This is a genomic window from Nocardia sp. CNY236, assembly GCF_000482385.1.
Lineage (GTDB): Bacteria > Actinomycetota > Actinomycetes > Mycobacteriales > Mycobacteriaceae > Nocardia.
In genome coordinates this window covers 1-41,477 of the sequence record NZ_KI519395.1, presented here as the reverse complement: position 1 = coordinate 41,477, position 41,477 = coordinate 1, and the positions used below count along the sequence as shown (strand labels likewise).

At 65.6% G+C, this 41,477-nt stretch carries 35 protein-coding genes and 1 pseudogene; 13 read left to right on the top strand and 23 right to left on the bottom strand.

Features of this window, described 5'->3' with window-relative positions:
* Positions 1-137: 137 nt before the first annotated feature.
* The 10 genes from proB to K940_RS0124310 form a co-directional block, all read right to left on the bottom strand.
* Positions 138-1,280: a glutamate 5-kinase gene (gene proB / locus K940_RS0124355; RefSeq protein WP_051407510.1), complete on the bottom strand. Its 1,143-nt coding sequence runs from the start codon at positions 1,278-1,280 to the stop codon at positions 138-140.
* A 140-nt stretch (positions 1,281-1,420) separates the two neighbouring features.
* Positions 1,421-2,875, bottom strand: a complete 1,455-nt coding sequence (gene obgE / locus K940_RS0124350; protein ID WP_028479612.1) for a GTPase ObgE — start codon at positions 2,873-2,875, stop codon at positions 1,421-1,423.
* Between the two features lie 118 nt (positions 2,876-2,993).
* Positions 2,994-3,260, bottom strand: a complete 267-nt coding sequence (gene rpmA, locus K940_RS0124345) for a 50S ribosomal protein L27 (RefSeq protein ID WP_028479611.1) — start codon at positions 3,258-3,260, stop codon at positions 2,994-2,996.
* 22 nt (positions 3,261-3,282) lie between these two features.
* Positions 3,283-3,594 carry a 50S ribosomal protein L21 gene (gene rplU / locus K940_RS0124340; protein ID WP_028479610.1) on the bottom strand — a complete coding sequence of 104 codons (312 nt, stop codon included), beginning with the start codon at positions 3,592-3,594 and terminating at the stop codon, positions 3,283-3,285.
* 316 nt (positions 3,595-3,910) lie between these two features.
* A complete protein-coding gene (locus K940_RS0124335; protein WP_028479609.1) occupies positions 3,911-7,270 on the bottom strand; it encodes a translation initiation factor IF-2 N-terminal domain-containing protein in 3,360 nt (1,119 codons plus the stop codon).
* A 456-nt stretch (positions 7,271-7,726) separates the two neighbouring features.
* Positions 7,727-8,143, bottom strand: a complete 417-nt coding sequence (ndk, locus tag K940_RS0124330; protein ID WP_028479608.1) for a nucleoside-diphosphate kinase — start codon at positions 8,141-8,143, stop codon at positions 7,727-7,729.
* A gap of 182 nt (positions 8,144-8,325) precedes the next feature.
* Positions 8,326-8,742: a DUF4233 domain-containing protein gene (locus K940_RS0124325; RefSeq protein ID WP_028479607.1), complete on the bottom strand. Its 417-nt coding sequence runs from the start codon at positions 8,740-8,742 to the stop codon at positions 8,326-8,328.
* 64 nt (positions 8,743-8,806) lie between these two features.
* Positions 8,807-10,177 carry a folylpolyglutamate synthase/dihydrofolate synthase family protein gene (locus K940_RS0124320; protein ID WP_051407535.1) on the bottom strand — a complete coding sequence of 457 codons (1,371 nt, stop codon included), beginning with the start codon at positions 10,175-10,177 and terminating at the stop codon, positions 8,807-8,809.
* A 92-nt stretch (positions 10,178-10,269) separates the two neighbouring features.
* Positions 10,270-12,948: a valine--tRNA ligase gene (locus K940_RS0124315; protein WP_028479605.1), complete on the bottom strand. Its 2,679-nt coding sequence runs from the start codon at positions 12,946-12,948 to the stop codon at positions 10,270-10,272.
* 411 nt (positions 12,949-13,359) lie between these two features.
* Positions 13,360-14,289, bottom strand: coding sequence for an NAD(P)/FAD-dependent oxidoreductase (locus tag K940_RS0124310; RefSeq protein WP_036530228.1), 930 nt, complete (start codon positions 14,287-14,289; stop codon positions 13,360-13,362).
* 99 nt (positions 14,290-14,388) lie between these two features.
* Here K940_RS0124310 and K940_RS0124305 point away from each other — a divergent pair, with 99 nt between their 5' ends.
* The gene (locus K940_RS0124305; protein ID WP_028479603.1) at positions 14,389-15,000 is read left to right on the top strand and encodes a helix-turn-helix domain-containing protein; all 612 of its coding nucleotides are present in this window, start codon (positions 14,389-14,391) and stop codon (positions 14,998-15,000) included.
* A gap of 11 nt (positions 15,001-15,011) precedes the next feature.
* Here the strand turns inward: K940_RS0124305 and K940_RS0124300 are convergent, their stop codons facing one another.
* Positions 15,012-15,965: a diacylglycerol kinase family protein gene (locus tag K940_RS0124300; protein WP_028479602.1), complete on the bottom strand. Its 954-nt coding sequence runs from the start codon at positions 15,963-15,965 to the stop codon at positions 15,012-15,014.
* Positions 15,962-17,539: an FAD-binding oxidoreductase gene (locus tag K940_RS0124295; protein ID WP_028479601.1), complete on the bottom strand. Its 1,578-nt coding sequence runs from the start codon at positions 17,537-17,539 to the stop codon at positions 15,962-15,964. Before K940_RS0124295 ends, K940_RS0124300 begins: the two co-directional genes overlap by 4 nt.
* 177 nt (positions 17,540-17,716) lie before the next feature.
* On the opposite strand from K940_RS0124295, the gene K940_RS30215 reads away from it, so the two are divergent.
* Complete coding sequence (locus K940_RS30215) at positions 17,717-18,382, top strand: TetR/AcrR family transcriptional regulator (RefSeq protein ID WP_231390502.1); 666 nt, start codon at positions 17,717-17,719, stop codon at positions 18,380-18,382.
* 24 nt (positions 18,383-18,406) lie between these two features.
* Positions 18,407-19,957 (top strand): glycerol-3-phosphate dehydrogenase/oxidase, encoded by a 1,551-nt coding sequence (locus K940_RS0124285; RefSeq protein WP_028479600.1) that lies wholly within the window; start codon positions 18,407-18,409, stop codon positions 19,955-19,957.
* Positions 19,958-20,043: 86 nt separating this feature from the next.
* Here the strand turns inward: K940_RS0124285 and K940_RS0124280 are convergent, their stop codons facing one another.
* Both K940_RS0124280 and mihF read right to left on the bottom strand, forming a co-directional pair.
* Positions 20,044-20,559, bottom strand: a complete 516-nt coding sequence (locus tag K940_RS0124280; protein WP_028479599.1) for a GNAT family N-acetyltransferase — start codon at positions 20,557-20,559, stop codon at positions 20,044-20,046.
* Between the two features lie 129 nt (positions 20,560-20,688).
* Positions 20,689-21,003, bottom strand: a complete 315-nt coding sequence (mihF, locus tag K940_RS0124275) for an integration host factor, actinobacterial type (RefSeq protein WP_028479598.1) — start codon at positions 21,001-21,003, stop codon at positions 20,689-20,691.
* Positions 21,004-21,256: 253 nt separating this feature from the next.
* Here mihF and K940_RS0124270 point away from each other — a divergent pair, with 253 nt between their 5' ends.
* The gene (locus K940_RS0124270) at positions 21,257-21,637 is read left to right on the top strand and encodes a nuclear transport factor 2 family protein (protein WP_028479597.1); all 381 of its coding nucleotides are present in this window, start codon (positions 21,257-21,259) and stop codon (positions 21,635-21,637) included.
* A 95-nt stretch (positions 21,638-21,732) separates the two neighbouring features.
* On the opposite strand, the gene clpX is transcribed toward K940_RS0124270, so the two are convergent.
* The 5 genes from clpX to K940_RS0124245 form a co-directional block, all read right to left on the bottom strand.
* On the bottom strand, positions 21,733-23,013 hold the full coding sequence (clpX, locus tag K940_RS0124265) for an ATP-dependent Clp protease ATP-binding subunit ClpX (RefSeq protein ID WP_028479596.1): 1,281 nt from the start codon (positions 23,011-23,013) through the stop codon (positions 21,733-21,735).
* A gap of 390 nt (positions 23,014-23,403) precedes the next feature.
* Entirely contained in the window at positions 23,404-24,072 is a 669-nt protein-coding gene (locus tag K940_RS0124260) for an ATP-dependent Clp protease proteolytic subunit (protein WP_028479595.1), read from the bottom strand.
* A 70-nt stretch (positions 24,073-24,142) separates the two neighbouring features.
* Positions 24,143-24,730: an ATP-dependent Clp protease proteolytic subunit gene (locus tag K940_RS0124255; protein ID WP_028479594.1), complete on the bottom strand. Its 588-nt coding sequence runs from the start codon at positions 24,728-24,730 to the stop codon at positions 24,143-24,145.
* A gap of 246 nt (positions 24,731-24,976) precedes the next feature.
* A complete protein-coding gene (gene tig, locus K940_RS0124250) occupies positions 24,977-26,353 on the bottom strand; it encodes a trigger factor (RefSeq protein ID WP_028479593.1) in 1,377 nt (458 codons plus the stop codon).
* A 263-nt stretch (positions 26,354-26,616) separates the two neighbouring features.
* A complete protein-coding gene (locus tag K940_RS0124245; RefSeq protein ID WP_028479592.1) occupies positions 26,617-27,117 on the bottom strand; it encodes an FKBP-type peptidyl-prolyl cis-trans isomerase in 501 nt (166 codons plus the stop codon).
* Between the two features lie 204 nt (positions 27,118-27,321).
* Here K940_RS0124245 and K940_RS0124240 point away from each other — a divergent pair, with 204 nt between their 5' ends.
* Positions 27,322-29,790, top strand: a complete 2,469-nt coding sequence (locus tag K940_RS0124240; protein ID WP_081706620.1) for a phosphoketolase — start codon at positions 27,322-27,324, stop codon at positions 29,788-29,790.
* A 212-nt stretch (positions 29,791-30,002) separates the two neighbouring features.
* Positions 30,003-30,377: a hypothetical protein gene (locus tag K940_RS32715; RefSeq protein WP_155981106.1), complete on the top strand. Its 375-nt coding sequence runs from the start codon at positions 30,003-30,005 to the stop codon at positions 30,375-30,377.
* A gap of 35 nt (positions 30,378-30,412) precedes the next feature.
* Here K940_RS32715 and K940_RS0124225 read toward each other — a convergent pair whose 3' ends face one another.
* Positions 30,413-31,120: a MerR family transcriptional regulator gene (locus tag K940_RS0124225; protein ID WP_028479588.1), complete on the bottom strand. Its 708-nt coding sequence runs from the start codon at positions 31,118-31,120 to the stop codon at positions 30,413-30,415.
* 81 nt (positions 31,121-31,201) lie between these two features.
* Complete coding sequence (locus K940_RS30210) at positions 31,202-33,469, bottom strand: tetratricopeptide repeat protein (RefSeq protein WP_369797536.1); 2,268 nt, start codon at positions 33,467-33,469, stop codon at positions 31,202-31,204.
* Between the two features lie 343 nt (positions 33,470-33,812).
* Here K940_RS30210 and K940_RS30205 point away from each other — a divergent pair, with 343 nt between their 5' ends.
* Complete coding sequence (locus K940_RS30205) at positions 33,813-34,607, top strand: zinc-binding dehydrogenase (protein ID WP_081706617.1); 795 nt, start codon at positions 33,813-33,815, stop codon at positions 34,605-34,607.
* On the opposite strand, the gene K940_RS30200 is transcribed toward K940_RS30205, so the two are convergent.
* Positions 34,544-35,104, bottom strand: coding sequence for a helix-turn-helix domain-containing protein (locus K940_RS30200; protein ID WP_036530216.1), 561 nt, complete (start codon positions 35,102-35,104; stop codon positions 34,544-34,546). The two genes, K940_RS30205 and K940_RS30200, sit on opposite strands and share 64 nt — an antisense overlap.
* Positions 35,105-35,126: 22 nt before the next feature.
* Here K940_RS30200 and tnpA point away from each other — a divergent pair.
* The 4 genes and pseudogenes from tnpA to aspS all read left to right on the top strand — a co-directional run.
* A pseudogene (tnpA, locus tag K940_RS30195) lies at positions 35,127-35,536 on the top strand (IS200/IS605 family transposase); the annotation flags it as partial.
* Between the two features lie 369 nt (positions 35,537-35,905).
* Positions 35,906-36,268 (top strand): helix-turn-helix transcriptional regulator, encoded by a 363-nt coding sequence (locus K940_RS0124195; protein ID WP_036530213.1) that lies wholly within the window; start codon positions 35,906-35,908, stop codon positions 36,266-36,268.
* The gene (locus K940_RS0124190) at positions 36,265-36,765 is read left to right on the top strand and encodes an SRPBCC family protein (protein ID WP_028479586.1); all 501 of its coding nucleotides are present in this window, start codon (positions 36,265-36,267) and stop codon (positions 36,763-36,765) included. The genes K940_RS0124195 and K940_RS0124190 overlap by 4 nt, the downstream gene beginning before the upstream one ends.
* A gap of 170 nt (positions 36,766-36,935) precedes the next feature.
* Positions 36,936-38,699, top strand: coding sequence for an aspartate--tRNA ligase (gene aspS / locus K940_RS0124185; protein ID WP_231390501.1), 1,764 nt, complete (start codon positions 36,936-36,938; stop codon positions 38,697-38,699).
* A 402-nt stretch (positions 38,700-39,101) separates the two neighbouring features.
* Here aspS and K940_RS30190 read toward each other — a convergent pair whose 3' ends face one another.
* Positions 39,102-39,638: a YbaK/EbsC family protein gene (locus K940_RS30190; protein WP_196812356.1), complete on the bottom strand. Its 537-nt coding sequence runs from the start codon at positions 39,636-39,638 to the stop codon at positions 39,102-39,104.
* Between the two features lie 89 nt (positions 39,639-39,727).
* Here K940_RS30190 and K940_RS34210 point away from each other — a divergent pair, with 89 nt between their 5' ends.
* Together K940_RS34210 and K940_RS30185 are read left to right on the top strand one after the other, a co-directional pair.
* Positions 39,728-40,204 carry a hypothetical protein gene (locus K940_RS34210; RefSeq protein ID WP_081706616.1) on the top strand — a complete coding sequence of 159 codons (477 nt, stop codon included), beginning with the start codon at positions 39,728-39,730 and terminating at the stop codon, positions 40,202-40,204.
* Positions 40,205-40,250: 46 nt separating this feature from the next.
* Positions 40,251-41,477 (top strand): AMP-binding protein (locus K940_RS30185; protein WP_155981104.1); only part of this gene is annotated, 1,227 nt, incomplete at its 3' end.

Here is a 41,477-nt window from a genome sequence, read left to right as displayed (position 1 = left end):
CAACTCCCACTCCCCGACCCAGGTGGCCAACCCGGCGTCACCGGCCCAACCGAGCGAAACCAGAGCGAGCGGCCCAACACCAACCAACCGGGTGTGGTCCCGTCCTGAGGTTCTCGGGTGTCTGCGCGGTGTGTGTCCTACACCTTGACCAGATCGTCGGCGTGAATAACCGGACGTCGCATCGAGTCGGGTAGCTCGGCGGTGGAGCGGCCCAGAACACTCGCCAGCTCCGCGCTGTCGTACTCGACGACGCCGCGGGCGATGACCCGTCCGTCGGGCGCCACCAGGTCGACCACATCTCCGCCATGGAAGCGCCCTCGAAGACCGATGATTCCCGCGGCAAGCAGGGACCGGCGCCGGTGCGCCACAGCGTGCACGGCGCCGTCGTCGAGTAGGAGCGCGCCGCGACTGTCAGCAGCGTGCCGAACCCAGAACTTGCGGGCGGACAAGCGCACCGGGCGCGCAGCGAACGCGGTTCCCACTGTGCCGCTGGTCAGTGCGGTGGCGGCCGAGGCCGCGGCAGCCAGCAGGACCGGTACGCCTGCGTCGGCCGCGAGTCTGGCCGCGGATAGTTTGGACGCCATGCCACCGGTGCCGAGTGCACCACCACTGCCGGCGATCACACCGTCCAAGTCCGCGTTGCTGGTGACCTCGGAAATGAAGGTGGCCGCACCCCGTCGCGGGTCGCCATCGTAGAGGCCATCGACATCCGACAGCAGCACGAGGGCGTCGGCACCGACCAGATGCGCAACCAGCGCGGCGAGCCGGTCGTTGTCGCCGAATCGGATCTCTTCCGTTGCGACGGTATCGTTTTCGTTCACCACGGCGACGGCGCCGAGCGCCCGCAGGCGGTCCAAGGTTCGCTGGGCATTGCGGTGATGTTCGCGGCGGGCGAAGTCGTCGGCGCTCAACAACACCTGCCCGACCGTGCGTCCATACCGCGCGAACGATGTCCCCCACGCATGGGCGAGCGCCATCTGACCGACGCTCGCAGCAGCCTGCTTGGTGGCCAGATCGCGCGGGCGGCTGTTCAGTCCGAGCGGTGCGATGCCCGCACCGATCGCCCCCGAAGACACCACGACCACATCCGACCCCACGCGCATCCGCGCCTCCACCGCGTCGGCGAGCCGATCCAGCCGCGCGGTGTCCAGCCCACCCTCCAGGCTGGTCAATGCGGACGAGCCGATCTTCACCACGACTCGCCGCGCCGAGGAAATCGCCTGCCGAGCGACGCTCGGGCCGGACGCATTCGCCCCAGCAGTAGTCGAACTCACCTGCATGTCCCTCGGACCCCCTGCACCACGGACGATCCTACGGCAGCCGAGGCAGATTCGATGCCCACAGTCGATCCGCGGTAGGCGCACCCGGCCGCGCCGCGGAGGTACCGCGACGACGTGGATACCCGCCCGCCCACCACGGTCTACTCCTCGTCCTCCCGGAGCAGCCCACGCCGTGCTCGGGATGCGTGCTTCCGCTCCGCCGCAGACACCCGATTCGACTGCTCCAAGCGCACATCGGTGCCCCGGGCGGTGGGCACCGGATCGACGCCGGCCGAGATCTGTGGTTCCCACTCGAAGGTCACATCGCCGATGGTCACCGGCGCTCCGGGTTGGGCACCGAGCCGCATCAATTCCTCCTCGACCCCCAGACGCGCCAGACGGTCTGCCAAGTAACCCACCGCCTCGTCGTTGTCGAACTGCGTCTGCCGCACCCAACGCTCGGGCCGGGCGCCGCGCACGAGAAAGCCACCTGGCTCCTGTGGGTCGGCAAACACACCGAATCCGCTCTCGTCCACGGCGATCGGACGGATGACCGGCCGCGCGGGCGCCGCCTTCGGGTGCGCGTTCCGGTATCGGTGCACCAGGTCGGCGAGTGCGAAAGTCAAGGGGCGCAGCCCGGCCCGGCTCACGGTCGATATCGCGAACACCGGCCACCCACGCTCGGTGAATTCCGAGGTCACCATGTCGGCCAGTTCGGCGGCGTCTGGCACGTCGATCTTGTTCAAGATCACCACCCGCGGCCGGGTGGCCAGATCACCGAGACCGGCGTCGGCGCGCAGCGCTACCGCATAGGCGGCGAGTTCGGCTTCGAGTGCATCCACATCGGATATCGGATCGCGCCCCGGCTCCAAGGTGGCGCAGTCCACCACATGTGCAAGCACCGCACAGCGCTCCAGGTGTCGCAGAAAATCCAGGCCCAATCCGCGACCCGTGCTCGCTCCCGGAATCAATCCGGGCACATCCGCAACCGTGAATGTGGTGTCACCGCTGGCGACGACACCGAGATTGGGCACCAAGGTGGTGAACGGATAGTCGGCGATCTTCGGCTTCGCCGCCGACAACACCGATATCAGCGACGATTTTCCTGCCGAGGGAAAGCCGACGAGTCCGACATCGGCGACGGACTTCAGTTCCAGCACCAGGTCCAGCTCGTCGCCGTCCGCCCCGAGTAGCGCGAAACCCGGAGCCTTGCGCGCCTTCGACGCCAATGCGGCATTGCCCAGGCCGCCACGCCCACCACGCGCGACAACGAAGCGGTTGCCGACACCGACCAGGTCGATGAGCACCGACCCCTCGGCGTCGAGCACCATCGTGCCGTCGGGCACCTTCAAGACGAGATCGCCACCCTGCTTGCCATCACGGTTCCCGCCCTCTCCCGGCTTGCCGTTGCCTGCCTTGGCATGTGGGTGGAAATGAAAATCCAGCAGGGTGTGCACATTGGAATCGACCTCGAGGATTACGTTGCCGCCATTGCCGCCATTGCCGCCGTCGGGTCCACCCAGTGGCTTGAACTTTTCCCGATGGACCGAGGCGCACCCGTGGCCACCATTACCCGCCCGCACGTGCAGCACGACTCGGTCGATGAACTTGGACATACGCCGAATCATCCTCCTCTGGGCCGGTCGTATTCGTGGCGGCTGTTCGGCAACGCGAAAACGGGCCAGGGTTTCGCGACCCTGACCCGTTCGCTGGTATCCGAAAGTGGCTGGGCGGTCAGGCCTGCGCCGGCTCCGGAACGACAATGTTCACGGTCTTGCGTCCACGCTTGGAGCCGAACTCGACGGCTCCCGCTGCGAGGGCGAACAGAGTGTCGTCGCCACCACGCCCGACATTGGCCCCCGGGTGAAAGTGGGTGCCACGCTGACGGACCAGAATCTCGCCCGCCTTGACCGTCTGGCCGCCGAAGCGCTTGACACCGAGCCGCTTGGCGGCGGAATCGCGTCCGTTCCGGGAGCTGGATGCACCCTTCTTGTGTGCCATGGCTGGTTCTCCTCGGTGTGTCTTACTGGATGCCGGTGACCTTCAGAACCGTCAGCGGCTGACGGTGCCCTTGACGCTTGTGGTAGCCGGTCTTGTTCTTGAACTTGTGGATGCGGATCTTCGGACCCTTGGTCTGCTCGACCACCTCAGCGGCCACGGAGACCGTGGCCAGCTTCGTGGGATCGGTGGTCAACTGCGCGCCGTCGACCACGAGGACCGGATCCAACGCCACAGCGGTACCCGGTGCACCCTCGATCTTCTCGACCTTCACCAGGTCACCGACCGCGACCTTGTACTGCTTTCCGCCGGTCTTGACGATCGCGTACGTTGCCATCGGTCGGCTGCCCTTCTTCCTGTAGTGCTCGGCACTCGTTCACGCGACAGCTCTTCCGGGCAGATGCACCGGACGCCGCCACACGACTGGTCTGGTAACTGCCGCCTCCTCGGCACCTGATGGCTCCTGGTCGAGCTGTCGAGAACCGGGCCACGAAGACAAACCATGTTGCCATCGGGCAGCGACTGTCCAAGATTACAGGACGGCCACCGCCACAACCAAACCGCTGGTAGATCTCGCCATACCGCGCATCCGACGATGTGCGCCCTGTGCGGCTACACCCGGAATCCGAGGTAGCCGCACAGGGAACGTCGGGTCAGTGCGCGGTGGTCTCCGGCGCGCCGGCGGGACGACCGACCGCGCGCCGTGGTTGGCGAGTGCGCGGAGGCACCTCTGCGACGTCCACGTGGTGGTAGTCGACGCGCCCACCGGGCGGTTGCTCCCCTGTGGGTAGCACGAATACCGCTCCCGAACTGTCCATGGCGGGCGCCGCGGCCGAGCGCGCCGCTCTGCGCCGACGAGCGTGTGGTGCCGGCGCACTCCGACTGGGCGCCGAGGAGCCTGGACCGGCGCCCGCGGGCTGGTGGGTCGACCCGGGTTCTGGTTCTACCACCTGCTCGGTGACACCGCTGTGCGATTCCTCGGCCCGCAGCGACACCTCGGTCGTACCGGCCGCGGCGACGCTGACCTCGCCTTCCTCGACGACCCGAACGGCCTCGTCTCGACCGGCGGACTCGCCCATGTCCGAGTCACCGGCACCATCGGGCGCCGGGGCGTCCGTTGTGGTCGCGGCTTCACGGATCTCGTCGGCGGATTCGGATTCCTGATCGGTCTCCTCGGACTGGTGTGCCGCCATGGCCAACGCGACCGGGTGCGCGCGTTTGGCAGCTGCGTCCTCGTCGGTGCGGTCGATCGTGGCGCCGGACCCATTCGCCGCCTGACTCTGCGCGAGGGCGCCGCGGTCTCGGCCGCGCCGCCGCCGCGAACCACCCTCGCGAGCACGTCCGGTGCTTTCGTCGTCTGCACCGGACTCCACGGGACGAGTGTGCACGACGATGCCCCGACCGTGACAGTGCTCACAGGTGGTGGAGAAGGCTTCGACCAAGCCGGTACCGAGTTTCTTGCGGGTCATCTGAACCAGACCCAGCGAGGTGACCTCGGACACTTGATGGCGCGTGCGGTCACGACCCAGCGACTCGGTCAAACGGCGAAGCACCAGATCACGGTTGGACTCCAGCACCATGTCGATGAAGTCGACAACGATCATGCCGCCGATATCACGCAACCGCATCTGGCGCACGATCTCCTCGGCCGCCTCCAGGTTGTTCCTGGTGACCGTCTCCTCCAAGTTGCCGCCGCCGGAGCCGGTGAACTTGCCGGTGTTCACATCGATCACGGTCATGGCCTCGGTGCGGTCGATCACCAGGGTTCCGCCCGACGGCAGCCACACTTTGCGATCCATGGCCTTGGCCAACTGTTCATCGATCCGGTAGGTCTCGAACACATCGACGTCGTCGTTCTCATGGCGAGCGACTCTGGCCAGGAGGTCCGGTGCGACCGTACCGATGTATTTCTCCACCGTGCCCCAGGCGCGACGACCCTCGATGACCAGCTTGGAGAAGTCCTCGTTGAACAGGTCCCGGATGACCTTGACCAACAAGTCGGGCTCCTCGTACAGCGTTGTCGGCGCGCTGCTGTCGGTAGCCGCCTGCTCGTGGATCGTGCGCCATGTCGCCTGCAAGCGTTCCACGTCCCGAGCCAGCTCGGTGGCGCTGACCCCTTCGGATGCAGTGCGGATGATCACGCCGGCGTCGGCGGGCACGATGTCGCGCAAGATCTCCTTCAACCGCTTGCGCTCGTTGTCGGGCAGCTTGCGACTGATCCCCGTGGAAGTGCCACCGGGTACATAGACCAAGAAGCGCCCCGCCAAGCTGATCTGAGTGGTCAGACGAGCGCCCTTGTGGCCGACCGGGTCCTTGCTCACCTGGACCAGCACCTGGTCTCCGGGTTTGAGAGCTTGCTCGATCTTGCGTTCCTTGCCGCCGAGTCCGGCGGCTTCCCAGTTCACCTCACCGGCGTACAGCACTCCGTTGCGTCCGCGCCCGATGTCGACGAAGGCCGCCTCCATGCTGGGCAGGACATTCTGCACCTTGCCCAGATAGATATTGCCGACCATGGACGCGGAGCCGGTGTTGGTGACGAAATGCTCGACCAAGACCTTGTCTTCGAGCACGGCAACCTGTGTGGCCGTGGGCTGATCGGCGAAGGACTTCTCCCGCACGACCATGACCCGGTCTACCGCCTCGCGGCGCGCCAGGAACTCCGACTCGGTCAGAATCGGCGGACGTCGGCGTCCGGCCTCGCGACCGTCGCGACGCCGCTGCCGCTTCGCCTCCAACCGGGTCGAACCCGTAATACCTTGGACCTCGTCGACCGCGGCCCGACCGCGGCTCTTGTTGCGCGGCTCACGCTCGTGCACGACGGTGTTGGGCGGATCGTCCTCGGCAGAGTCGTTCTCGCCGGTTTCGCCGGCCACCTTGCGCCGACGGCGCCGACGGCGCCGACGGCTCGGGCCATCCGGCGCACCGTCGCCCTCGGCGGCGTCGGCCCCGGTCGGCTCGCCGGGATCCGCGGTGTCGGCGGACTCCTCGACCGCTGGCGTCGGCTGGTCGTCGGTCTCGTCCTCGGACTCTTCGCTGCCACCGTCGATGTCGGCGGACTGTTCGCCCCGACCACGACCACGACCACGACGCCCGCGGCGGCGGCGGCGCGGTTGTCCGTCGACGTCACCGTGCTGGCCGGCCGACTCGCGCACGTCCTCGGTAACGTCGCCGTCGGGAACGTCGCCGTCCTCGTCGTCCTGCTCTGGCGAGGGCTCTTCGACGCGCCGGGCCTCACGTTCGGCACGACGCTGACGACGCTCCTGCTCGGCCGCCGCCGCATCCGGCGGCAGGAACAGCGGCGCCTGCACCACTGCGGCGGATTCGAACACTTCGGCACCGACCGGAACCGGGTCGGGCTGAGCCGAATGGGTGAACAACTGCGCCGAAGGTCCGGGCGGCGTCCGCTGTCCGGCACTCGACGCATCCGCCGCCGAGAAGATGACACCCGCCCCGGTGAACGACGCGGCCTCCGATGGCGCATCCGATTGTTCGGTCCCGAGAAGCGGTTCGTGCTCCACGGCAACCGGAGCCGCCGGCAACGCTGTCTCGGCAGCGACCGACAGATCTGCCTCGGCACCGGCGGTAGCCGGCTGGTTCGTCTCGATCCCAGCGGCAGCCGGCATACCCGCGTCGACACCGGCGGCGGACGGCAGCGCCGTCTCGGGAGCGGCGGGGGCCGGGGGCGGGGTCGTCCCACCCACAGGGTCGTCCGCACTCGCTCGGCCGGACGAGCCCTCCTTTCCCGCCACGGGCTGCGCGTCCGGCTTTCCTCCCACAGACTGCGCGGCCGGCACGGGTGCCTCGACCGCAGTCAGCGCGTCGCGGACCGACTCCGCGACCGCGCGCTCGACGTTGGATTGGGCGCTGCGCGCTTCTGCCCCCAACACGGTCAGTTCGGCCAGGATGCGCTTGCTCGTGACCCCCAGCATCTTGGCAAGTGCGTGAACCCGGATTCGCTCCGGCAACTGCTCGGCATCCTGTGATGTTGTTTCCAGCGGCGCTTGATCGGCCACGAAGTCTCCTCGGGCCCCCGGGCGCGTCCCTCGAAGAGAGAAACGCGGCCGACGCGGGGGCGCTATCGGTCGGACTCACGCCCGGTGGGCGCAAAGTCAAGTGTCTCGCCCCGCGTGCCCGGTTGTCTCCTCGGTCGATCGCCGTTCGGGCTAACTGGTCACGCGGCGCCTGGCTGTATGGCTGAACTCCGCGATTCGAGCGCTCATCCAGCGTGCCCTTCCGAACAAATGAGCTCAGTGAACAGGCCTTTTGCTCATGGCAGCGATGATCGGCATCGAATCACGACGTCACCCGACTGCGCTCGACACATCCCGCCCACACATGTGAACGAACGGTCTGCGTCGGGAGCAGCCGCTGTCAGTATCCCACACCGCGCGCCGGGCGTCCGCGATCGGCGCTCGACTCCGCCCAGCCCGAAGCGCCGTGACCCGTGCCGGCGCTGGGCCGACCGCCGGTCAGGCCGGCAGCTCCGGGAACCAGAGGACGATCTCACGCTTGGCCGACTCCGGCGAGTCGGACCCGTGAACCAGGTTCTCCTGTGTCTGCAGAGCGAAGTCTCCGCGAATGCTTCCGGGCACTGCCTTCTCGACCGGATCGGTACCACCGGCGATCTGTCGGAACGCTGAGATGGCGCGTGGCCCCTCCACTATGGCAGCCACGACCGGAGCCGAAGTGATGAACTCGATCAACGAAGGAAAGAACGGCTTGTCGGCATGTTCGGCGTAGTGGGCTTCGGCCAGCTCCCGCGACACGTGCTTCAGCTCGAGGGCCACGATCTTCAGGCCTTTGCGCTCGATGCGTGCCAGCACCTCGCCGACGAGGCCGCGGGCCACACCGTCCGGCTTGATGAGTACCAACGTCTGTTCAGTCACGGCGCACAGCCTAGTGGGCTCGCGGCGGCGCGGCGGCGACCGGGCCGAGTCCGCCTCCCCTGCCCGGACACGACCGCACGCCGGGAACCGCCCGCCTGCCGCGGTACTTCATTCGGTCCGGACCGCGATCTTGCTGCGCGTTCGGGCCGACACGCGCGGCATTCGACGCGACGAGCGCGGTGTCATGTGGGCGGGATCCGCTGGCTCGGCAACAATCCGTGCGCCATTCGACGACGCACGTCGGCGCGCAGCACCAGGATGAATCCCCAGACCGTGAGGAACACGACACCGACGATCCCGATGGACACGTGAATGAACGCCCCGAGCAGCACGAAGACCTGCAGTCCCAGATTGAACGCCAACGCCCACGACCGGCGCTGCACGCCGGCGCCGAAGAACATCACCACCGACAGCACCACGAGGTAGGTGCCCGTCCACACAGTCACTCCGCCCGCGACATCGGCTACCACCGGCAATGTGAGCAATACCACGATCGCCTCGAGCACCAAGGTGCCCGCCATCACCCCACGCAAGCCCTTCCACGGGTCAGCGCCCGGCGGCGGCGCGGGCGCTTCGCCCGGGTCGGCGGATTCGCTCATATCGTGGCCTCCTCGGCACTCGCGGCCCTTCGTCGACGATGCCGACCACGACCCTGTCCAACGCTCACGCCGGGTCCTTTCCGAACAACGAGCGAGCCGCTCCCGCCGTCACCACCGAGCCGGTGACCACCACACCCGACCCGGACACGCTCTCCCCGGGTGCGCCGACCTCCTCGGCCATAGCCACAGCGGTTTCCAGCGCATCGGCCAGGCTTGCCGCGGTAACCACCCGCTCATCGCCGAAGCGCTGTACTGCGAGGTCGGCGAGGGTCCCCACGTCCAACGCGCGCGGCGATCCGTTGCTGGTCACGACGATTTCATCGAACACCGGCTCCAACGCCGCGAGAATCCCCGCGGCGTCCTTGTCGCCGAGGACAGCGACCACGCCGACCAATTTCCGAAAATCGAACTCCGCGCCGAGCGCCGCCGCCAGCGCCCGCGCCCCAGCAGGGTTGTGCGCGGCATCGACGAAGATGGTCGGCGCACCACGGAGGCGCTCGAGTCTGCCGGGGCTGGTCACGACCGCGAAACCGGCCCGCACCGCATCGACGTCGAGTTGGCGTTGTGCACCCGCTCCGAAGAACGCCTCCACCGCCGCGAGCGCGAGCACCGCATTGCGGGCCTGGTGCTCGCCATGCAACGGAAGGAAGATCTCGTCGTATACTCCGCCGAGTCCCTGCAGGTCGAGCACCTGACCACCGACGGCGATCTGCCGGGCGCGCACGCGGAATTCGGCGCCCTCTCGCGCGACCGCGGCGTCCACGTCGACCGCTCGCCGCAACAGCGCGTCCATCGCCTCGGGCTCCTGCTCGGCGAGCACGGCTACGGTGTCGTGCGGTACGACGCTAGCGGGGGCGCGTTTGACGATGCCGGCCTTCTCACGCGCAATCGACTCCAAGTCCGGTCCGAGGTAGTCCATATGGTCCAGACCGATCGGTGTGATCACCGCGACCTGCCCATCGATGACGTTGGTGGCGTCCCAGGTGCCGCCCATGCCCGTCTCCACCACCGCGATGTCGATCGGCGCCTCGGCGAAGGCGGCGAACGCCATCGCGGTGAGCACTTCGAACTTGCTCATGGCCGGACCGCCCGCTGCCGCCGACTGCTTGTCGATCATCTCGATATAGGGCAGCAGTTCGCGATAGGTCTGGGTATATCGGGCCGGGGAAATCGGCGTGTTGTCGATACTGATCCGTTCGGTCGCCAACTGCAGATGCGGACTGGTGATCCGGCCGGTGCGCCGATGCAACGCGGTGAGCAGTGCGTCGATCATCCTGGTCACCGAGGTCTTGCCGTTGGTGCCGGCGACGTGGATGGCCGGGTAGCTCCGCTGGGGTGAGCCGAGTAGATCCATCAATGCCGCGATCCGGGCGAGCGAAGGCTCGATCTTGGTTTCCGGCCACCGCCGATCGAGTTCCGCTTCGACCAGCGCCATGTCGGCCAACTCCACCGGAGAGGGGCCGGACTCGAGCCGAGCACCGGCGCCGAAGTGCCGGTCGTCGCCATGCTCCGAGTGCGGTTGCCGGTTCACGTGCCGCTCAACTCCGTCAGCCGCGATTCGATGCGCGCGACCTCCGCGACGGCACTGCGCTGCCGGCTTTCGACCTTGTCGACCACATGGCCCGGGGCTTTGGCCATGAAGCTGTCGTTACCCAACTTGGCCGCAGTCGTGTGGAGTTCCTTCTGGGCTGCGGCGAGATCCTTTTCCAGGCGGCGGCGTTCGGCCTGTAGATCGATTGCACCCGAGGTGTCCAACTCCACCGTCACCGTTGTGGTGCTCAGGCGCACCTCCACCGACGCGGTCGCAGCGAAACCATCTGCGGGCTCGGTGAGTCGGGCCAGGTTCATCACCGACGCCTCCAGCTCGCCCAAACCGGCGGCCGTCGTGCCGACCAGTGTGGCAGCCACCTTCTGCTTGTCGGCCAAGCCCTGATCACTGCGGAACCGCCGGATCTCGGTGACCAGCCGTTGCAGGTCGGAGATCCGCTGCATCGCGGCCTGGTCCGCGGCGATGCCGGACGGGCGCGGCCACGGCGCGACGACCACGGAGTCCCCGCCGGTCAGCGCCTGCCAGAGCGCCTCGGTAACGAACGGAACGACCGGGTGCAGCAAGCGCAGCACCGTATCGAGCACCGTGCCCAGCACCACGCGAGTTGCCTCCGCGCGGGCTGCGCCTACCGCGAACTGCACCTTGGCCAATTCCAGGTACCAGTCGCACAGTTCGTCCCAGGCGAAGTGGTAGAGCGTCGCGCATGCCTTGCCGAACTCGTAGGCGTCGAACGCCGCATCCGTATCGGCCCGGACCGTTTCCAACCGATCCAGAATCCACCGGTCGGCATCGGTGAGCTGGGTTCGGTCGGGAAGATCACCGACCCGAGCGCCATTCATCAACGCGAACTTGGCCGCGTTGAACAGCTTCGTCACGAAGCTGCGCGCGGCCAACACATGAGGTTCGCCGACCGAGAGGTCCCCGCCCGGCTGCGCGCCGCGCGCGAGGGTGAACCGGGTCGCGTCGGCGCCGAAGGTGCTGATCCAATCCAGCGGGTCGATTCCATTGCCGCGTGATTTGGACATCTTCTTGCCGAATTGGTCTCGGATCAGGCCGTGCAGGAACACATCGCGGAACGGCACCTGCCGCTCGCCACCTTTGCCCGCGGTGATCGCAGCATCCTCGGCGACGTAGGTACCGAACATCATCATTCGCGCCACCCAGAAGAAGAGGATGTCGTACCCGGTGACGAGAACGCTGGTGGGATAGAACCTCTCGAGTTCGGCAGTGGCATGTGGCCATCCCATGGTGGAGAACGGCCACAGCCCCGCGGAGAACCAGGTATCGAGCACATCCGGGTCCTGCACCCAGCCTTCGGGCGGCTGCTCGCCGGGGCCGACGCAGACGACATCGCCTTCGGGGCCGTACCAGATCGGAATGCGATGGCCCCACCACAACTGGCGGGAGATGCACCAGTCGTGCATGCCGTCGACCCAGTCGAACCACCGTGGCTCCTGACTCTTGGGATGGATCACGGTATCGCCGTTGCGCACCGCATCCCCCGCCGCCTTGGCCAGCGATTCCACCTTCACCCACCACTGCATCGACAGCCGCGGTTCGATCGGCTCACCAGAACGTTCGGAGTGTCCGACGCTGTGCAGGTACGGCCGCTTCTCGGCGACGATCCGGCCTTCCCGCGCCAGCCGCTCGCGCACCGCGACGCGCGCCTCGAACCGATCCATGCCGTCGAATTCGGTTCCGGTGCCGGCGATCCGAGCACGCTCGTCCATGATCGTCGGCATCGGTAGACCGTGACGTAGACCCATCTCGAAGTCGTTGTGATCGTGGGCGGGTGTGATTTTCACCGCACCCGAACCGAATTCGGGATCGACATAGTCATCGGCAACGACCGGGATCTGTCTGCCGGTGATCGGGTGTTCCAGAGTGGTGCCGACCAGAGACCGGTAGCGTGCGTCCTCGGGGTGCACCGCGATCGCGGTATCACCGAGCATGGTCTCCACGCGAGTGGTCGCCACGACGACGTGCGGCTGATCGTCGTCCAACGAGCCGTACCTCAGCGAGATCAACTCGCCTTCCACTTCCGCGTATTTGACCTCGATGTCGGAGATCGCCGTGCGCAGTTGCGGCGACCAATTCACCAGTCGTTCCGCGCGATAGATCAACCCCGCGTCGTAGAGCCGCTTGAAGATGGTCTGCACGGCACGTGACAGACCCTCGTCCATGGTGAAACGGTCCCGGCTCCAGTCCACGCCGTCACCCAGTGCACGCATCTGCCACTGAATGCTGCCACCGGATTCACGCTTCCAGTCCCACACCTTCTCGATGAACAGTTCGCGGCCGAAGTCCTCCTTCGTCTTGCCGTCCGCCGCGAGTTGCTTCTCCACCACTGTTTGAGTGGCAATACCCGCGTGGTCCATGCCGGGCAACCAGAGCACCTCGTAGCCCTGCATCCGTTTGCGCCGCGACAGCGTGTCCATCAACGTGTGATCGAGGGCGTGGCCCATGTGCAGTGTGCCGGTGACATTCGGCGGGGGCAGCACGATCGAATACGGGGGCTTGCCGCTGTCGGGATCGGCAGTGAAATGGCCAGCCGCTACCCAGCGCTCGTACATCTGGGCTTCCACCTCACCGGGGGTCCAGCTCTTGGGAAGGGCATCGGCACGATTACGCGAAGTGTCATCGGTTGCGCTGGTCACTCCGCGATTCTAGAGTGCGCACATCATGCCATCGCCGGTTGGTCGACCCAGTCGTTCGACTCGGCCATTCGTGCAGCCGACCGCAGAGCGGAGCACCCGAGTCGGCGCCGACACCGGGCGCCGGACCCGAGCGAAACCCACCCGAACCGGGGCGCCGCACGACACGTCGGTCGAGGACGTTGGAAAGGCCTTGGGGCAGTGGAAAGGTCTGGGGCAGTGGAAAAGGCCCAGGGCAATGGAAAGACCGAGGATAATGGGGAGGACCGAGGACAATGGAAAAGGCGGAGCCTTCGGTGGATGAGGGACACCGAACACTCCGCCTATCTCTGTAGCTTACCGGCGATTGGTGGCCCGGCCCGAGATCCATATGCAATTCTCAGAATCCGGCGCGTCCCATTCCGGAAGTTCGTGTCATGAAGTGAGCATCGTGGCCGCCATCACCAAGTCACCATTGATCGCACCCCCAGCCGCGGCACCCGCGCTGGCCGCGGTGATCACCTGGGCCATCCGATCGCGGACATTGCCCGCAGCCCAGACGCCTGGGACACTCGTTCGCCCCGAAGGATCGGTGACCACCCAGCCGTCGTCATCGAATGCACAGCCCAGCGCAGCCAGGACATCGTTGTTGGCGCGGAGGCCGGACACTACGAACATGGCCGTCCGCGGCACTGCGCGCCCGTCGGCCATTTCCACACCGCGTAGTCTGTCTCCGTCCACGACCAGGCGGGCGACTTCACCGTCGAGCACTCGAACCCCGCGCGCGTCCAACTGGGCGCGGTCATTGCCGGAAAGCGGCATTCCGTGCGGGAAGAAGATCAGATCCTCCGACCACTGCGGCAGCAGCAGCGCCAGGTGCATCGCGCGCGCCTGCGCACCGGGTTCGGTGGCGCCGAGCAGGCCGATGGGCTGGTCACGAACCTCGTAGCCGTGGCAATACGGGCAATGCACCACATCGCGGCCCCAGCGCTCGCGCAAGCCTGGTAGACGGGGCAGTTCGTCGCGCAGACCGGTCGCGACCAGCACGCGTCGCGACCGCAGGACGCGGCCGCCACCGAGCCGCAGCCGGTAGTCCTCCGGGGTCTCGGTCGATGCCCCGACCACGACGTCGTCGAGCAGTTCCCCGCCGTAGCCCGAGACCTCGGCGGCGCCGAGAGCGAGCAACTCCGCAGGCGGCATTCCATCACGCGACAGGAAGCCGTGCATATGAGCCGCTGGCGCATTGCGGGGCGCACTGCCTCGAACCACCACGACCCGTCGCCGTGCTCTGGCCAGGATCAGCGCCGCCGACAACCCGGCCGCACCGCCACCCACGATCGCTACATCATAAATTTCGCTGTCCATCGCACTCACTGCGATCACCTCCGCGCACAGCGTGACACTGACATCGCTGTTTCAGCAATAAAAGTTGCCGAAATCGGGAAGTGGCGCTGCACTGGTGTCATGCACGCGCAACCATCCGTCGTCCATGCTCTCGCCGGGATCGGCTCACGACTCAAGGCCTTGCGTACCAGCCGCAACATCACGCTTTCCACGCTGGCGGAAACCACGGGGATCTCCAAGAGCACACTCTCCCGACTGGAGTCCGGGCAACGCAGGGCCAGCCTGGAACTGCTGCTGCCGATCGCACTGGCTCACCGGGTACCAGTGGAAGAGTTGATCTACCCACCGCAGAACACCGACCCCGCAATGCCCACAACAGCGCGAAAGCTGAACGGTTTCACCGTCTTCCCCCTGACCAACCAGCCGGGGCCGCTGCGCGCATACAAGATGATCGTCTCGCCGGATCGCGGCGACCCCGCCCCAAAAGTGCACACGGGCTTCGAATGGCTGTACGTATTGTCCGGACGGCTCCGGTTGGTGCTGGGCCACCACGATCTGGTCCTCGGCCCCGGTGAGGCTGCGGAATTCGACACTCGCCAACCGCACTGGTTCAGCGGCGCAGACCACAGCCCCGCCGAGATCCTGAGCCTGTTCGGTCCCCACGGGGAACGTATGCATCTACGCGCACGCACAGCCGGCCCGAAAGCGACCCGACCCACGGTCGATCGCTGATCGCAGGATGCTCAGGGCACCAGGAGCGTCAGTGCCGAAGGCACGGCACGAACTGTGATCGGCAACGAGCCGACCGGCTCACCGTCGGCAGTCGCGGGTGCTCCCGGAGCGGTGAGCGTGATCGCCTCGGCACGAAACTGTTGGACCGCTGGATGCTGCTGGCGTTTGCGGGCCGACAACGCCGGCAGCAGCCGCAACATCTGCGGCCGCGACAACGCGCCCACCACCGTCACGTCGAGCAGGCCGTCGTCCATGATCGCATCCTGGCAGATCAGCATCCCGCCACCGTAGGTGCGCGAGTTGCCGATGGCGACCATGACGGCTGTGGTCTCCAATCGAGAACCCACCCCGGGACTGGTCAATCCGTCGGTCACCGCGCCAATCAGTTCGACCTGGTATGGGACGGTCAATCGACCGGAGAGTTCGACCAACGCGGCAGCAACGTAGCGCAATCTACCTTTCGGCCAGCGCATCGTATTGGCGCGCACCGTGACACGCGCGTCGAACCCCGTGCCGAGCACGGTCACGAACCAGACCGGCGACCCGTCGGGCGCGGCGGACTCGATCCGGCCCAGATCGACGGTTCGGGTCCTCCCCTGCAGGACGATGTCGGCGGCAGCAGCGGGGTCGTCGGTCGGCACCGCGAGTTCCCTGGCCAGATCGTTACCGGTTCCGGCCGGAATCATGCCGAGTGGGACGCTGGTCTGCGCGACCGCCGGGAGTGTCGCGTGGATCAGACCGTCACCACCCACGCACACCACCGACTCCGGTGGCACCGCACCGGCCAGCGCGTCGCGAACGTGCCGCACCGATTCGGCGGCAGAGTTGGCGCGTACCTCGATCACCTGGACATCGTGGGCGCGAAACCGGGCGATCGCAGCATCCGCGACCTCCCGTCCCCTCCCCATCCCCGACATCGGATTGGTGACGACGACGATCGCCCGATCGGACGGGTGTCCGTTCACGGCACGAGCTTTCCGGGATTCAAGACACCGGCTGGATCCAGTTCGGCCTTGACCGCCCGAAGGACGCGCACACCGAGATCACCGACTTCGCCCGGCAACCACCGACGGTGGTCGATACCGACAGCGTGATGGTGCGTGATCGTGCCGCCGCCGGCGGCCATGGCGTCGCCGGCGGCGCGCTTGGCCGCCAGCCACTGGGTGAGCGGGTCGTCCAGTTGCTTGGCGACGACGGTGAAATACAGCGACGCTCCGGTCGGATAGGTATGCGAGATGTGCCCCATGACCAGCGCGGGCGTGCCCTGCTCACCAAGCGAGTCGGTCAGTGCCGCGGTGACGGCCACCTTCAACGCCGCCACGTTCGACCAGGTGGTCGCGGTCTCCAACGTCTCACACAACACACCGGCATCCAGCAGCGCGTCGCGCATGTAGGGTGCGGCGAATCGGCCGTGTTCCCACTCCTGAGCAGGAGTCGGCCCCAGATCCGTACCTCCGGCTGCCGACAGGAGCTCGGCCGCCTGCGCGCTGCGCCCGGCGACCTGCGCCACACTGCCCTCGAAGGTGGTGATGGCCAAGCAGCCGGCAACGGACTCACCGCCGACATCGCCGGCACGAGCCAGGTTCATTCCGGTCTCCACCTCGTCGGACAGCCGAAGCACCGTCGGGATCACCCCGGCCTGCACGAGTGCCCGCAAGGCGGCAGTGCCGGTGTCGAAGTCGGCGAACGACCATGCCTGGTAGACGACGGATTCCGGCACGGGGTGCACCCGAAGCGTGACTTCGGTGATCACCCCGAGCGTGCCTTCGGAACCGACGAACAATTCGCGCAGGTCGGGACCCGCGGCCGACGCGGGAGCTCGCCCGAGCTCGAGCGTGCCACTCGGCGTCGCGACCTTGAGCCGCTGGACCATGTCCTCGAAGCGGCCGTAACCCGCGGAGGCTTGTCCGGACGACCGGGTCGCCGCAAAACCGCCGATCGTGGCGAATTCGAAGCTTTGCGGGAAATGGCCCAGCGACAGCCCGTGGGCGCCGAGCAGTTCCTCCGCGCATGGACCGGTGAGGCCCGCACCCAGGGTCGCTGTGCCACTGACCGGATCGACGTCGACAACCCTGTCCAGTCGGCGCAGGTCCAGTGCAATGACGACCTCGAAGTGGCCGCGCAAGGGCTCGACACCGCCCACCACGCTGGTGCCTCCACCGAAGGGAACCACCGCGATCGCATGCTCGGCACAGTAGGTCAGTACGGCGAGAACCTCGTCGTGGTCGGCGGGGGTGACGACGGCATCGGGCGCGTCCTGCGGGCCTTCGGCGCGACGACGCAGCAGGTCGGGTGTGCTCTTGCCGCCTGCGTGTAGGAGGCGGACGCGGTGGTCGGTCGAGACGTTTCCGTCGCCGACCACCGCGGCCAACCCGCCGCGCTGCGCCGGCGTCAGTGCCGACGCACGCAATGGCACCTCACCCTCATCGCGATGTGCCATAGGGTTGCCGGACACCCCGAACACCTGGCTCAGCAGGTCACGCACTCGCTCCGAGAGTGGCCGCTGCCCAGCCGGGATACCCCAAGCATCCCAGACCATACTCGGCGCTGGTCCGCTCACGCTCGACTTTGCGGCGACAGCGGGGTCGCCGCCGGTTTGCTGCGTTTGCACCATGCGTTACAGTTTGACATATACTGTCAAGTAGTAATCAGGATTCGACATGTTCCTCCTGGTCGGGGTCGATGCCGCCGGCCAACGACGACCGGTGGTGACACGGTGATCGCTTCTGGCGCTGACGTCGAGCATCCGCTCTCGACGACCGATCTCACGATCCTCGACGCGGCTCGTGCATGCGTACAAGAATTCGGCATACGCCGTACCACGCTGACAGAGGTGGCGCGCAGGGCAAACGTCAGCAGACCGACTGTCTACCGACGCTGGCCGGATACCGGCGCCTTGGTAGCCGATTTGCTGGTGCGCGAGCTGCGCGACATCGTCGCTGCAACCATGCCGACCACCGGTGACGGGCGAACCAAGCTGGTCGAGGGGGTGGTCTCGGGAGCCGCGACCGTCCGGTCCAATCCGCTGTTCGGCAAGATCTTTCGCGCCGACACCGACCTGATGCTCACGTACGTGTTCGGCAGACTGGGCCGGAACCAACGCGCGCTGATCGACCTGTTCGCGGCAAGCATCCGCGAAGGCCAGCGAGATGGTTCCGTGCGCCGCGGCCATCCCGACCAGATGGCCACGATGCTGCTGCTCATCGCGCAGTCCACGGTGCAGTCGGCACGTACCGTCGCGCCGCTGCTCCCGGCCGACCAGCTCGACACCGAACTTCGTCACGCAATCGACGGGTATCTCGACGACCGTGCTCACCTCGGGGACACAGTCGACCACCGTCCCAACGAGTCCGACTTCGACGATTTCCAGTCGGCTCGATAGTCCCCGGATCGGAAAGGCATCGCCATGACCTCGCACTCGGCACCCCCCGGAGATTCTGCGCTCAATGCAACGCGTCGCACAGCCGATCTGTCCCAGATCGGCGATGGGGTCGAGATCGATGTGCTCGTGATCGGCGGCGGCGTCACCGGCGCCGGAACCGCATTGGACGCCGCCGCCCGGGGGCTGCGCACCGTGCTCGTCGAGCGGCACGATCTGGCCTTCGGTACCAGTCGCTGGAGTTCCAAACTCGTGCACGGCGGCCTGCGCTATCTCGCCAGCGGCCGGGTCGGCATAGCGCATGAGAGCGCGGTGGAACGCGGCATCATGATGACCACGACAGCGCCGCATCTGGTCCGTCCACTTCCACAGCTGGTGCCATTGCTGCCGGACGTCGGCGCGACCCGAGCGGCACTCGTGCGCGCCGGATTCCTGGCCGGCGATCTGTTGCGGCGCGGGGCGGGAACCTCGCCGGCGATCCTGCCTCGTTCCCGGCGCGTGACCCCTGCCGAAGCAGTCCGCCTCGCACCGACCGTCCGCCGCGCCGGTCTGCGCGGCGGACTGCAGGCCTGGGACGGCCAACTCGTCGACGACGCGCGCTTGGTCGTCGCACTGGCGCGCACCGCGGCGGCGCACGGTGCACGAGTCCTGACCCGGACCGAAGCCCTCGAGGTGACCGGGCGCTCGGCGATGCTGCGCGACACACTGACCGGCGAGACCTTCGTGGTTCGGCCGCGCGCCGTGGTGAACGCCACCGGCGTGTGGGCCGACCAGGTGGATTCCAGTATCCGGCTGCGCCCGAGTCGGGGCACGCACCTGGTGTTCTCGAGCGAATCCTTCGGTGGACTCACCGCCTCGCTGACCGTCCCGGTACCCGGCAGTGTCGGTCGGTTCGTTTTCGCGTTCCCGGCGGCGCACGACCGGGTGTATCTGGGCCTGACCGACGAAGATGCGCCCGGGCCAGCACCGGACGAACCGAAGCCGAGCGACGCCGAGATCGACTTCCTCCTCGACACCATCAACCCCGCACTGGGCCAACCGTTGGCGCGCACCGATATTCTCGGCTCCTTCGCGGGACTGCGTCCGCTGCTGCAAACCGACGACGACGCCACCGCCGACATCTCCCGCAAGCATGCGGTGCTGCATTCCCCAACCGAAATCGTCACCATTGTCGGCGGAAAGCTCACCACCTATCGAAAGATGGCCGAAGACGCGGTCGACGCCGCGATCGCGTTCGGCGGGCTGACCGCGGGGCCGTGCCGAACCCGGCGACTGCCATTGGTGGGCGCGGTCTCCGGCGCGGCCCACGATCATCTGGCCGCTCCACCGGCATTGATCGCACGTTACGGCACCGAGGCGGCGACCGTGCACGCCGCGATGCTGCGCGATCGGGCATTGGCCGAACCGGTGGCGCCCGGAATCGACGTGGTCGGGGCCGAATTCGCGTTCGCGGTCACACACGAGGGAGCGTTGAGCACCGACGACCTTCTCGACCGACGCACACGTATCGGGCTGGTCCCCGCTGATCGAGCGGCGGCCGATTCCGCCGCCGAAGCGGCGTTCGCCACGCTCATCTAGCTGGGCGCATCCCACCGCGCGCGCTGCGCCCAGGTCCATGGGTGAACGTGGCGGCGGGGTGCTGGCGTTCGACAACTCGGCACGGGTCAGCCCAAGGCCCACTCGGCAAGTTCCGCACGCATGCACGCGCGCGGCCAACGGTCCAGACCACGAGCCCGTTCCGCGGCGCGCACCGCGCACAATCCGGGGGTCTGCTCTGCGTCGGACAGGTAGCGGAAGCCGAGGCGCGCATAATACGGCCCGTTCCAGGGCACTTCGGTGAACGTGGTGAGCGTGACCGCCGGCATCCCCTCCTCCGCTGCCCAGCACACTGCTCGGTCGATGAGTTGCTTGCCGATGCGTCGACCGGCCCACTCGGGACGGACCGAAACTTGGTCGATATGGGCACTGGCGTCGAGGGCCGACACCAGTAGGTAGCCGATCGGCCCGTCGCCGCCCCAAACCCAGGCGCGCCCGGCTTGCTGATACACCCTGAGAGTGTCCACGGGGACAGGCTCGTGTTCGGCTACCGACGACATACCGATGGGCTCGAACAGTGTGCCTGCCGCGCGTTCTATGTCCGGGAGTATGCGCAGATCGCTGTCGGTGGCGAGTCGAATCATCGAACGATTGTGCTCTGGTCTCGACGACGTACGGAAGCGAATTTCGCTCGACGACCGGAACGCCCGTGGGCGATCACCACGGGCGTGATCCGGTGAGTCCACATGGGCCACCCGTCCGCCGTGTCGAGGTCAGTTCTGCAATGCCGCGAGCAGCGCTGCACGCTGGCGGGCGCCGAGACCGCCGATCCGGCGATCCTCGGGGATTTCGGCTTGGTCCATCAGCTTCGCTGCCTTCACCGGACCGACGCCGGGCAGGGCCTTGATCACCGCGGCCACCTTGGTCTTCTTGACCAACTCGTCGGATTCGGCCTGCTCGAGCAGGTCCGCGACCGAGACCTTGCCCGCCTTCACATTGCCGATCAGTTCGGAACGCGCCTTGCGGACCGCGGCCGCCTTGGCCAACGCCTCGGTGCGCTGTTCCGCGGTCATGGTAGGCAGTGCCATGTCTCCTCCGCTTCCACTCGTCACTCGACATCTGGTTGACCGGACCGAGTAAACCGCACCGCATCACGAGCCGAAGCTCGACACACCGGGTACGAGCAGCGGAAATAGCGAGGAGCTTCCTCGCTTCCCAGTCTCTCGGCAACGAACGCCCGACCCGGCGACCCGGCGGGGCTCACAGGCCATTGTGGCCGCAGTCCCCCAACCCCGTTGCTAGGCTCTGTTTTAGAACATGTTCCACTTCGAAGGAGTTTCGATGGCCACACAGATCCGCGATGTCGTCGAGCAATACGTCAAGCTGGTCGCATCGGGCCCGATCGAGGACATCGTCGAGCTGTATGCACCCGACGCAGTCGTCGAAGACCCGGTCGGCACGCCGCCCAAGCAAGGTCATGCAGCCATTCGCGAGTTCTACGAGATGCTCACCCCGCTGGATCGGGAAACCGAATTGCGGCCCGAGAACATTCGGATCGCCGGCAATGCGGCAGCCTTCTCGTTCACCGTCGTCACCACCGTCGGCGAGCAGCGCATCGTGGTTTCACCGATTGATGTGATGGAGTTCGACGACGAAGGTCGGATCTGCCGAATGCGGGCGTACTGGGGCGAAGACAACACCCGAGTAGACCGTGTGGAGTAGTTCCCCGACCGAGGAGATAACGCATACGAGTATCCGCGTAGTAGATATCCGCCCGGCCCTGGCGCCCGGACACCTGCTACGCGGCCGCGAGTAGACTACGCCGACTTCTCCCGACGCTCCGGCCGCTGTGCCTTCCGCGGCACAATGGTCGGCAGCACATTGTCGTTGACGGTGTCTGCATCGACGACAACCTTCGCGACATCGTCCCGGCTGGGAATGTCGTACATCGCCGGTTGCAGGACTTCTTCCATGATCGCCCGTAGGCCACGCGCTCCGGTACCGCGCAAGATCGCCTGATCCGCAACGGCTTCGAGTGCGTCGTCGGTGAACTCGAGGTCGACCCCGTCCATCTCGAACAGCCTGACATATTGTTTGACCAGCGCGTTCTTCGGCTCGGACAGAATCTTGACGAGCGATTCCTTGTCCAGATTGGTTACCGAGGCGACCACAGGGAGCCGGCCGATGAATTCGGGAATCAGCCCGAACTTGATCAGATCTTCCGGCATGACCTCGGCGAAGTGGTCTGTCGTGTCGACCTCGGCCTTGGACTTGACTTCGGCGCCGAAGCCGATACCGCGATGGCCGGTGCGGTCGGAGATGATCTTCTCCAGGCCAGCGAATGCGCCGGCGACGATGAACAGCACATTGGTGGTGTCGATCTGGATGAACTCTTGATGCGGATGTTTACGCCCACCTTGCGGTGGGACACTCGCCTGGGTTCCTTCCAGAATCTTCAGCAACGCCTGCTGCACGCCCTCCCCGGAAACATCACGGGTAATCGAGGGATTCTCACTCTTGCGGGCAATCTTGTCGACCTCATCGATGTAGATGATGCCGGTCTCGGCGCGTTTGACATCGTAGTCCGCGGCCTGGATCAGCTTCAGCAGGATGTTTTCCACATCCTCTCCGACATAGCCGGCCTCGGTGAGCGCGGTGGCGTCCGCGATGGCGAACGGGACGTTCAGCATCTTCGCCAAGGTCTGGGCCAAATAGGTCTTGCCGCAGCCGGTGGGACCGAGCATGAGAATGTTCGATTTGGCCAACTCGACCGTCTCACCACGGCTGTCGCGCCCCTTGTCACCGGCCTGAATGCGCTTGTAATGGTTGTAGACGGCCACGGCGAGGGTGCGCTTGGCGGTGTCCTGCCCGATGACGTAGTTCTCCAGGAAATCCCTGATCTCGGCAGGCTTGGGCAACTCGTCGAGCTTGACCTCACTGGATTCGGCGAGTTCCTCTTCGATGATCTCGTTACAGAGGTCGATGCACTCGTCGCAGATATATACCCCCGGTCCCGCAATGAGCTTTTTGACCTGCTTTTGACTCTTTCCGCAGAACGAGCACTTCAGCAGATCGCCGCCATCTCCGATGCGCGCCATCTCGTGGGTCCCTACTTCCTTGTCCGCGTGCAACCGTCCGTCCAGATTGCCAGTTGTCCACCGCTTTCGCAGCCGCACACGCATCGACTGTGTCGGTCCTGGTGGGCATGCCGTCAACCGAGAGCGAAGGCCCCTAGGTTGACCGTACCCGGTGTGCGGGATGGCGGTCGACAACTCGGCCAGGTTTCTCGCGCAGGTTGTGCGTGTTGTCACGACCGGCGAAGATCGGTGCGCCCATTCGACGACCCGAACGACCTCCGGCCGGGCGGCACGCCTGCATCCGCTACCCGACCGGACCTCCCTGTTGTGCAGCGCCCTACGAGCGAACGACCGCCGGATCGGCAGTTCGCCCTCACCGCCGATATACCCCGGAAGCGACGGATATAGCTACTATTTCTGTGCGCTGAGCTTGCGGTAGTCGAACACCGTATCGATGATCCCGTACTCCTTGGCCTCCTCGGCCGTCAAAATCTTGTCCCGATCGGTGTCCTTGCGGATGGTGTCGGCGTCCTTACCGGTGTGTCGTGCGAGGGTGGTCTCCATCAGACGGCGCATCCGCTCGATCTCCGCAGCCTGGATCTCCAAGTCCGACACCTGGCCCTGAATGCCGCCTTCCAGAGCCGGCTGATGGATCAGCACCCGGGCGTTGGGCAGGCAGGCCCGCTTGCCCGGAGTGCCCGCAGCCAACAGAACCGCCGCCGCGGACGCGGCCTGTCCGAGGCAGACCGTGGCAACGTCCGCGCGCACGTATTGCATCGTGTCATAGATGGCCATCAGCGAAGTGAAGGAGCCGCCCGGCGAGTTGATGTACATGGTGATGTCACGATCGGGATCCAGCGACTCGAGTACCAGCAACTGCGCCATGACGTCGTTCGCCGAAGCATCGTCCACCTGCACACCGAGGAAGATGATGCGCTCTTCGAACAGCTTGTTGTAAGGGTTGGACTCCTTGACGCCGAAACTCGAATGCTCGATGAACGACGGCAGAATGTAGCGCGCCTGCGGGCTCTGCGGTGCGATGCCGGACACGGCGGCGCGCGGGTCGATCGAATTGGCCATCTTCGTCTCCAAAGTCGGTGCGGCGTCCGGACGTTCGCCCGTCCGGGGCGCCTATGGGTGATCCGGTGCGTTACTTCTTGGCGCCGTTGACCTGCTTCGCGTGGCTGATCACATGGTCGATGAACCCGTACTCCAAGGCTTCGGCCGCGGTGAACCACCGGTCGCGGTCGGCGTCGGCGGTGACCTGCTCCACGGTCTTGCCGGTGTGCCGCGCCTGCAACTCGTTCAGCTCCCGCTTCGTGTGCGCGAACTGCTCGGCCATGATCGCGATGTCGGCCGCGGAACCGCCGATGCCCGCCGACGGCTGGTGCATCATGATCCGCGCATGCGGCAACGCGAACCGCTTGCCCGGGGTGCCCGCGGTGAGCAGAAACTGTCCCATCGACGCTGCCAGGCCCAGACCATAGGTCGCGACATCGCACTCGGCCAACTGCATCGTGTCGTAGATGGCCATACCGGCGGTCACGGAGCCGCCCGGCGAGTTGATGTAGAGCGCGATGTCCTTGGTCTGGTCCTCGGCCGACAACAACAGGATCTGCGCGCAGATCCTGTTCGCAATGTCGTCGTCCACCTGGGTGCCGAGGAAGATGATGCGCTCACGCAGCAGGCGCTCGTACACCGAATCACTGAGGTTGAGACCAGCAGTCGCGGTTGTCATGACCCCTGCCTGATTGATTGTCACGGATACCTGCCTTCTCTCACCGGCTCGTTGCGGATTGCCACATAGCCCTCACGGGTCGGATCCGCGGCGCCCGAAGGCTCGGGGCGTCTCCGACTTGACCTCACAAACATTAACGAAGCAGGGCGGCACCGAACTCCCGGTACCGCCCTTTCTTCGCTCACAGCGCAATCAGCGCACCCCTCGGGTAGCGACCACGCTGGTATTCCATGAAATTGTTCCGATCTATTCTGCGCTCGTCGAGGTTGCTTCCTCGGCCTCGGTCTCGTCAGCGGAATCCTCGGGACTACCGAACATTTCGGTGGTGTCGACCGCGTCGCCCGCCGAGTCGGTGACGGTGGCCTGGCCGACCACTCCGGCCAAAGCCTTGCCGCGGCGCACATCGGCAAAGATCGCGCCGAGCTGGCCGGCCTGCTGGACTTGCTGAATGAACTGTTCTGGCGACAAACCGTAGCGTTGCGCCTGGAACAGAATCCGCTCGGTGATCTCGTCCTGGCCGACCTGGGTGTCATCCGCCTCGGCGACCGCATCCAACAGCAGCTGAGTCTTCACCGACTTCTCCGCGCCCTCCTTGGTGTCGGCGTCGAACTCCTCACGAGTGCTGCCTTGCGCTGCGAGTGCCTCGGCGAACTTGGCATCGTCATGATCGAACTGGTGCACCGCGTCGTGGGTCACGGCGTCGATCTCGGCACGCACGGCGCCTTCCGGCAGCGGAACCTCGACACGCTCCAGCAGAGCCTCCAGCACCTTGTCGCGAATCTCGCCCGCCTGCTCCACCTTCTTGGCGCGCTCGACCCGCCCGCGCAGGTCGCTGCGCAGCTCCTCCAGCGTGTCGAATTCGCTGGCGAGCTGAGCGAACTCGTCGTCGGCCTCGGGCAGCTCGCGCTCTTTGACGGTCTGCACCGTCACAGTGATGACCGCGTCCTTGCCCGCGTGCTCGCCAGCGACCAGCTTCGAGGTGAACTCCTTCGATTCTCCGGCCCCGAGTCCGACCAGCGCTTCGTCCAAACCGTCGATGAGCTGACCGGAACCGACCTCGTGCGATAGACCGGTGGTGGAGGCATCGGCCACTTCCTCACCGTCCACGGTCGCCGACAGATCGATGGAGACGAAGTCGCCCTCTGCCGTCGGGCGCTCGACGCCGGTCAGCGTGCCGAAGCGCTGACGCAGCGACTGCAACTGGTCCTCGATGTCCTCGTCACCGATGGTGACGGCGTCGACGGTGACCGCAATGCTCGCATAGTCCGGCAGTTCGATCTCCGGACGCACGTCGACCTCGGCGGTGAAGGCGAGCTCTTGGCCGTCCTCGATCTTCGTGATCTCGATATCGGGCTGCCCGATGACTTTCACCTCGGAGGTGGTGACGGCCTCGCCGTAGCGCCCGGGCAGCGCGTCGTTGACGACCTGCTCCAGAATCGCGCCGCGGCCCAGGCGAACCTCGAGCAGCCTCGCCGGCGCCTTTCCCGGACGGAAGCCCGGGATACGTACCTGCTTGGCGAGTTCTTTGTAGGCGCGGTCGAAATCCGGCTTCAGTTCCTCGAAGGGCACCTCGACATTGATCCGGACCCTGGTCGGGCTCAGCTGCTCGACGGTGCTCTTCACGGACATGCTCCTTGTTCGTTGTTCGTACTGGGTCGACGTTGCGATGTGTGCGCCGCACCCCGCACCCCGCAGGACGGAGCCACGAGCGCAGCGAACCTACGCTGGCCACTGCACACCCTGCCGGCGCCGACTACTGCGAACCGGCTCCCGACCTCGGCCGAGACGACCAGGATGCGGCATAGGCCACGTATCCCGACCAGGTTAGTCGACCGGCCGAATCGGCCTCCACTCGGCGGTGGCCGCACTCGCCACCGCGGCAACCGTCAGTCCCCAACGGACACCGCGTCGGTAACGAAGACCAGCGTCTCGTTCGGCGCGACGCCTTGACCGCCCTCACCGTAGCCCAGTTCCGGCGGCACGATGAGCAGTCTGCGTGCCCCCTGTTGGACGCCGACCAGGCCCTGATCCCAGCCATCGATCACCTGGCCGGCGCCGAGGGTGAGCTGGAACGGCTCGCCGCGGCTGAACGAGCTGTCCAATGTCCGTTTGTCCGACCAGGTGACCAATGCGTAGTTCATGGTCAGGGATTGACCCGGGGTGGCACCCGGGCCGCTGCCGGCGCCGAGGTCCTCGACGATCAGCTCACTGGGCGGGTCGCAATCGTCGGGGATGACGATCGTCGGCGCGGCGCCGAAGTCCCCACTCACGTCGATGTCGGCCGCGGTGCACTCGCTGGAGGCCGTCTCCTCCGAACTGCACGCCGTGAGCGCGATTGTCGTGACTGTCAGGGCGCCGGCCGCAATGATCCGTCCGAGAATGTGCATGGTGCGGACCATAGACCACCTCGCGCACCGAGCCGAGATCGGCTCTGCTCGACCCCATCGCGCCATCTGCCGGCGACGACACCGCTAGGCTGGCAGGTGATTCTCCATTCGGTGTTGCCGATTTCGGTCGGCAGGCGAGCACGTCCTGAACCAGCGGCCCGCGTAGTCGCTGTCCCGAGGCCTCGAGCGTGAGGAGAGCGACGCATGACCCATACGGCGAGTGCAGGCGGCGGTCCATCAGCCGACGATGTCGACCGCGCCGGGACGAAAACCGTTGCTCCGCAGCCCTATCGACTCGCGAACGCCTGGGGTCCCTTGGAGGCCGACGAACTGACCTCGATCGACGCGTGGTGGCGAGCGGCCAACTATCTCTCGGTCGGACAGATCTACCTGATGTCCAACCCGCTGCTGCGCGAGCCGCTGCGCACCGAGCACATCAAGCCGCGTCTACTCGGCCACTTCGGCACCGTACCCGGCTTGAATCTGGTATGGACCCATGCCAATCGCGCGATTCGGCAACGCGGGTTGAATGCGGTCTTCGTCGCGGGTCCGGGGCACGGTGGACCCGGGCCGAACGCCTGTGCCTGGCTGGAGGGCACCTATTCCGAGCTCTACAGCCACATTCCGCAGGACGCCGCTGGAATGAGCGCACTGTTTCGCCAGTTCTCCTTTCCCGGAGGCGTGCCCAGTCATTGCGCCCCGGAGACACCGGGCTCCTTCCACGAAGGTGGGGAGCTGGGCTACTCGTTGCTCCATGCGTTCGGCGCCGCACTGGACAATCCCGATCTCACTGTGTTCTGCGTCGTCGGTGACGGTGAAGCGGAAACGGGGCCGCTGGCAACGAGTTGGCACGCGAACAAGTTCCTCAACCCGGCCCGCGACGGCGCGGTATTGCCCATTCTGGCGTTGAACGAATACAAGATCGCCAACCCGACCATTCTGGCGCGGATTCCGGAACCCGAGCTGCTGGCACTGTTGCGCGGATACGGCTACGAACCGCTGGTCGTCGCAGGCGACGATCCCGGGCCGGTGCACCAGGCCATGGCCGCGGCGACGGACGCCGCGCTCGAACGGATCGCGCAGATCCAGCGCGCGGCGCGCGGCGGCGCCGACGGAGAGCGGCCGGCCTGGCCGATGATCGTGCTACGCACCCCCAAAGGGTGGACCTGCCCTCCCCTGGTGAACGGCACTGCCGTCGAGGGTACCTTCCGCGCGCACCAGGTCCCGCTGCCCGCCCCGCGCACCGACCCGGGGCATCGCGCGGTCCTGGAGCAGTGGTTGCGGTCCTACCGCCCGGAGGAACTGTTCGATCAGAAGGGCAAGCCGGTATCGGAGCTGTGCGATCAAGTGCCGGTCGGTGACCGCCGGATGAGCTCCAACCCGGTCGCCAACGGGGGCACCTTGGTCCGCGACCTCCGCTTGCCGGACTGGCGCGGATTCGGGGTGAAGGTGAGCGTCCCCGGGGCATCCCGGCACGAAGCGACCAGAGTGCTCGGCGGATGGTTGAGCGAGGTCACCCGCAACAACCCGGACAACTTTCTCACCTTCGCGCCCGACGAGCTGGCCAGCAACCGCCTGCAAGACATTCTCCAGGTCACCGGACGCGCGTGGCAGGCCGAGATCGACTCCCGAGACGAGAAACTCGACCGCGCCGGCCGCGTGGTCGAGGTGCTGTCCGAACACATGTGCCAAGGGCTGCTCGAAGGCTATGTGCTGACCGGAAGACATGGTGTTTTCACCTGTTACGAGGCGTTCATCCACATCGTGGACGCCATGTTCAACCAGCATGCCAAATGGCTGGACGCCAGCGCGGCGGTGCCCTGGCGGCGTCCGGTCGCCAGCCTGAATTATCTGTTGTCGTCACATGTCTGGCGCCAGGACCACAACGGGTTCACCCACCAGGACCCAGGCTTCCTGGACGTGGTGTTGAACAAGAAGCCCTCGATCGTGCGGGTCTATCTCCCGCCGGATGCCAATACGCTGCTTTCCACCTACGATCACTGCCTCCGGTCGCGCCACTATGTGAACGTCGTGGTCGCGGGCAAACAGCCACAGGCCGACTGGCTGTCGGTCGAGGCCGCGGCCGCCCACTGCGGACGCGGCATCGGCATCTGGGAATGGGCCTGCCATCGTGACGACGTCGGCACCGCCCCCGACGTGGTGCTGGCCTGTGCAGGCGACGTGCCCACACTGGAAACCCTGGCTGCCGCGGCGATCCTGCGCGAACGACTACCCGAATTGCGCGTCCGCGTGGTCAATGTGGTGGATCTGATGCGCCTGCAGCCGCACGACGAACACCCACACGGCCTGCCGGACAGCGAATTCGATACGCTGTTCACCCGTGACCGGCCGGTGATCTTCGCCTTCCACGGCTACCCGTGGTTGATCCACCGGCTGACCTATCGGCGCGTCAACCACACGGGGTTACACGTGCGTGGCTACAAGGAACGTGGCACCACGACGACGCCGTTCGACATGGTGATGCTCAACGACCTCGATCGCTACCACCTGGTGATGGATGTGATCGATCGAGTGCCCAGCCTGCGGGAGCGGGCCGCCAGGCTTCGGCAGGAAATGGTCGATGCACGCTGGACCGCACGGGCATGGACCCGAGAGCACGGAGCGGACATCCCTGCGGTCACGGACTGGACGTGGCCGCACGACCACGGCTGAGTCGGGTATCCGACCCCCGTTCGACCAGCAAGAACAGTTCGACAGCACGTAGGAATTGCGCCATCTGTCGTGGTTGCGCACCACGACGAACAGCGGGTGTCTCCGGTCGGGCCACCGATCCGGGATCCCAGCATGGCGAGCTGAACCCGAAACGCACGATGACCAGCTGTTCGCCGCCGCGCGCGCAGCCCGACTCCGGAACGGAGACCTCGATGAACGCCGTTGGCGCTCGTGTCATCACCCGGCGATTGCTCTTGTGTGTCACAGTCGTTGCCGCGCTCACCGCCAGTACGGCGAGCGTCGCGACCGCCGCGCCGCTGTGGACTGTTTCGTCCCCACGTGACGCAGGCGACACCACTGGGCGACACCACATCGACCCCATGGGCTACCACCACCGCGATCGCAACCCCTTGCTGAACAACCAGCACGATTCCGCGCGACGGGACTACCACCGGCAGCGCGCCCAGACCGCACCGACCGATACCGGTCCGCGCGATGGCTCCAGCAGCACGACCTGGTCACCCGTGCCCCGTTCGGACGGCAGCGGCTATACCGTGTGCCGCCCGCAGGCGGCGTGGTGTCGGTGACCGCGCCGACACGCCGTTCACGGCGTGTGAGAAGGCTACTGATCTTGCGCAAGATGCTCGGCAACGAACTTGCCGACGAGCGCGGCTGCCGCCTCCCCCACGACGACATGCGTACCTGCTACCTGGTGTGCGAGAGCGGCGACATCCGCAGCCTCTCGGTCGGAACCACCGAAGCGCACCCCCGCCGAACGGCGGAACAGGTCCGCGAATCGGCGAGCGATCCGATCGGCATCGATCCGCAGTTGCTCCAGCGCACGCAACACCTCGTCGGCCGGAATTCCTGCAGCAGTCATGTCGGCGAAACCACGCGCCAGCCGGGGCTGTGCGATCCGATAGGTCGTCGCATCCACAGGCTCGTACACACCGGCCGCGACGAGTCGCGCCACAGCGTCGGGCACATCCCGGTAGCGCTCGGCGAGTTCGGTGGCCGCGACCGTATCGCCGACATCGGCGGAATCGGTCTCGACTGCTCGGGACTCGTCGACACCGAGGACATCTCCGAGGTCGTCCCCCCGGTCCCAAGCGTTGAGCAATTCCTTGATGCCATTGAGCTTGATGCCCCGGTCGAGCAGTCGACTGATCGTTCGCACGCGCTGGAGGTGATCCGCGCCGTAGAACCCGGTGCGGCCCTTGACCTGCGGCGGCGGCAGAACACCGCGCTCGTGATAGACCCGCAGGCTGCGCACCGTCGTACCGGCCTCGCGCGCCAGCTCGTCGATCGTATATTCCACACCCGCGGCCATGCCTCAAGGAAACCACACCCACAACCACCACCATCGGCGCTGCCCAGGCAGCGGCCTGCAATCTTCCGGCTACCCAATTGGTCACCACCACGACTTCGGCCGGACGCGGTTGGCCGCGTCGACCAGGCGGTATCGCTGCACACGATCCGGCGCCATCTTGGCCAAAGCGCGCAGTCGCGACTCGAGCCCACGCTGCAACCCCAGGGTGGTGAACGGGAACCCGAGAAATAGCGTGCCGGGCCCGGCCGCCTGGCCGCCCGCACGCACCCACTGCAACGCCGCGCCCAGCACAACGACCTGTAGCTGCGGAACACGCGGTTCGTCCGGGACCGAGTGCAGCCGCTGCGCCGCCGCGCGCAGGTCCGCTTCGCAGGTCTGCGCCGTCGGTTGGGAGGCCAACAGTAGGCATCCGGTCATCTGCGCCACGCCGTGATAGCGGGAGGCCGTGGGCACTTGGTCCAAGATCTTTACTGCCGCGCGTAGCTCGCCCCCGGCGGCGAGCCGACGAGCCCAGCCGAAGGCCGCACTCGCGACACCGCGGTTGGTCCGCCACACCATGCCGTAGTACTCGTCGGCGATCTGTTGCCACCGGTCGTTGTCGTCTTCGTGGTGGCACGCAGCGAGTTCCGCGGCGGCGGCGACCGCCAGCGCCGGAGCGATCTCACCGGGAAGGATGCCGTGCACCAGGTCGAAGGCCTCGAAGGCGCGCTGGTACTGCCCACCCACCAGCGCGGCCAGGCCGGAATACCACTCGACGCGCCAGTCGGTATCGTGGTCCGCCCGCACGTCGGCGAGGAGATCGCCGACGGGTAGCACCTCGCCCAAGTCGAGGTGGGCACGGACCACGGTCAACGTGGCTTCCAGCTCGAAGGTGTCCGGTTCGTCGATCGTCCCCGAAACGATCCGCTCGGCAGTGCGGCGCAACGCGTCGAGCGCGTGCCGCGGGTCACCGTGCAGCAACGTGGACAGCAACTCGGCGCTGGGGTCCTCGCTGTCGATCACGGGAATCGGCAAGGCCGCGACGACACTCTGCGCATCCACGGTGAGTGCGTGATGGCGTCCGTCGGCCATGCCATCCGCCTGCCCGAGCAGTGTCTCGACGCCGAAATCACCACGCATGGAGCCGAATTCGTGCGACGACTGCGGGTGCTCGGTATCGGTGTCGACCGCGAGTACCATGCGTAGCACGCCGGCGAGCTGATCGTACATCGAGGAGGCGGTCGGAAAGCGCCGTCGAGGATCGGGCTCGGTCGCGCGCTGGAGCAACCGGTACAGGGCAGGGTGGCGGCGCAACAGCGGCTGACGGTCCGGTGAGGGAATACCGGGCAGATGATAGCCATCCGCGCCTTTCGGCAGCTCCAGTATCAGGGCGGCCAGGGTCCGCCCGACAGTGTAGATGTCCGAAGCCACCGTCGGCCCGGTCTCGGTGATCTCCGGTGCTCGATAGCCCGGAGTGCCGTAGATACTGCCAAAGGACTCGAACACGGCGACCGCACCGAGGTCGATCAGCTTGACCTCGTCTTCACCGACCATGATGTTGTCGGGCTTGAGGTCGTTGTGTGCCAGCCCGATCGAGTGCAGGTGGTCCAGCGCCGGCAGGATCTCCATGACGATGGCGATAGCCACGGAGACCGGGAGTCGGTCCGCTGATGCCGATTCGAGTACCGGTTTCAAGGAGCGACCAGCGACATATTCCATCACGATGTAGCCGTCGGCCCGGGCGCGCCCGCAGCGATGCTCGACGAAGTTGTGGATCGTGACGATGCCGGGATGGGTCACTTCGGACAGGAATTGCCGCTCGGCGAGGGCGACCACGTGCGCCTCGAAGTCGAGCGGATTGCGCAGGCCCTTGAGTACCACCCAGCGGTCGCTCACATTGCGATCGATGGCCAAGTAGATCCAACCCAGCCCGCCGTATGCGATGCAGCCCTGAACTTCGTACTGGTCGGCCACCATCTCGCCCGGCTGGAGCGCGGGCCGAAAGTTGAATGCCGAGCCACATTCGGCACACTCGCCCTCGGCCGGTCCCGGACCATCCGCGGTGGCTCTACCGGCTGGTGCGTGACACTTCCAGCAGAAACGTTTACGTGCCGGAACTTCCGGGTTCTGCATGACCGCGTGACGAGGATGCAGCGGGCTCACCACGGGCATGGGTACCAAGCCGCCACCCAATCGTCGACCGCTCGGTCGTGAGCGTGCCTCGCGCCTCGGACCACTCTGGGAGGCGGGTTCTCCGACCCGCCGACCACCGGTACTCACCGTCTGCTCGGAGACCGCTACCCGGGCAGTTGCCGACCCGCGGGTGGTTGCAGACCTGTCCTCGGCTCCATGGCGTTTCGGCTGCTGCACATCCTGCACGGTGGAGGACTGTTCCGGGCCTTCGGTGGTGTGCAGGTGCCGGGTAGCCCAAGGATGAGAACCTCGCCGAGGCGCTTCGGTCTCGCGTCGGCGACGGTTTGCCCACGGACGCGTGTGGGGGTTGTCGGATGCATTCGGATCGTTCGGCGGGGGAGTCAAACCCGCCATCGGACACGAATTTCGCGCGGGTCTGCTGGTCGATACATATGGACATTGTTCCCGAGCACCGGAGTATGTTCCAGACCATGGTCGCGTATCGGGGCGACCTCAGCCGACGTCGGCTCCGGATCGGCTGGCGAAGCCTTCGCTTCCCCAGCATTGCGGCACAACAGCCATGTTCCCGTTCGACCCGGCAAAGGTCTTCGCGGGAATCCACCGACGATTCCTGGCCGCTCCGGTCACGTCCCCCTACACTGGCGTAACGCCGCTGAATGGACTGGTGGCTGCATATTTCGTTGATCAGAGGGAATGTATAGGAATTATGCGAGCGATTCGATTCCACGAGTTCGGCACGCCAGACGTTCTGACAGTCGAGGAAGTTCCCGATCCTCGACTGTCTGCTGACAACGTCATGATAGAGGTTTCTGCGGCGGGTGTGAGTTACGCTGATATTCAAATACGTTCCGGTGCATTGAAAGACTTCGGGTGGTTCCCACAACCATCGCTGCCTTTCGGTCCCGGCTTCGAAGTCGCAGGCACCGTCGTGGACGTCGGGACGAACGTCGATTCGGATCTGGTCGGCCGCCGGGTCGTCACGGGCGTACCGACCGCAGGCGGATACGCTGAACTTGCCACAGCGCCGGCTGCGGCCGTCTACCTCCTCCCCGAGGGGATCGCCGATCATACGGCTCTCGCCCTGCACGGCCAGGGTTCCACTGCGGTGGGAATCGTGGAATCTGCTGCCCTTTCGAGTGGCGACGTAGTTTTCGTCGAGGCAGCTGGAGGTGGTGTGGGGAGCATCCTGGTGCAACTCGCGAAGAACGCTGGCGCCACGGTCGTCGCTGCAGCCAGCACCGAGGACAAACTCTCCGCAGCGAAACAACTGGGCGCCGACGCCCTCGTGAACTACTCCACTGCGAGCTGGGACGACGAGCTGCGCAAAGATTTCGGGCAGAACGAGGCGAAGTAGCGGCCGGCGGCATCCTTGATGATCGAAACGCTCGACGGCTGCGAGGGAAGCTCCCGTGACCATGCGACTTTGAGCTCGCCGATCTTCGCGGCATACAGTGCCCCGTTCGGGCGCAGGCTGAATCCGTTGCGGGTGAGCCGGATCGCCTGCCGGTTGTTTTTGCGTGACCGGAATCTGGGAGCTCCCAGTTCGCGGCCCTTGCGCTTGCCTGACAGGGAGTCGAAGAAGTTGCGATACGCCACCCTCGCGTCCTGACACGCCTGCACCAGCACCACCGACGACACCTCCGACAGCCAGGCCCGCTCCGGTGTGGCCTTCGCGACGGTGACCACACGCTTCTGCACGTCGGTATCGCTGATCTTCACCCCGGCCGCGTGGGACGTCCGCCGAAGCCGGATGCAGTCGTTGAACACCACCCGCGCACACCCGAACGCCTGGGCCAGCGCGCCGCGCTGACTCGGCGTCGGATAGACACGGTAGTTGTATCGCAGCTGCACGTTCCGAAAATATCAGTGGTCTATGACACAGGAGCCTGAGTTTCGACGCGGCCGCAGCGTAGTTTCCATACTTCATGTTCATTTGGTCTTCGTAACAAAGTACCGGCGCGGCGTACTCACCGATGAACTGCTCGAGCTCTGTGAAGATGTGATGCGCAACGTATGCCTGGACTTCGATGCCGCGCTGGTGGAGTTCAACGGCGAACACGACCACGTCCACCTCCTGATCGAATACCCTCCCAAGGTTGCAATCTCGAAACTGGTGAACAGTCTCAAGGGCGTCTCCGCCCGCAAGCGCGCAATGATTTCCGCTACTGGATCAACCAGCACAGCATGAACGGACACCTGTGGAGCCCCAGCTACTTCGCAGCCTCCTGCGGTGGTGCCCCGCTCAGTGTTGTGAAGCAATACATCGAAGACCAGAGACGGCCTGGTGGCCCCGAGAAAGGGAAGTTGACGCGCCAACCCGGCCCTGAAGGACCGGGCTTGCGCGCTACGTTCCTCGGTCATTACGGATCGTCACGTCGATGAATCCGGGTCCAGCGACTTCCGTGGAGAAGGCCAGGTCGCGGAGGTGAGTTCGGCGAGGACCTCGGTCGCGATATCGCGAGGGCGTGCATTCGGTCGTTTGGCCACCCCATCGTGGCGTTGGACCGATGGTCGGCGCATCGGGACCGCTGCACGACGGGGTCGACCGGTTCACCGGCGACGGTATTCGACAGCCGGCGCCGACATGCTCCGGAAAGACATATCACCGGTGCCGCCATTGAAAATATGTATCCGATTGGTTACGCTTTTGCCATGCAGGGAGCCCGAGCCATTGCCGATCCGGTACGCCGGGAAATACTGGACCTCCTGCACACTGCACCCCTGACCGCTGGCGCGATCGCCGAGTACTTCGCGATCAGCCGCCCTGCTGTGAGCAAGCACCTGCGGATCCTCACCGAATGCGGCGTGGTCGAGGTGACTGCCGCCGGGCGACAACGCATCTATGCCCTACGCACCGAACCACTGACCGAAGTCGCCGCCTACCTCGATCGGTTGCTCCGGCCCGCCATGGCGGGCCGGCTCGACGCCCTGGCAACAGAGGTCGCCAGAACCAGACGCGAACGACGCACCACGCGAGCCGAATCGACATCCGATATCAAGGAGAAGCCAGCATGACCACCACCCCTACGCCGACCGGCCGACTCGTACCATCCGCCGACGGGCACGACCTCGTCGTCACCCGCACTCTGCCGGGGTCGATCGAGGACGCGTGGGTCAGCATCACCGAACCCCAACGCACAGCCCGCTGGATCGGCCGATGGGAGGGCACAGGCGCCCTCGGCGAAACAGTGAAACTCCAACTCGGCTTCGAGGAATCCTCACCCTGGTCCGACGTCGAGATCACCGAGTGCGATGCCCCGCAAAGGCTCAGGGTGCTGATTACCGACGAGAACGAACCCTGGGACATCTCAATCGATCTGACCAGTGCAGGGGAACGGACCGAGCTCCGCTTCGTCATGTGTCGCGTCGACCTGACGACGATCGGTGAGATCGGCCCAGGCTGGGAGTACTACCTCGATCAGTTGGTGGCGTCGATCTCTGGCGTGCCGCTCCCGGCGTTCGGCGACTACTTTCCGGCCCAACGAGAATACTACGAAGATCGAGCACGCTGATGCCCGCGTCGCAGCTGGCCGAGTTCGAGTGTTTTTCTTCTATGCCCTCTGCTTGTCGTGGTTCGCGATACGCTGCTGGGTGCTGCGCCAAAGCGCATCGGCCGGCGACATAGCGTTCGACCCGACCCAACACATTGCGTAACCGCCTTGTCTCCCCAACTCACGGATGGATGATGCACCCATACCGCTCCCACACGTGCGCCGAGCTGGGATCGTCGGATGTCGACCACGATGTGCGGCTGTCCGGATGGCTGCACAATCGGCGAGACCTCGGCGGCGTGCTGTTCATCGACCTGCGTGACAACTACGGCATCGTCCAACTGGTCGCCCGACCAGAGTCGCAGGTGTTCGCACAGCTGAGCCACCTGCCGAAGGAATCGGTGATCCGAGTCGACGGAAAGGTGCTTTGTCGCGCCCCGGAGAACGTCAACCCCGAGATCGCCTCCGGCGAGATCGAGGTCGAGGTAACGACACTGGATGTGCTCGGCACCTGCGCGCCGCTACCGTTCCACATCTTTCCCGAGGAAAAGGTCAACGAGGAGGCCCGGCTGCGCTACCGGTTCCTCGACCTGCGACGCCAAAGGATGCGTCACAACATCCTGCTCCGCTCGGCGGTCATCACCTCGATCCGGCAGAAGATGACCGCCCGCGGGTTCTTCGACATGCAGACCCCTATCCTGTCCGCGACCAGCCCCGAAGGAGCACGAGACTTCCTGGTGCCCTCCCGCAACCACACCGGCAAATTCTACGCACTACCGCAGGCGCCACAGCAATTCAAACAGCTGCTGATGATCAGCGGGTTCGATCGCTACTTCCAGATCGCGCCCTGCTTCCGCGACGAGGACTCCCGCGCCGACCGCTCCCCCGGGGAGTTCTACCAACTCGACATCGAGATGAGCTTCGTCGAACAGGAGGACGTGTTCGGAGTCGTGGAGGAGGTGTTCGTCGAGTTGTTCACCGAGTTCGCGCCCGACCGGGGAACCGTCGCCCCGTTCCCACGCATCGCCTACCGCGACGCGATGCGCCGATTCGGAACCGACAAACCCGACTTGCGCTCTCCGCTGGAACTGGTGGATGTGTCGGAACTGTTCCGCGACAGCGATTTCAAGGCCTTCGCGAACGAGCACGTCCGCGTTGTGGCGGTGCACGATGTCGCCGACAAGCCACGCTCGTTCTACGACAAGCTCGCCGAGTTCGCCGTCGAGCAAGGTGCAGCAGGTCTGGCGTGGGTGAAGATCGGTGACGACCATGCGTTGTCCGGTCCGATCGCGAAGTTCCTCACCGAGACCGTCACCGACAAACTGATTGCGGCAGTGGACGGTAGACCGGGGACCGCAGTATTCTTCGGCGCCGGCCACGAGGCCGACGTGGCACGGGTCATGAGCGACGTTCGCGTCGAAGCGGCCCGCCGAGCGGGCATCTTCGAAGAGGATGCGTATCGGTTCTGCTGGGTGGTCGACTTCCCGATGTACGAGAAGGCCGACGACGGGTCGATCCAGTTCTCCCACAACCCCTTCTCCATGCCCCAAGGAGGGCTGGACGCTCTGCGCAACTGCGAACCTCTGGACATCTTGGCGTGGCAGTACGACATCGTCTGCAACGGCATCGAATTATCCAGCGGAGCAGTCCGTAACCACGACCCGGCGATCATGTACGAGGCATTCGCGATCGCCGGCTACGACAAGACGCACGTCGATGCCGACTTCGGTGGCATGATCCGCGCCCTGCAGTACGGCGCGCCGCCACACGCCGGAATCGCGCCAGGGGTGGATCGCATCATCATGCTGCTCGCCGATGAGCGCAACCTCCGCGAAACCATCGCGTTCCCGCTGAACCAGAATGCGCAAGACCTGCTGATGGGCGCGCCGACGGAGATCGGACCCCAGCGACTACGCGAGCTGCACATCGACGTACGCGTCCCCAAGACGCAGTAGCCGGCCGCACCCCCGAACACAGCGGTAGGCGCCCGTGGGTACGCAGGTCACCGAGGCCACCTACTACCGGTGACCAGCACCGCGGCACTCGACGCCGTTCACCGGCTGGCCAGGACGTCGACGACCCGGATTCCGGGCCACGGGAATGGTTACCCGGTTGGGCGAGAACTCGTCCACGGCAGTGGTTTCGAAAGTAGTTGCACCGTATCTCACCAGTTGTATGACCCGCTGACCACACGCCGGATACCTGTGCGTTTCGAATAGTCACCCAAACCGCGGGCCTGCGCAGAGACTCGCGGGCACCGGCTCGCGGCATCGACTACCCGAACGGATCACCCAGCAGGGGGACCCCAGTCGCCTCTGGAACTCGGCGCCAGTCGATTTCGATGGATGGCTGTGGACTCAGCGGGGGAGGCCCAGATCGGTGATGACGCGGGCGGTCGGTAGCGTCGCTATCGCCGATCCCGCGACAACGAGTTTCGCTGCGCGGGCACCCGCGCCGACGACGACCACCTCCGTTGCGACGACCCGATGGTCGACCAGTATCGGCCAGTCGGCTGGGAGACCGAATGGGGTGACAGCGCCGAACTCCATACCTGTGCGCGAGGTTGCCTCACCGGCAGCGGCGAAAGACGCTTTGCGCACATCGAGAGTCTTCTTCACCGCCCGATTGACATCCAGCCGGCAGCTGGCAAGCACCACGCATGCGGCGTAGGTCACCGCATCGCCACGCTTGCCGGCGACCACGATCGTATTGGCGCAGCGGTCACCGGGCCATCCATACCGGTCGCTGAACGCCGCGGTGTCCGACGCGTCGGGATCGATATCGAACGCATGATGGTCGATACCCGCGATCGCGTCCACGACCGCGACCGGGATCGAGGTGGCAAGGGCAGTTGCAGGGGTGCCGGGCAACGATACGACAGGGTGAACAGTCACAGCCACGTTGATATCACCATCCTCGACGCCAGGTGACGGTAGGCATTCGACGAAGCCGGCCGAGACAACTCGTAACACCCTTTGCCACAGTGGTGGTCGTCCGTCGCAAACGCGACATCACCGCCCGCATCACCGGCGAAGGCATCGAGCGCAACGATTACCTCGGCCGACGCCGATGGGTCGTCGAACGAACCGTGGCGTGGCTGAACGGCTGGATACGATCCAAACGCCGCTCCATCGACATCGACATGGAGATCCGTGTGATCGGCCGCATATTTTCCGTGGTCCGCATCGACACTCGTACAACCTCTGCTCTCGAGCTTCTCGATGTACAACACCCCCACTCGACGAGTCCGAGCTCGATGCCATTGATTACATACCTTTCCCCGGTGAAAACCCGGCATTCACGGCCGTCACTTGACGGAATTTGCGATCTCGGCTACGTTCTTGGGGGTGTTTCCCTGTTACAGGGGGTTACGGACAAGTGGATCTTTCCCCGCGATCGGTATTTAGCTCTCAAAGCCGCCCGGGTGCTTGACCAGTACACCCGGATCTGGGACGGCTAACCGTTCGAGCGCGCCGTGCAACCGGGAAAAAGCACCCTCGAACAAGATGCTATTTCGCGGCTTTCGACTCCCGTGCGCGGAGACGATGCGATATGTCGAGGTACTCATGGAGAATTCACCGTCGAATGGGTGTATCGCCTTTCATAGCTGGATCGACCTGCTGAAATCGCAGGTCGAGAGCCATGATTCGGACACAGCATTCATTTTCCTCGACGAAGAGGGAAATGAGGGCGATTTGCTCACATATGGCGAACTGGATCAGCGTGCGCAAGCGATTGCACACAATCTGAAGGGCACGATCTCGAAAGGAGACCGTGTACTATTGCTCCATCCGCCGGGCCTCGACTACATCGTTTCGTTTTATGGCTGCCTATACGCAGGCGCGGTCGCCGTCCCGCTTTTCCCTCCGCATCGAAATCGTATCGAGCATGTCGACATAGTCGCCCGAGATTGCTCGGCGAGCATGGTACTGAGTACTGAACATGTTGTCTCCGAGATGGAGAAGCTCGATGACAAGTGGTATGTCAAATCGTTACCCAGAATGGCTTCGGATGACATAACGGAAACGGTGCTACCGATCGAAGGGATGGAATCCTCGGAATCCGAAATCGCATATCTGCAGTACACCTCCGGGTCTACATCGACCCCGAAAGGGGTGATCGTGGAGCACGAGATGATGCTGCGGCAGTGCGACGAGCTGGGGTACGGGTGGGGCGTCGACACCGAGACCGTCCTGGTGTCCTGGCTTCCACATTTTCACGACTTCGGACAGGTCAGTGGCGTACTCATGCCGATCTACTCCGGCACCAGGGCGGTGCTGATGGCGCCGGCTACGTTCGTGAAGAGTCCGATCCGCTGGTTGTCCGCGGTCTCGACTTACCGCGGAACACACAGCGGTGCACCGAACTTCGCCTTCGACCTGTGCGTATCGAAGACGACGCCGAGCCAGCGTGCCGAACTCGACCTGAGTAGCTGGCGGCTGGTGAGCAACGGCGCGGAGCCAGTGCGCAAAGCGACACTCGAGCGTTTTCAAGAAGCGTTCGAGCCGCACGGGCTACCGGCAACTGCGGTCACTCCAGGATATGGACTGGCCGAAGCGACGCTCAAGGTCACATCCGGGACATCGGATGTCGCGTTTTCCGTGGCGAGCTTCGACGAGTCCGCCCTCGGCCGACGGAAGGTGCTGCCCGCCGAAGGGGAAGGAACGATCGAGCTGGTCGGTTGTGGACATACCGTCATGGATACCGAAATCGCCATCGTAGAACCGGAATCC

Coding starts and splice junctions, on each gene's coding strand:
- K940_RS0124320 (WP_051407535.1), bottom strand. CDS start 10,177: ATGGCGCTGGTCGAAGCGGAACTCGATCGGCGGTGGCCGGAAACCAAG.
- aspS (WP_231390501.1), top strand. CDS start 36,936: ATGATGCACCCATACCGCTCCCACACGTGCGCCGAGCTGGGATCGTCG.
- K940_RS0124240 (WP_081706620.1), top strand. CDS start 27,322: ATGACCCATACGGCGAGTGCAGGCGGCGGTCCATCAGCCGACGATGTC.
- K940_RS0124310 (WP_036530228.1), bottom strand. CDS start 14,289: ATGGACAGCGAAATTTATGATGTAGCGATCGTGGGTGGCGGTGCGGCC.
- rpmA (WP_028479611.1), bottom strand. CDS start 3,260: ATGGCACACAAGAAGGGTGCATCCAGCTCCCGGAACGGACGCGATTCC.
- K940_RS0124325 (WP_028479607.1), bottom strand. CDS start 8,742: ATGAGCGAATCCGCCGACCCGGGCGAAGCGCCCGCGCCGCCGCCGGGC.
- K940_RS0124190 (WP_028479586.1), top strand. CDS start 36,265: ATGACCACCACCCCTACGCCGACCGGCCGACTCGTACCATCCGCCGAC.
- mihF (WP_028479598.1), bottom strand. CDS start 21,003: ATGGCACTGCCTACCATGACCGCGGAACAGCGCACCGAGGCGTTGGCC.
- K940_RS0124305 (WP_028479603.1), top strand. CDS start 14,389: ATGCACGCGCAACCATCCGTCGTCCATGCTCTCGCCGGGATCGGCTCA.
- K940_RS0124245 (WP_028479592.1), bottom strand. CDS start 27,117: ATGCACATTCTCGGACGGATCATTGCGGCCGGCGCCCTGACAGTCACG.
- K940_RS0124280 (WP_028479599.1), bottom strand. CDS start 20,559: ATGATTCGACTCGCCACCGACAGCGATCTGCGCATACTCCCGGACATA.
- K940_RS30205 (WP_081706617.1), top strand. CDS start 33,813: ATGTTCCCGTTCGACCCGGCAAAGGTCTTCGCGGGAATCCACCGACGA.
- K940_RS0124255 (WP_028479594.1), bottom strand. CDS start 24,730: ATGACAACCGCGACTGCTGGTCTCAACCTCAGTGATTCGGTGTACGAG.
- proB (WP_051407510.1), bottom strand. CDS start 1,280: ATGCAGGTGAGTTCGACTACTGCTGGGGCGAATGCGTCCGGCCCGAGC.
- rplU (WP_028479610.1), bottom strand. CDS start 3,594: ATGGCAACGTACGCGATCGTCAAGACCGGCGGAAAGCAGTACAAGGTC.
- obgE (WP_028479612.1), bottom strand. CDS start 2,875: ATGTCCAAGTTCATCGACCGAGTCGTGCTGCACGTGCGGGCGGGTAAT.
- K940_RS32715 (WP_155981106.1), top strand. CDS start 30,003: ATGAACGCCGTTGGCGCTCGTGTCATCACCCGGCGATTGCTCTTGTGT.
- clpX (WP_028479596.1), bottom strand. CDS start 23,013: ATGGCGCGCATCGGAGATGGCGGCGATCTGCTGAAGTGCTCGTTCTGC.
- K940_RS0124260 (WP_028479595.1), bottom strand. CDS start 24,072: ATGGCCAATTCGATCGACCCGCGCGCCGCCGTGTCCGGCATCGCACCG.
- K940_RS0124295 (WP_028479601.1), bottom strand. CDS start 17,539: ATGGTCTGGGATGCTTGGGGTATCCCGGCTGGGCAGCGGCCACTCTCG.
- K940_RS0124270 (WP_028479597.1), top strand. CDS start 21,257: ATGGCCACACAGATCCGCGATGTCGTCGAGCAATACGTCAAGCTGGTC.
- K940_RS0124225 (WP_028479588.1), bottom strand. CDS start 31,120: ATGGCCGCGGGTGTGGAATATACGATCGACGAGCTGGCGCGCGAGGCC.
- K940_RS0124195 (WP_036530213.1), top strand. CDS start 35,906: ATGCAGGGAGCCCGAGCCATTGCCGATCCGGTACGCCGGGAAATACTG.
- K940_RS0124285 (WP_028479600.1), top strand. CDS start 18,407: ATGACCTCGCACTCGGCACCCCCCGGAGATTCTGCGCTCAATGCAACG.